A 55127-nucleotide genomic window follows, 5' to 3' on the forward strand; every position below is an offset into this window, starting at 1 on the left:
TGCGCCAGGCCCTCAACGATGCCGGTATCGACTATCGCCTGGTGCAGCAGGCTTATGCCGGCTACGTCTATGGCGACTCCACCAGTGGCCAGTCAGCCTTGTACGAGGTGGGCCTTACTGGCATCCCGGTGATCAACGTCAACAACAACTGCGGTAGCGGTTCCACTGCCTTGTACCTGGCTCGCCAGGCGGTGGAAAGCGGCGCGGTGGATTGTGCGCTGGCCTTTGGCTTCGAACAGATGCAGCCTGGAGCCCTGAAGGACCACTGGACTGATCGCCCACGCAGCTACGGCAAAGGCAATGATGTCGCCGATGTGGTCTTCCCCGAAGGCGCAGGCATGCCACCGGCGCTGCGCCTGTTTGGCGGCGCTGGCAAGGAGCACATGGAAAAGTACGGAACCAGGATGGAAACCTTCGCGGCGATTCGCGCCAAGGCCAGCCGTCACGCCGCCAACAACCCGCTGGCGGTGTTCAGGAAAGTGGTGAGTACCGAGGAGGTAATGGCCGACCAGGTCATCTTCCCGGGTGTGATGACGCGTCTGATGGCTTGCCCGCCGACCTGTGGTGGTGCGGCGGCGATCATCGTGTCCGAGCGATTCGCGAAAAAACATGGCCTGCGCACGGATGTCACCATTCTTGCCCAGGCCTTGGTCACCGACCAGCCGCAAGCCTTCGAGCCGCCTTCGATGATCGGTATCGTCGGCGTCGGCATGACACGCCAGGCGGCTTCAGAGGTGTACGAGAAGGCGGGTGTTGGCCCCGAGGACATCCGCGTCTGTGAGCTGCACGATTGCTTCGCCCAGAACGAACTGCTGACGTATGAAGGACTTGGCTTTTGCCCCGAGGGCGGTGCCGAGAAATTTGTCCTGGACGGCGACAACACCTATGGCGGCCAGGTGGTGATCAACCCCTCTGGTGGCCTGCTGTCCAAGGGGCACCCACTGGGTGCCACCGGCCTTGCCCAGTGCTATGAGCTGACCCATCAATTGCGCGGCACGGCCGAGCAACGCCAGGTGCAAGACCTGCAGCATGCCTTGCAGCACAACCTGGGTCTGGGCGGAGCGGGTATCGTCACCCTGTTCGGTCGCGGTTGATCCCGGGGCGGTGCGCTCCACGACGGCGTACCGCCTTGCCAGGAGGCAACATGAACAAGAACAAATGGCCCCGGTTCTGTGCCGCCGTCATCCTTGCCGCGCTATTGCTCTGGTATCAGCAGCTCCCCGTACCGCTGTCGCGCGCGACCTCAGCCATGCTGCACGCTATCCCCACGTCGATGCCCATCAACAATCACACTATCGCGCGCTGACAGCAGGCGCGGGCCATCCTTTCCTGAGGACATGCAATGCTTTCCCTTTCACTGCATAAAGCACGACCAGCCATGGTTTTCAGCCTGTTGGCCCTGGCGATTGCCAATGGCGCCTGGGCGGGTGAGGAACCCAGTCACGCGGCCCTGGCCAAGCCCGCCAGCGCCTTTACCAGTGCCAAGCAGGAGGCGGTGCGCAAACAACTGCCCTTTACCGACCAGGAAGACTTCGAAGCGGTAGCGCGCGGACTGATTGCGCCGTTTACCGGAGAGATCAAAGGTGCGCAAGGCAATGTCGTCTGGAGCATCAAGGCCTATGACTTCCTGCAGGTTGAAAACAGCCCGGATACGGTCAACCCCAGCCTATGGCGCCAGGCCCGGCTCAACACTCACGCGGGGTTGTTCCAGGTCACTGAGCGGGTCTACCAGTTGCGTGGATTCGACCTGGCCAACATGACCATTATCGAAGGCGATAGCGGCCTGGTGATCATCGATCCGCTGACCACCCAGGAGACAGCCCAGGCAGCGCTGGCATTCTATTTCGAACATCGCCCACGCAAACCGGTGGTAGCGGTGATCTACTCCCATAGCCATCTCGATCACTTCGGCGGCGTGCGTGGTGTGGTTGATGAAGCGGACGTCAAGGCAGGCAAGGTGCAGATCATCGCGCCAGCCGGGTTCATGGAGGAGGCGGTCAGCGAGAACGTCCTTGCAGGTAACGCCATGATGCGACGGGCCCTGTACCAGGCCGGCATGCCGGTGACCCGTGACGAGCGAGGCCAGATTGACACCGGTATCGGCAAATCCGGAACAGCGGGCGGCACCAGCGGTTTGATTGCCCCGACCGTAATGGTGGGCAAGGCCTTTGAATCCCATCGAATCGACGGCATCGATATCGAGTTCCAACTGACGCCGGGCAGCGAAGCACCGGCCGAGATGAATCTTTACCTGCCGCAGTTCAAGGCATTGTGCATGGCCGAGAACGCCACCCACACCCTTCACAACATTCTCACACCGCGTGGTGCGCTGGTACGCGATGCCAAGGCCTGGGGCAAGTACCTGGACCAAAGCCTGGTGCGCTATGGCGACAAGGCTCAGGTCATGTTCGCCCAGCACAACTGGCCGACCTGGGGGGGCGAACGTATTCGTACCCTGCTTGCCGACCAGCGTGATCTTTACACCTTCCTCAATGACCGTACCTTGCACCTGATGAACCAGGGCATGACGCCGCTGGAAATCGCAGCGGCCATGCAAAAGCTACCCGGTAGCCTGGAAAGCAAGTGGTATACCCGTGGCTACTACGGTTCGCTGAGTTTCAACGCGCGTGCGGTGTACCAACGCTACCTGGGTTTCTACGACGGCAACCCGGCGAATCTCGATCCACTGCCACCCGTGGAGGCGGGCCAACACTATGTTGCGGCAATGGGCGGGGCGGACAAGGTCCTGGCACTGATGCAGTCATCGATGGACAAGGGGGACTACCGGTGGGCGGTGCAGTTGGGTAACCACCTGGTGTTCGCCGAGCCGGACAATACGGCCGCACGCGCACTTCAGGCTGACGCGATGGAGCAACTGGGCTATCAGGCCGAGAGTTCGTTATGGCGCAACATGTACCTGACCGGCGTTGCCGAATTGCGTGGCACTACGCTCAAGGCGCAGGCTTCGCGTGACGCCTCGGACCTGGTCCGGGCACTGGAACCCGGGATGTTCTTCGACTTGCTGGCCGTGCGCCTGGACAGCGATAAAGCCCAGGGGCACGACATGACACTCGACTGGGTGTTCACCGACCTCGACAAACCGTTTGCCTTGACCCTGCGCAATGGTGTGTTGACCACGCGCGAAGGCAGCCGCCATGCCAAGCCCGATGTCGCGGTCATGATGAGCAAGGCCACGCTGGATCGCATCAACCTGCGCCAGTTGGACTTCGCTGCCGCACTCAAGCAAGGTGACATCCGCATCGAGGGCGAGGGCGCCAGACTGCGTGAATTCATGGGGATGCTCAGTAGCTTCCAGCCGACCTTCAATATCGTTACGCCCTGACCGGCCGCTGTACAGCCCATCGCGGGAAGGCAGCAGCCTTGCACCGCGACGGGCTGTACTCATTCTTGCGGCAGACGCCGATCCCGAAGCACCCTGGCCGGTATCCCGATCAGCAGCAGTAATGCCCCGCACACCAGCACCACCGCCATGATGTCGAATGCCAGGTACAGGCTGCCGGTCGCTGACCGGATCGCGCCGACCGCAGCCTGGCTGACAACGCCGGCCAGGTGACCCATGCTGCTGATCAGGCCGATGCCGATCGCGGCGCCGGTGGGTGAAAGCAGCGCCGGGGGAATGGTCCAGAACAGCGACACAGCCGATAGTGCAGCGGCGGCCCCCAGGCTCATGAGCAGGATCGAGGGCGTCATCATGCCCTGAACCAGGCCCAGCAGGGCGAAGCAGCCGGCACTGACCATCAGGGTTGCAGCCAGGTGCCATCGGCGTTCGAGGTGGCGGTCGGAACTGCGGCCCAGCAGGTACATGGCACACACGCCGACCAGATAGGGCAGGGCGCTGAGCATCCCGATGTTCTTCATGTCCGCTTCCCCGAAGTCACGGATCAGCGTCGGCAGCCAGTAAGACACAGTGTTCGAACCACTGTAGATGCAGAAGTACACCACCCCGGCGATGTACAGCCTCGGCTCGCGCAGTGCATCGCTGGCCCGGCCATGGACCTTGGCCGGTTCGGCGGCCAGCGCCTGGGCAATCGCCTTTTTTTCGCCTTCATTCAACCACCGTGCGTTCTCAGGCCGATCCACCAGCCAGAACCAGCCAATCACCCCGAGGACGATGGCCGGAAGCCCTGTCAGCACAAACAGCGCCTGCCAGTCGCGAAGGCCGATCCAGCCGTCCAGATGTGACATGATCGCTCCGGCCAGCGGGCCGCAGATGACGCCAGCCATGATGCCGGCCATCAGGAACGATGCGGTGATGCGTCCGCGCAGGGCTCCGGGAAACCAGTAGGTGAGGTAAAGGATCACTCCCGGGAAGAAGCCTGCCTCGGCAAGACCGAGCATGAAGCGCGCGGCGATCAGTTGTTCAGGGCTGGTGACGAATGCCGTGGCCATGGTGACCAGGCCCCACAACACCATGATCCGCGTCAGCGTGGCACGGGCGCCGACCCGCTGCATATACACGTTGCTGGGCACCTCGAAGCAGATGTAGCCCAGGTAGAAGACGCCGACACCGATGCCATAGGCCGCGTCGGTCAGGGCAATGTCCTGGGCCATGCGCAGTTTGGCGAAGGAGACGTTCATGCGGTCGATGGCGTTGATCATGAAGGCGATCAGCAGAAAGGGCATCAAGCGCCAGATGACTTTGGTGTAAACCGTCTTGATGTCCAGGGTCGTTGTAGCGCCGAGGGGAGCGGCAGTATCCAGGGTGTCCATGAAATGTTCCTGCGCGAAGGTTGATTGTTTTTGTTCGGGGCGCGGGAGCCGAGGCGCATTGATGCGCCTCGGCGTGGGCTCAGCCGAGGTTCACGTCCTGCAGCGAGGCCATGTCGATGACGAAGCGATACTTCACATCGTTGGCCTTGAGGCGCTCGAAGGCCGTGTTGATGTCCTGGATCCCGATCATTTCGCACTGCGGCAGCACGTTGTGCTCGGCACAAAAATCCAGCAGGGCCTGGGTGTCCTCGATGCCGCCGATCAGAGAGCCGGCGATGGAGCGGCTGTTGACCATCAACAAGGCGCCGTGGATCGGCTCCAGTGGTTCGATGGCGCCCACCAGCACCAGTTTGCCGTTGCGGCCCAGCAGCATCAGGTACGGGTTGAGGTTGTGCCGGGTCGGGATGGTGTCGAGGATGAAATCGAAGGCATTGGCCGCGCCCTGCATGGCTTTCGGATCGGTAGACAGCAGCACGTGATGGGCACCCAGCGCGCGGGCATCGTCAGCCTTGCCGGGCGAGGTGGTAATCACCGTCACCTCGGCGCCCAATGCTGCGGCCAGCTTGACGCCCATGTGGCCAAGGCCGCCGAGGCCGACCACGGCCACCTTCATCCCGGCGCCCACGCCGTGACGGCGCAGCGGCGTCCACACGGTGATGCCGGCGCACAGCAGCGGGCCGGTAAAGCGCGGATCAAGCGCTGGCGGCACGCGCAGGACGAACGCTTCGCGCACGACGATAGACTCGGCATAGCCACCCAGGGTGACCTGGCCGGTCTGCCGGTCCATGCCGTTGTAAGTCGGCGTCATGCTGCTGCAGGCCTGCTCCTGATGTTCCAGGCACGGCGTGCATTGCTGGCAGCTGTCGACCATGCAGCCGACCGCGACGCTGTCGCCAACCGCGTAGCGAGTTACGGCGCTACCGACCGCGGTGACGCGACCGACGATTTCATGGCCAGGGACGCAGGAGTAGCGTGTGCTGCCCCAGTCGTTGTTTACATAGTGCAGGTCCGAATGGCAGACGCCGCAATAGTCGATGGCGATTGCGACGTCATCATCGCGCAGCGCCCGGCGCTCGAAGCGCCAGGGAGTGAGGGGCGCGTTGGCTTGGTGGGCGGCAAAACCCAGGCAGGTGGTCATGGCAGATTCAATCCTGATAGCGGCAAAAAATGGATGCCCCGCCAGCACAGCCAGCAGGGGCCGATGAGGTTCAGATCGAAGGACGCAGCCACGGGGCTGGCGACGTTTCAGGCGCAGCAATCTGGTTGGAGACCCATTTGCCCATGCGACGCATCGGCTCGATGGCATCCTGGGGGGCGGCGAACTTCATGGCCGCCGCATAGCCGAGCGAGACGATGCGCTGGGCACCATGCAGCGGCAGCCGGTCCTTGAGTTCATCCTTGATGCTTTCGGGGTAGATGCCAACGGTCTGGGTATAGGCGTCCACCGCATCCATCATCTCGTCCAGTGAGTCGACCGGCACCAGGTTGGCGGTGCGATCGTCCAGGCGCGTGGCGAACGACACGGTGTCGGGAATTTGCGAACAGATGATCGCCCCTTCGCCGTCCTGGCCGCCGATGACTTTGTACCATTCGTCATCCAGGCGCAGTGCGTCGACCTCGGCCTTGAGCCCAGGGTCGTAGCGCTTGGGTGAGGTGCTGAGGGTGTTGGGCAGGCCCAGCATGGCATCGTAGACATAGCGGCCGAAGGTGTTGAGCCTGGCCAGCCCTGCTTCATCGGTGCCACTTTGCACATAGACCACGCGGGCACAGACGCAGCCCTTCTGGTTCAGTGCGCCGATATCTGAAGCAAGCCGTATGGCGGCCTCGCGCAGGGTGGCTTCGCTGTCGAAGGTGGCCTTGCCGATGATGCTGGCGCTGCGCTTGGGGTCCAGGGAGATCAGTTCAAGGCCCGGCTGGATGTACTGGGTGACATGCTTCATGGAGGCATATCCCCCCCAGGCGACGATCTTCTCCAGATTTTGTGGCTGGTACAGGCGCTCTTCCAGCGCTTTGTCGCCACCTTTCCAGTACGCCACGCTAAGGTGCCGGGTGATGGGGTGGTCCGGCGCCATGTCAACCATGGTGCGGGCAATCGCCAATGCCGTGAAGGGATCATTGGAGGGCGCCTTGATGATGGCGTCACTGCGCAGCACCATGTTGCGAATGATGGTCCACAACGAAAGGCTGACAGCATTGCCGGCAACGATATGCAAGGTCCGTGCGCCGAAGCAGCGTACCTCCAGTTCGGTGCCGTCGAGCAATTGTTGTTTCACCCAGCCTTCCAGGTATTTGATGCCGACTGTGCTTTCCACCATTTCGGTGATGAAGGCTCTGGACAGCATCTGCGGCAGACCGAGGTAGGAGCCTTTGACGATGCTCGGTGTGGACGACGAGGTCTGGTACGACAACTCGCAGGCTTGCTGCAGGTAGGCGTTGCTGGCGAAATCCAGGCGTTGGCCGAGTTCGACGGCATAATCGAGGATGTCGTCGAAGCTCAGGCTGTACAGGTCGGCCAGCCTTGCCGGATTGCCCAGAGGCAGGCGGTCGATGTATTTGTGGGCGTCGGGGGTGAGGAAGGTCAGGTCACCGCCGCGCCCGCCGACTTCGATCAGGTTATCGGTGATCACTTCGCCGCGCAGGATCATGGGTGCAATGGGATGGTTCATGTTCAGCCCTCGAAGGTGTTCAGATAGTCCATGGCTTCGCGGTGCGAGCCCTCGGTCGCGGCGCAGGTGATCTTGTCGTCGCCGCCGTTCATTTCGCTGTAGCGCTGGATCGGGCCAGCCACGTAGGCGCTGGGCCTTGCGCAGGGGCAGGGTGTAGTCCAGTCGATGGTGATTTCGTCGCCGGTGATGAATCCGCCCCAGCGGGATTCAGCCCCCAGGTCGAAGAACGCCGCACGCCCCGTGACTCGCCCCTGGCGTGGGAGTGGCTTGCTGGTCTGCGGGTCCAGCAGGTAGGCGATGACGGTCGGCGCCAGGTGGAAATGGCCGTGTTCGCAGCGCATATGCGACCCCCCCAACACTTCAGACATCGCGTAGGTTTCGTGCAAGGTCCTGGCACCGGTGAAGCGCAGCACCTCGTCACGCCAACCCTCAGGTTGGACTACACCCTTGGCGCCACCGGTGGTGGAGATGTAGGAGTCGGGGTGGAAGACCCCTTGCAGGCCTTGTTCCAGACCTGCCTTGGCCATGTTGTGCAGCAGGTTCCAGGTGCCACCGATGTAGACCCGCTTGCCTTTGAGCTCCGTTGCCATTTGCTCGAAAAAGTTGGCCAGGTACTGTGGCATATCGGCTTGAAGTTGATCGAATTCGGCTTTCTTGGCCTTCAGCGCCGGGCTGATCTGCAGGCGGTCCAGGTTGCCCTTGGCATGGGCTGCACGCACGCGGGCGCCCAGGTGCAGCACATCGCTGGACAGCGTGGCCGGATAGGACGGGTGGAAGTACGCCTGGTCCGGCAACAGCACCTTGATCAGGAATTCATTGGCGCGCACGTGGCTCAGGTAGCCCTTGCGATAGTACGGATAGATGGCATGCAGCTCGGGCGACGGTGCTTCCTGGCCGTCCAGGTTCCAGGCGAACAGGCGACGGATCTCAAAGGCTTTCTCGAATTCGCGCACGCCATGGGGCAGGAACGACAAGGTGCCGGAAGTACCGGAGGTATGGCTGATGCGCAATGCGGGCACCGCGGCGTCCATCGTCTCGAACCAGTCGTCCAGCCCGGTGCAGGCGCTGACATCGGCGGCGAGGATGGAGGCGGCAAGCTCCGGGGTCACCAGTTTGGCCAGCCACCGGTTGATCTGGGTGAAGTTCCTGTTCTCCAGCAACGACGGTGGATACGACTTGTAGACAGTGTGTTCGAACAGCAACGGCACCACGTCGTCCAGTGCGGTTATCCGTTCAACGCCCTCGCCATCGGCAAGTTTCTTGAGCACCGGAATGCGGTCGCGCAGTTCGCCGAAGCGTTGTTGAAGTGCTGCCAGTTGCAGTGCTTCGATCTGTGCACGGGGCAGGTCGCCCCAGGCCTTGTGGGAGTGCCCGGCCAGTGCTGCGGGGTCGTTCAATAGCTGTTGGAGTTGTTGTTCTGACGACAGGTGTGCAGTGGACATTGTCGGACTCGCTCGGAGGATGACAAACCGCTGGGCTTCATCGAGTGAGCCGCGCGGCGCGGTGGGGCCTGCAGGCAGGCTGTCGTCGCAGTATAGGGAGGGTGCCGACAATCTACGCTCCGGATAGCGGATGCTGATTTGTGCGTGTAACTAGTTGAATTTATTGAATTATTTTTTATTCATGGGGGCGGGTGTCCGCGTTTGCGCCAAGCGGGGGAAGGGGTGCCTTACCCACTAGTAACGAGGGGGTGGCGACAGCCGTGCTTGCCTATATCGTGTTGCCAACGGCATCACTTGGCATCGGGAGGCACCATGCCCAAGGTCAACAAACAACTCGGTGGTGATGGCGACGATGTCGTCCTGCACATTGATTACCCGGCACGGCCCCGTAAGGAGCCTCGTCAGGCGCGGTCCATTGCCATGGTCAATGCGCTACGACAGACCGGTCGCAGAATCCTGGAGGAGGAAGGACGCGATGCCCTGACCTTGTTCAATCTCTCGGAAAGCTCGGGTGTCTCGACCAGCTCCATCTACGAATATTTTCCGAGCATGGAGGCGCTGATCGCAGTGATCTTTGAAGACCTGCGCCAGGAGGCCCGGGTGGAACTGCTTTCAGGATTGGCGGCACTTGCGCCCAGCGCACGGCTCTACGATGGCCTGCTGTTCAGCATTCGCCTGGGCCTGAAGACGCATTGCAAACGGCTGCAATTGGCACCTGACTTCTGTGTGCGTGCGGCCTGTTTCGATGAGTTGGTGCGCCTTGACCTGGTCAAGGCGCAGCAAGTCTGGACCGCCTGTGTCGCGCCTGCCTTGCTGGAGCGATTTCCCGATGAGGTGTGCGTCCAGGACACGCAGAAGGCGATGTTCCTGGCCTACCAGACGCTGATTTTACTACCCAGGGCCATGTTGCTTGAAAACCCTGATTACCTGCACGAAGAAGGCACCGCCGAGCTGATCACCCGGATGGTGCACGCATTGCTTACCCAACCCTCACACTGACCTGGAACTGCCGATGAAGCCCTTCAGTTTTGCGACCACCGCTCAGATGCTCTGCGAACCCGGCGCGGCCCTGCGACTGGCCGGATTTTGCCGCGAGCGCGATGCCCGTCGGGTGTTGCTGGTCACCGATCCGGGTATCACGCGCCTGGGCATGCTTGATGCCATCCTGGGCGGCTTCGCTGCTGACGGACTGGTCGTGGAAGTGTTCGACCAGGTCCAGCCCGATCCCGCCGAGAAGGTGGTGCTCGAGGCGGTGGCCCAGGCACGCAGGCTCGGTGCTGAACTGGTGGTGGGGTTTGGCGGTGGAAGCTCCATGGACGTGGCCAAGCTGGTGGCCTTGCTGGCGCACCCCGAGTGTCGCCAGACGCTTGCAGACATCTACGGAACAGGAAATGCCCGCGGTCAGCGCCTGCCACTGCTGCAGGTACCCACCACCGCCGGTACCGGCTCGGAAGTCACACCTATCGCCATTGTGACGACTGGCGAGACGACCAAGCTTGGCGTGGTATCGCCCTTGTTGCTGCCGGACATGGCCATACTGGATGCTGATCTCACGCTTGGTCTGCCCGCCGCGGTAACGGCGGCGACGGGCCTCGATGCCATGGTTCACGCCATCGAGGCCTATACCAGCAAGCTGAAGAAGAATCCGCTGTCGGACCTGCTGGCCCGGGAGGCGTTATCGTTACTGTCGGCCAATCTGGACGCGGTAGTGCGCAACGGCCAGGATCGCAACGCCCGCCAGGCCATGTTGCTCGGCGCCTGCCTGGCCGGGCAGGCCTTCGCCAACGCGCCAGTGGCGGCCGTGCATGCGCTGGCCTATCCCCTTGGCGGGTGCTTCCATATCCCTCATGGGCTGTCCAATGCGCTGGTATTGCCACATGTGATGCGCTTCAACGCGCCCGTTGCTGCTCCGCTGTATGCCGAACTGGCACCGTTGGTGCTCGGACACAAGCTCAAACCAGGAAACGTGGAGCAACTTGCCGATCAGTTGATCGCCGAGCTCGCGGCTTTCAGCCAGCGCTGCGGGCTACCCACCCGATTGCGTGATGTTGGCGTGCCTGAATCGATGCTGGAGCGCCTGGCCGACGATGCGATGCAGCAGCAGCGCCTGCTGGTCAACAATCCCCGCGAGGTCAGCCACACCCACGCCCTGGCCATCTACCAGGCGGCCTATTGATTACCCGCCGCACACCGAAGGACACTCATGAGCCCACCACGCAAGCTACGTGACGATTACCGTCACTTCCAGCCAGTCACCACGCGTTGGCACGACAACGATATCTATGGTCACGTCAACAACGTGGTCTATTACAGCTATTTCGACAGCGCGGTAAACACGTACCTGATAGAGCGGGGCGGCCTGGATATTCACGCAGGTGGTGTGGTGGCGTTCGTGGTCAGCTCATCGTGCGACTACTTCACCTCGATCGCCTTCCCCTGCCGCATCGAGGTGGGGCTGCGGGTGGGTAAGCTGGGCAACAGTTCCGTGCACTACGAACTGGCCATCTTCACCGCGCAAAGCGATGAAGCTTGTGCGGTCGGGCGTTTTGTCCATGTCTTCGTTGATCGCCAGAACAATCGGCCGGTGCCGATTCCCGAGCCACTGCGTACAGCGCTTTGCAGTCTGCTCTAGCGAAAGTCCAAGGGCAAACTGCTTGCATACATCGAACGATTCCTCTGTTCATCGCCGGCACAATTGGGGCAATCGCGCCGTGCTCCTTTCGTCCATAACATTCACTTACAAAATATGGTGTAATAAGCGCTGTTTATGATAAGGACCGGTCACAAGCTCCCGCTTGCGACCGTTGCAGAGGACGTTTCAACGTGCGCTTCAACCTGCCGGTCACCTCGATCGAACAAACGTTCGGCGAAGATCAACGGCTCATTTCCGCTACCGACACCGCCAGTAACATTACCTATTGCAACGCTGAATTCGCCGCCATGAGTGGCTTCAGCCAGGACGAGCTGATCGGCAGTGCGCACAACCTGGTGCGCCATCCGGACATGCCGCCCGTGGTGTTCCAGCAGATGTGGCAATACCTCAAGGCCGGCCAGTGCTGGATGGGGATCGTCAAGAACCGCTGCAAGAACGGCAACTTCTATTGGGTCAGCGCCTACGTCACACCGATTCTGGAACAGGGGCGGGTCGTCGGCTACGAGTCGGTGCGGGTCAAGCCGAGCCGTGAGCAGGTACGGCGCGCCGAACAGCTCTACGCGCGGCTGCGTGCCGGCAAGCCGGCAGTCAGTGCCGGTCGCCGCCTGGCCCTGTACAGCGAACTGCTGAGCCTGCCGCTGCTGGCCGGCGGCTTGGCCATCAGTGCCCAGCAGTGGCTACCCGGCTGGCCGGCGCAGGGGGTTACCCTGGGGCTGTTCGGTCTGGTTGCCCTGTGGGGGCACCAACGCCTGCGCCAGCAACTGCAGCAGATCGCCCGATGCGCACCCCAGGCCTTCGCTGACCCGATCAACGCCCTGACCTACAGCGATGCCCAAGGGCCGGCGGCGCAGTTGCAGATGATCCTGATCAGTGAGCAGGCGCGACTGCAAACGGCGTTGACCCGGTTGAGCGATCTGGCCACGCAGATGACCGAGGCGGCCACCGACTCCAGTCGCCTGTCGCGCCACACCGAATCGGCCCTGCTCGAACAGCGCGCGGAAACCGACCTGACGGCTGCCGCGATGACCGAAATGGCCGCCTCGATCGCCGAGGTCGCCCAGCATGTGCAACTGACTGCGGCAGAGGCGCAGACTGCCAACCAGCTGGCCGGGCAGGGCAGCCAGGTGGCCGGTACCACCCGCGAGGCGATCCAGCTGCTGGCCAGCACCGTCAACCAGATCAACCAGGCGGTCACCCACCTGGCCGGGCAGACGCAGGACATCATGCTGGCGGCGCAGGTGATCCGTTCGATCGCCGAACAGACCAACCTGCTGGCGCTCAATGCCGCCATCGAGGCCGCCCGGGCCGGCGAGCAGGGCCGTGGCTTTGCCGTGGTCGCCGACGAGGTCCGCGCCCTGGCCGGCAAGACCCGCCAGTCAACCCTGCAGATCCAGGGCATCATCGAGCACCTGCGGGCCGGTGCCGAGGAAGCGGTGAGCATCGCCAGCCTGGGCATCGAAGAAGCTGACCAGGGTGTGGCCCGGGTGCTCGATGCACAGCAGGCCCTGCAGGGTATCCGCGAGGCGGTGGCGCGTATCAGCGATATGAGCCAGCAGATGGCCGCCGCCTCCCACGAACAGTCAGCGGTCGCCGAATCGGTGTCCGAGCAGATCAACAATGTTGCCGTCACGGTGCAGCACACCGCGCACAACGCCAATGCCGCCGCCACCCGCGGCGCTGAGTTGCAACACATCTCTGCGGGCTTGCGTGCCCTGGTCGAGCGTTTCAACCGCTAGACCCCAGAGTCGAAGGATTTCATGGACGATAACTACCGTACGGCTGTCGATGCCGCGGCCATCTTTTCGGAAACCGATCTGACCGGCCGAATCACCTATGTCAATGAGCAGTTCTGCACCATCTCCGGTTACCGCCGGGAAGAGCTGCTCGGCGCCAACCACCGCATCCTCAACTCCGGCCTGCATGAGCCGGATTTTTTCGACGGCATGTGGCGCGCGCTGGTCGCCGGCAAGGCCTGGAAAGGCGAAATCTGCAACCGGGCCAAGGACGGCACGCTGTACTGGGTCGACAGCACCATGGTGCCCTTGCTCGATCCGCTCAGTGGCAAGGTGCGCAAGTACGTGTCGATACGCTTCGATGTCACGGAAAAGCGCCAGTTGCTGCACACCCTGCAATGGCGGGTCGGCCATGACGTGCTGACCGGGCTGCCCAACCGCGCCTACCTCTCCGACCTGCTGCACCAGGCCCTGGCCTACGCCCGCCGGGGGCGGGTGCCGCTGGCGGTGTGTATGCTCGATCTCGATGGCTTCAAGGCGGTCAATGATGGCTACGGGCATGCCAGCGGCGACCTGCTGCTGGTCGAGGTGGCCAAGCGCCTGAAAGGCATACTGCGTGGCGGCGATGCGGTGGCGCGATTGTCCGGCGACGAGTTCGTGCTGATCCTGCATGAGGTACAGGAGCCTTCGCAACTGCATGCGGCGCTGGAGCGGGTGCTGGCGGCCATCGCCGCGCCCTATGTCATCTGCGAGCAGGAAGTCAGCGTCAGTGCCAGTATCGGTGTGACCCTGTTCCCCTTCGACGACGAAGACGCCGACACCCTGGTGCGGCATGCCGATCAAGCCTTGTATGTGGCCAAGCAGAGCGGACGCAATCGCTACCATCTGTTCGACGTGTCGCTGGACCAGGAGGTCAAGGCCACCCACCAGACCGTCGCCCGTTTGCGCCAGGCGTTGATCCGCGGTGAACTGCAGTTGCACTACCAGCCCAAGGTCAACATGCGCAGCGGCGCAGTGATCGGTTTCGAAGCGCTGCTGCGCTGGCAGCATCCGCTCAAGGGACTGGTGCCGCCGGCTGAGTTCCTGCCGCTGGTGGAACAGACTGACCTGATCGTCGAGATCGGCGAGTGGGTGATCGCCCAGGCGCTGGCACAGATGCAGGTCTGGCAGGAGCAGGGACACTGCTGGCCGGTGAGCGTCAACATCGCCGCGCGGCATTTCCAGCGTGCCGACTTCGTCGAGCGGCTCAAGCGCCTGCTGGCCCTGCACCCGGCCATCGCACCGCAAATGCTCGACCTGGAAATCGTCGAATCGGTGGCCATCGAGAACATCCAGCGGGTCAGCCAGTGCCTGGAAGCCTGCCAGCAATTGGGTGTGCAGTTTTCCCTGGATGATTTCGGCACCGGCTATTCGTCACTCAGCTACCTCAAGCGCCTGCCCACCCAGACCATCAAGATCGACAAGTCGTTCGTGCGCGACATTCTCCACGACCAGGACGACCTGACCCTGACCCGCGCGGTGATCGGTCTGGCGCGCGCCTTCGGCCGCCAGGTCATCGCCGAAGGGCTGGAAACCGTCGAGCATGGCCAATTGCTGATGGGCCTGGGCTGCGATGTTGCCCAGGGTTACTGCATCGCCCGGCCGATGGCGGCCGAGGCGGTCAGTGACTGGGTTGGCAGCTATGTGCAACCACCGCAGTGGGCCGCCTTCCAGCGTCTGTAACGGCGTTATTTACGCATTCTTTATGCCTGGCCCGGGGTCCCGGTCTCGTCCCTTTACAGCCGCTCTACCGACAATGACCGTCAACGGCAACCTGCCGTAAGGACGGAGAGTTTTCATGAGCATTCTGGACGGGGTGTCACTGCTGCTGGCAGTGGCGTTGATGATCTACCTGATGGTCGCGCTGCTGCGCGCCGACCGGGGCTAGGAGCGACCATGCACAGTTACGATTACGCGTTGCTGCTGGCGTTCTTCGCCCTGGTGCTGCTGCCGGCGCCATGGCTTGGGCGTTTCTATTACAAGGTGATGGAAGGCCAGCGCACCTGGCTGTCGCCGCTGCTGGGGCCGGTGGAGCGGGGTTGCTACCGGCTGGCCGGGGTGAATACCGACAGCGAGCAGAACTGGAAGCAGTACACCCTGGCCTTGCTGGCCTTCAACCTGGCCGGCTTCATTCTGGTGTTCGGCGTATTGCTGTTGCAGGGCTATCTGCCGCTCAACCCGCAGCACCTGCCGGGGCAGGAGTGGTCGCTGGCGTTCAACACGGCGGTGAGTTTCGTCACCAACACCAACTGGCAGGCCTACAGCGGCGAAGCCTCGGTCAGCTACCTGAGCCAGATGCTTGGCCTGACCGTGCAGAACTTCGTCAGCGCCGCCACGGGCCTGGCCGTGCTGGTCGCCCTGTGCCGCGGCATCGCCCGGCGCTCGGCGCACACCCTGGGCAACTTCTGGGTCGACATGACCCGCGCCACCCTTTACGGCCTGTTGCCGCTGTGCCTGTTGCTGGCCTTGCTGCTGGTCTGGCAGGGCGTGCCGCAGACCTTCGGCGACTACGTCCAGGCCCTGACCTTGCAAGGCAACGAGCAGACCATTCCCCTGGGCCCGGCGGCCAGCCAGATCGCCATCAAGCAACTGGGCACCAACGGCGGCGGCTTCTTTGGCGTCAACTCTGCGCACCCGTTCGAGAACCCGACGGCCTGGAGCAACCTGTTCGAGGTGGCATCGATCATCCTGATCCCGGTGGCCCTGGTGTTCACCTTCGGCCACTACGTCAAGGACCTGCGCCAGAGCCGGGCGATCATCGCCTGCATGCTGGCGCTGTTCCTGATCGGCGGTGGCACGGCGCTGTGGGCGGAGCACCAGCCCAACCCGAGCCTGAACAACCCGCTGGTCGAACAGACCGCCCCGCTCGAAGGCAAGGAAAGCCGCTTCGACACCACCGCCAGCGTGCTCTGGACCGTGACCACCACCGCCGCCTCCAACGGCTCGGTGAACAACATGCACGACAGCCTCAACCCGCTCAGCAGCATGGTCGCGCTGGTCAACATGATGGTCGGCGAGGTGATCTTCGGCGGCGTCGGTGCCGGGCTCTACGGCATGCTGCTCAACGTGCTGATCGCGGTGTTCCTGGCCGGCCTGATGATCGGCCGTACCCCCGAGTACCTGGGCAAGAAACTCCAGGCCCGCGAGGTGCAACTGCTGGTGGCGACCCTGCTGGTGATGCCGGTCGGCGTGCTGGTGCTCGGCGCGCTGGCGACCAGCCTGCCAGGACCTGCAGCGGCGATCAGCAACCCTGGTGCCCACGGCTTCAGCCAGCTGCTGTATGCCTACACCTCGGCCAGCGCCAACAACGGTTCGGCCTTCGCCGGGCTGGGCGCCAACACCACCTTCCACAACCTGATGCTGGGCCTGGGCATGTTGATCGGTCGCTTCGGCTACATCCTGCCGGTGCTGGCCCTGGCCGGCAGCCTGGCGCTGAAGAAGAGCGCACCCGTGGGGCAGAACAGTTTCCCGACCCACGGTCCGTTGTTCGTCACCTTGCTGCTGGTCACCATTTTGCTGGTGGGCGGCCTGACCTTCCTGCCGGCCCTGGCCCTGGGCCCGATCACCGAACAGCTGAGCCTGGGCTTCTAAGGAGCAACTCATGAACATGCCGATTCCCGAAGTCAAAGCGGCGCCTGCCACGGCGGCACGGACCACCTTCGCCGCGTTGTGGCGCCCGGCCCTGGTGCAGGCGTTCGTCAAACTCGATCCGCGTCAGCTCAAGCGCTCGCCCGTGATGCTGGTGGTGGAACTGACCGCGATCTTCACCACTTTGCTGTGCCTGCTGCCCGACAGTGGCGTGCCCACGGCGGTGGCGGTGCAGATTGCCCTGTGGTTGTGGTTCACCGTGCTGTTCGCCAACTTCGCCGAAGCCCTGGCTGAAGGCCGTGGCAAGGCCCGCGCCGACAGTCTCAAGGCCGGCAGCCAGGGCCTGAGCGCCCGCCGTCGCACAGCCTCCGGCGGTTTCGAAGTGGTGCCTGCCACCCGCCTGCGCAAGGATGATGTGGTCAAGGTGCTGGCCGGGGAGATGATCCCCGGTGACGGTGAGGTGCTCGAAGGTATTGCCGCGGTCAACGAGGCGGCGATCACCGGTGAGTCGGCGCCGGTGATCCGTGAGTCCGGGGGGGATCGTTCGGCGGTCACCGGCAATACCCGGCTGGTCTCCGACTGGTTGCTGATCCGCATCACCAGCAACCCCGGCGAGTCGACCCTGGACCGCATGATCGCCCTGGTCGAAGGCGCCAAGCGCCAGAAGACCCCCAACGAAATCGCCCTGGACATCCTGCTGATTGGCCTGACCATGATCTTCCTGGTGGTCGTGGCAACCCTGCAGCCGTTCGCCCATTTTGCTGGTGGCAGCATCCCGCTGGTGTTCCTGGTGGCGCTGCTGGTGACCCTGATTCCCACCACCATCGGCGGCCTGCTGTCGGCCATCGGTATCGCCGGCATGGACCGTCTGGTGCGCCTTAACGTGATCGCCCGCTCCGGGCGGGCGGTCGAGGCCGCCGGTGACGTGCATGTGCTGATGCTCGACAAGACCGGCACCATCACCTTCGGCAATCGTCGTTGCAGCGCCCTGCAGGCCGCCCCCGGGGTGACCGCCAGAGAGCTGGGCGAGGGCGCCTTGCTGGCCTCGCTGGCCGATGACACCGCCGAAGGCAAATCGATCGTCGAGTACCTGCGCCAGTTGCATGATTTCAACGAACCGCAGGCCGGGCAACTCACCCCGGTGGCGTTCAGCGCCGAGACCCGGCTCTCCGGTGTCGATTACCAGCAGCGTCGTTACCGCAAGGGCGCGGTGGATTCGGTATTGGCCTTCGTCGGTATGCAACGCCTGGAGATGCCGGCGTCCCTGTCCCGCGAAGTCGACAAGATCGCCCAGAGCGGTGGTACGCCGTTGCTGGTCTGCGTCGACCAGCGCCTGCTGGGGGTGATCCACCTCAAGGACGTGGTCAAGCCGGGGATTCGCGAGCGCTTTGCCCAATTGCGCAAGCTGGGCATTCGCACCGTGATGGTGACCGGCGACAACCCGCTGACCGCCGCCGCCATCGCCGCCGAAGCCGGGGTCGATGACGTGCTGGCCGAAGCCACACCGGAGAAGAAGCTGGCGCGCATTCGCCAGGAGCAGAACGACGGGCGTCTGGTGGCCATGTGCGGCGACGGCGCCAACGACGCCCCGGCCCTGGCCCAGGCCGATGTCGGCATGGCCATGAACGACGGCACCCAGGCGGCCCGCGAGGCGGCCAACATGGTTGACCTGGACAGCGACCCGACCAAGCTGCTGGATGTGGTCCAGGTCGGCAAGGAACTGCTGGTGACCCGTGGTGCGCTGACCACCTTCTCGATAGCCAACGACGTGGCCAAGTACTTCGCCATCCTGCCGGCGCTGTTCGCGGCGATCTACCCGCAGCTGGGGGCGCTCAACCTGATGCAGCTGGCCAGCCCGCAGAGCGCGATTCTCTCAGCCATCGTCTTCAACGCCCTGATCATCGTCGTGCTGATTCCCCTGGCCCTGCGCGGGGTGCGGGTGCAGGCGGCGAGTGCGGCGCACCTGCTGCGGCGCAACCTGCTGATCTACGGGGTGGGCGGGCTGATCGTTCCCTTCGCCGGGATCAAACTGATCGACATGCTGCTGACCGCTTTGCACCTGGTCTGATACCAAGGGAGATGACCATGACCACTTATGTACGTCCGGCCTTGAGCCTGATTCTGTTGATGACCCTGATCACCGGCGCGGTTTACCCGCTGGTGGTCACCGGGGTGGCCCAGGTGGCCTTTCCCGAACAAGCCAATGGCAGCCTGCTGCGCGACGACCAGGGCCAGGTGCGCGGCTCGCTGCTGATCGCCCAGGGCTTGAAGGGCGATGCCTGGTTCCAGTCGCGACCGTCAGCGGCCGACTATGCCACCGTCGCCAGCGGTGCCAGCAACCTGGCACCGAGCAACCCGGCGCTGGCCGAGCGCATCTTTGATGCTGCCGCGCAGCAGTATGTCGAAGGCCAGGGCGCGGTGCCGCTGGCCTTGTTGACCACTTCGGGCAGCGGCCTGGACCCGCACCTGTCGCCTGCGGCGGTGGCTTATCAGCTGCCACGGGTGGCCGCAGCTCGGCAGGTCAGCACGCAGGCCTTGCAAGCCCTGGTCGAGCAGTCCACCCTGCAGCCATTGATCGGCCCGCCGGTAGTCAATGTACTGGCCTTGAACGCCGCCCTTGAACGGCTGGCCCCGTATCCAGGTAAGGACAAGCAGTGAGCGAGAGCAATTCCGAACGCGCCGATGCGTTATTGGCCGGGCTGCCGCGCGAAGGGCGCGGTCGCCTCAAAGTGTTCCTCGGGGCGGCGCCGGGGGTGGGCAAGACCTACGCCATGCTCCAGGCCGCCCATGCCCAGTTGCGCCAGGGTGTACAGGTGCTTGCGGCGGTGGTCGAGACCCATGGCCGGGCCGAGACCGAAGCCTTGCTCGCCGGTTTGCCGCAATTGCCGTTGCTGCGCTCGGAGTACCGTGGCGTGCAACTGGAGGAAATGGACCTCGACGGCCTGCTCAAGGCCGCGCCGCAACTGGCGCTGATCGACGAGCTGGCCCACAGCAACGCCCCCGGCAGTCGTCACGCCAAACGCTGGCAGGATGTGCAGGAGTTGCTGGCCGCCGGTATCGATGTGTACACCACGGTCAACGTCCAGCACCTGGAAAGCCTCAACGACCAGGTGCGCGGCATCACCGGCGTGCAGGTGCGCGAAACCCTGCCGGATTGGGTGCTGCAGGAAGCCTTCGAACTGGTGCTGATCGACTTGCCGCCGCGCGAGTTGCTCGAGCGCCTGCGCGAGGGCAAGGTCTATGTGCCGGAGCAGGCCCGGGCGGCCATCGATGCCTTCTTCAGCCAGACCAACCTGACCGCCTTGCGCGAGCTGGCCATGCAGACGGCGGCGGCTCAGGTCGACGCCGACCTGGCCCACGGTTACCGCCAGCTTGGCCAGGATGCACCGACCCTGCGTGGGCGCTTGCTGGTCGGCGTCGACGGTGATGCCCAGGCCGAGCGCCTGGTGCGTCATGCCAGTCGGGTGGCCCAGCGCCGTCATCTGCCCTGGAGCCTGGTGCATGTCGATAACGGTCGTCTGCGCGACGAAACCGCCCGCCAGCGCCTGCAGGCAGCCCAGCAACTGGCGGAACGACTGGGTGGCGAGGTGGTGCTGCTGCGTGCCGGTGAAGTGGCGCGAACCCTGATCCAGCATGCCCTGGAGCGACGCGCCAGCCTGGTGCTGGTCGGCCAGTCCCGCGACCGCCTGCGCCGGCGTCTGTTCGGCGCCGGGGTGGCTACCCGCTTGCTGCGCGAGGCCCATGGCCTGGAAATCAACGTCCTCGACCGCGACGACAAGCCCGAGCCGCCGGGGGCCGTGGTGAAGAAAGTCTGGGTCTGGCGCCACTACCTGCTGGCCCTGATTGCGACCCTGCTGGCCTCGGGGCTTGCCTGGGCGGTCGCCAGTGTCCTGGCCTTGCCCAACATCTCGCTGGTGTTCCTGGCCGCGGTGTTGCTGGTAGCGGTGCGCAGCAGCCTGGGGCCGGCGCTGGCCTGCGCGGTGATGTCGTTCCTGGCCTATGACTTTCTGTTCATCCCGCCGACCTTCTCCTTCAGCATCCAGCGCGAAGAGGACGTGCTGACCTCGCTGTTCTTCCTGTTGATGGCGGCGCTCACCGGCAACCTGGCCGCCCGCCAGCGCCGTCAATTGCAGGCGTTGCGTGAAACCCAGGAGCAGACCAATCAGTTGCTGGATCTGTCGCGCAAGCTCACGGCCGCCACCGACCGCCAGGCGGTGTTCAATGCCGCCGGGCAACACCTGGACGGTTGGAGCGATGTGCAGGTGTGCTTGCTGGAGCGGGATGTGGAAGGGCGCCTGAAGGTGGTCAGCGGTGGCAACCCGCAATTCACCGACAACGAGCGCGCCGCCGCCGACTGGGCCTGGCAGCACGATCAGGCGGCGGGCCTGGGCAGCGACACCTTGCCCAACGGCCGTTGGTGGTGGTGGCCGCTGTCGCTGGACGACTCGCGCCTGGCGCTGCTTGGCGTGCGTCCACGCCAGGGCCAGAGCCTGTCGCCGCCACAGCGGCGCCTGCTCAAGGCCTTGAGCCAACCGCTGGCCCAGGCGTTGGCCCGGGCGCGCCTGGCCGAACAACTGGAAGCGGCACGCCTGCATGGCGAAACCGAGCAATTGCGCAGCGCTTTGCTCGCCTCGGTGTCCCATGACCTTCGCACGCCCTTGACCGCCATGCGCGGCAGCATCGACAGCCTGCTGGCCCTCGGTGAAGCGATCCCCCGCGCCGATCGCCAGGAACTGCTCGAAGGCACCCGCAACGAAGCCGAACGCCTGGACCGCTACATCCAGAACCTGCTGGACATGACCCGCCTGGGCCATGGCGGGTTGAAACTGGCCCGCGACTGGGTGGCGCCCACCGACATCGTCGGCAGTGCCCTCAATCGCCTGCGTGTGGTGCTGGCGCCCTTGCAGGTCAGCACCGAGGTGACGGACGGCTTGCCGTTGTTGTTCGTGCATGCGGCGCTGATCGAGCAGGCGCTGGTCAATGTGCTGGAGAACGCCGCACGTTTTTCACCGGCCAACGGCCGCCTGGCCCTGCAGGTGCGGGTGGTGGACGAGCAACTGCATTTCGCCGTCAGCGACGAAGGCCCGGGCATTCCCCTGGCCGATCGCGAGAAGATCTTCGACATGTTCTACACCGCCGCCCGGGGTGACCGGGGCGGGCAGGGCACGGGCCTGGGCCTGGCGATCTGCCAGGGCATGATCGGCGCCCATGGCGGGCATATCCAGGTGGATGATGGTATCGATGGCCGTGGCACCTGCATCACATTATGCTTGCCGCTTCCGACCCAGCCCGAGCCTGAAAGCGAAGCCCCATGAGCCAGACCGCCACCCTGCTGGTCATCGACGATGAACCGCAGATCCGCAAATTCCTGCGTATCAGCCTGAGCTCCCAGGGCTACAAGGTGATCGAGGCCGCCACCGGCACCGAGGGCCTGGCCCAGGCAGCCCTGGCCAGGCCCGACCTGGTGGTGCTCGACCTCGGCCTGCCGGACATGGACGGCCAGCAGGTACTGCGCGAGCTGCGCGAATGGAGCCCGGTGCCGGTGCTGGTGTTGTCGGTGCGTGCCAACGAGATCCAGAAGGTCGAGGCCCTGGACAGCGGTGCCAACGACTACGTGACCAAGCCGTTCGGCATCCAGGAGTTCCTTGCCCGGGTACGCGCCTTGCTGCGCCAGGTGCCCCAGGCCAGCAGCGCCCAGGCGGCAGCGAGCTTTGGGCCGCTGACGGTTGACCTGGCGTTTCGCAAGGTGACCCTCGATGGCGTGGAAATCGCCCTGACCCGCAAGGAGTACGCGCTGCTGGCGCAGCTGGCGAGCCATCCGGGGCGGGTGATCACCCAGCAGCAACTGCTCAAGGACATCTGGGGACCGACCCATGTCGACGACAGCCATTACCTGCGCATCGTCGTCGCCCATGTGCGGCAAAAGCTCGGCGATGACCCGACGGCGCCGCGCTTCATCATCACCGAGCCGGGGGTGGGGTACCGCTTGGTGGGGCCGGAGTAAAGCCTGCTGGCCCTATCGCAGGCGTTGCCGGCTCCCACAAAGTCCGGTGCAAACTGGCACCCTATGGGAGCCGGCAGAGCCGGCGATGAGGCCCTGGGGTTCAACGCCGCTCCGCCTCATAGTTCTCCAGCGTGTCCCGGGCAATCTCCCGCCCCAGCGCGATCAGTTCCGGCGCCTTGTAGAACTCGAAGAACCGGCACACCCGCTTGGGCACGTTGATCAGTACATCCGGCGGGTAGCCGGCGATCTTGTACTGGGCCAGGGAGGTCTGCATCACCTCGAAGCTCTGGTTGATCAGGTCCAGCAATGACGCCGGCCCGACGTTGTCGATGATGAACGAGCCGGTCGCCGACTTCGGCGCGCCATCGCTTTCGGGCGCCGCCGCCGGTTGCTGGGCCTCGGGACTGGCCGCGTCGCTGAGCCAGGGATTGGGAATCTGCGCAGCGCCAGGCGAAAGCTCCTGCTCGATGCGCATCAGCTCTTCGGCCGGTTTGCGCCGGAACGGCAGGTGCGAGCCGAGCGAGCTGATCAGGTTGTCGAAGCGCAGCTTGAAGGCGGCCGGGCGTTCGATCACCGGCAACTGGTACTGGCGCTGGTTGGTCGAGTTGAGGTTGACGGCGATGATCAGGTCGCAGTGGCTGGACACCACCGGGATGATCGGCAAGGGGTTGAGGATACCGCCGTCGACCAGCATGCGATTGCCTTGCACCACCGGGGTGAACAGGCTGGGAATGGCCGCCGAGGCGCGCATGGCCTGGTGCAGGCAACCTTCCTGGAACCAGATTTCCTGTTGGTTGGTGAGGTCGGCGGCCACGGCGGTGTAGGGGATGCGCAGTTCTTCGATATTCACCTCGCCGACGATCTTGCGGATCTGGCCGAAGACTTTCTCACCACGAATGGCCCCCAGGCGAAAGCTCACATCCACCAGGCGCAACACGTCCAGGTAGTCCAGGCTCTCGATCCAGTTGCGGTATTCCTCAAGCTTGCCGGCTGCATAGATGCCACCAATCACCGCGCCCATCGAGCAACCGGCCACGCAGGCGATGTCGTAGCCACGCCGCTCCAGTTCCTCGATCACCCCGATGTGCGCATAACCACGCGCCCCGCCCGAGCCCAGCACCAATGCCACACGTTTGCTCATGATGGCTCCCGGTTGTTGTTCCTCGTAGGTCTAACAATGCGCCCATTCGCGTCTGTGCTTCAATCGTCATACGCGCTGCGCTACGCTTTGCAGGGCACTTTTCTTTATTGTCGTCGTCGAACGCGCCACCCTGAACTTTTCTTTTGGAGTATCACTGATGAAAGCCTGGATCTGCCTGCCCCTGATTGCCCTGGTTCTGACGGGGTGTGCTGGCAAGACAGCCTATCGCGACAGTTGCGCCAATCAGCTGGACGCGGCCTGGAAGGAGCTCGACCTGGCCAAGGCTGAAGGTTTTGCCGGTACTGTCAGTTACTCCAAGGCACTGTCGCTGTTGACCGGTGCCAAGACCCAGCAGCAGTTCGAAGCCTTCGAAGGCTGCAGCAACAAAGCCCAGAAGGCCCGTTTCTATATTCGTGAATCCCGCGCCGGTCGTTAACCCAGGAGACCATCATGTCGGCCATGCTCGATCATGCGATTGCCCGGATCCTGGCCCTGCAGGTGCGCCTGCTCGGTTGCCAGGCGCGGCTGGCGGCGGACACCGACAGCGAGGCGCTGCATGACCTGCGCACCACCACCCGGCGCTTGCGCAGCCTGTTGCGGCCCTTGCACGAACTGCCCGGGGTCGATCAGCTCGAAGGCGCGGCCAAGGCGCTGGGTGAGCTGACCACGCCGCTGCGCGATCGTGAAGTGCTGGCAGCGCAATTGCTTGAGCGTGGGCAGGCCGAGGCGGCCCGGCGGCGCCTGGCCGACCGCCGCCAGACCTTCGCCAGTGTCGCCGACAGCGCCGAGCTGCGGCGCCTGCTGGCGATTGTCGATGCTTTTCCGATCTTCCTGCGCGCTGCCGAGCGTGAGGGCTTGATCCGTCGCTTGCGCAGGCGCATCGACAAGCGCCTGGAAAAACAGTGGGACAAACTGCGCGAGGCACTGGTCGATCCCGCCCATGATCGCCATCGCCTGCGCCTGTTGATCAAGCGCGTACGTTATGGCGACGAGGCCTACCCACAGCTGGAGCATGCCGGGCGCCGTTTGCAAGCTGCGCTCAAGCGCGCCCAGGGCGACCTGGGCAACTGGCACGACCTGTTGCAGTGGTTGCTGCAAGCCGAGCAGCAGCCGGACCTTGCGCCTTGCGCCGAGCACTGGAAAGCGCAACTGATCGAGGCCGAACAGCGCGCCGATGCCACCCTTGAGCGGCTGGAAAAGGCGCTAGGGCGACGATAAGCCGCTGATATGGCCGAAATGCGGGCTGTCGCTGTAGTCTGTGCTGGTTAAGATCGGACTTTTCCCACGGATGAGGTCGGCATGAATTTCTCGCAATTGCTCAAGGAGGTCCGCCTGCATCCCCAGGCAGTCACCATTCCTGCCAGTTGGGCCCAGGGGCGGGCCTGTTTCGGCGGCCTGATGGCGGCGCTGTTGTACGAAACCATGCGGGCCAAGACCGCGCCCGGCCGTCCGGTGCGTTCCCTGGCCATCACCTTCGTCGGCCCGGCCGAACCCGAGGTGCCGATCAGCTTCGAGGTGGAACTGCTGCGCGAAGGCAAGGCGGTCAGTTCCTTGCTCGGTCGCGCCGTGCAGAACGGTCAGGTGGTGACCCTGATGCAGGGCAGCTTCGGCGCCGGACGCAGTTCGGTGGTCGAGGTGCCGGCGCTGGAGGCGGTGGCGATGAAAAGCCTGGAAGAGTCCAGCGTCGAGCTGCCCTATATCAAGGGCGTGACGCCCGAGTTCATGCGCCATGTGTCGCTGCGCTGGGGCATTGGCGGTCTTCCTTTCAGCAACAACCCGTCACGGGAGATGGGCGGCTGGGTCCGTCTGCGCGATGAAGGTGGCGACGAAACCATGAGCGAATCGCACCTGCTGGCGCTGGTCGACGCCTGGCCTCCGAGCTTGCTGCCGCACCTCAAGCGACCGGCAACGGGCAGCACCCTGACCTGGACCATCGAGTTCATCCACCCGGTGCCGAGCCTGACGTCCCACGACTGGTGCCGGTACTGCGTGCAGACCGAGTATGCCCGCGATGGCTACGGGCACGCGGCGGCCGCCTTGTGGACGGCCTCCGGTCAGTTGCTGGCCTTGAGCCGGCAGACGGTGACGGTCTTCGCCTAGTGGTGATGGCGGTGACGCTCACGCCAGGCGCGCCACCAGGCGCCGCTCAGGACAAAGCGCGGAAAGGTGATGAACTGTTCCACCAGCAGCCGGCCGATGGCGTCCTTGCGGTCGCTGAAGGGTTCCGGTTGCTCGGCTTCCAGGCGATGGCCCTGGCGCTGCAGGCCCAGGCCTGCGATCAGGGCGATGACGCCGACTGCCAGTTGCCCCAGGTCCAGTGAGAACAGCCCGGACAGCACCAGCAGCACGCCGAGGATGAACAGCGGCACGGCGATCAGGTGCAGCACCAGGTTGGTCGGGTTGCGGTGGTTGTGGTGGTAGCCGCGCCATTGCCAGGCGGGCAGGTTGGGCATGCGCTTGCTCATGGGCAATTCCTCAGGGTCCTGTCTGAAGAATAGTTTGGCCCCCAGGCGGGGGCCAATCAGCGCCGGCTATCGGGCCTATAGCTTGAGTTGGCCGATGGCCTTGTTCAGCTCGCCCGCCAGGGTCGCCAGTTCACTGCTGGTGGTGGCCGAGTCGACGGTCTGCTGCACGGTTTGTTCGGTGACGTCGCGGATGCTCACCACGGCGCGGTTCATTTCTTCGGCCACCTGGCTCTGTTGCTCGGCGGCCACTGCAATTTGCGTATTGCTTTCGCGCATCTGCGCCACGGCGCTGGTGATTTCCGCCAGCGCGGCGCCGGCTTCCTGGGCCTGCTGGACGCAGTCGTCGGCCTTGAAAGAGCTCTCCTGCATGAAGTCCACGGCGTCACGGGTGCCGGCCTGCAGCGCCGAGACCATGGTGGTGATTTCGTCGGTGGAGGCCTGCACGCGTTTGGCCAGGTTACGCACTTCATCGGCGACCACGGCAAAGCCGCGCCCCAGGTCGCCGGCACGGGCCGCTTCGATAGCGGCGTTGAGGGCCAGCAGATTGGTCTGCTCGGCGATGCTGTGAATCACGCCGACCACACCGTTGATCTTTTGACTGTCTTCGGCCAGCTGGCGAATCATTTCGGCGGTCTGTTGCACGCCGCTGGACAGCCCGGAAATCGAGGTCTGCACCCGGCTGACCACGGCCTGGCCGCTGCCGGCCAGGGTGTCGGCGGTCTGCGACAGGTCGCGGGTGGCACCGGCATGCTGGGCGATGTGGTAGACCGTGGCCGACATTTCGTTGATGGCGGTGGCGGCCTGGTCGGTCTCGCTCTGCTGGCCGAGCATGCCGTGGCGCACATCGCTCATGCTGGCGGCCAGGCGTGCGGCGCCCGAATCCAGTTGCGCCGCGGTGCGTGCCACGGTGTTGACCACCCGGTGGTAGGTGGTCTGCATGGCGTTGAACGCGCTGGCCATCTGGCCGACTTCATCGCCGCAGGACAGCGGCACCCGCGCCGACAGATCGCCGGTCTTCTCCACGTGCAGCATTACATCTTTGAGGGTGTTGAGTTGGCTGAGCAAAAAACGGATCAACAATTGCGAGGCGCAGAGCATCGCCAGCATCAGGATCAATACGCACACCGCGTAATTGGTGAAACGGTCGGTGAACACCTGGAACAGGCTGGGGGAGGGGGCGAGAACGGCGATCCGCTGCCCGTCGCGGTCGATGACCTGGGCGCCGCCGACCGGGTTCGTGCCCGTCAGCGCCAAGCCCTGTACCTCGACCCAGCCATGGGCACTGGCCAGGGCGTCGAGTTTTTCGCCGGCGAAGGTCGGCACCTGGCCGGGGGCGTACTGCAGCCACAGCGGGTTGTCCGGCAAGGCCTGGCCGGCGGGCCAGTCTGCCAGCAGCCGGGCCTGGGCCTGGGCCTTTTCCTGGGCCGCCTGGGCCCTGGCCTGTTGCTCCAGGTGCACCGCATAGAGCACCAGCAGCAGGGTGGTTACAAAGGCCACCGCATTGACGGCCCAGAACTTGTACTTCAGGGAGATATTGCTAAGCCAGGCACCCATAGTAGGTCTTCTCTGATTGAGCTCAAACATTGTTGGCAAGGTGCCATCATTGTGTCGAGCCCGTCAGGGGGACGTGTTGATATGCGTCAAATAATCGCGGGCAGGTCGAAGAAGGCCCGGGCGCAGGCGGTGGTGTGGGCGGCCAGGTGCTCGGGGCTTTCGCCGCGGTGCAGGGCCACCTCGCGCAGCACTTCGGTGAGGAAGGCCGGCTCGTTGCGACCGTTTTTCGGCTTGGGCCGCAGGCTGCGAGGCAGCAGGTAGGGGGCATCGCTTTCCAGCATCAGGCGGCCCTGGGCGATGCTGCCTACCAAGGGATGCAGGTGGGTGCCGCGACGCTCGTCGCAGATCCAGCCGGTGATGCCGATGTGCAGGTCCAGGTCCAGGTAGCCGAACAGTGCCGCACGCTCGCCGGTAAAGCAGTGCACCACGGCGGCAGGCAAGTGGTGGCGGTAATCCTTGAGGATCGCCAGCAGGCGCTCGCTGGCATCGCGCTCATGCAGGAACACCGGCATCTGCAATTCCACCGCCAGGGCCAGTTGGGCTTCCAGGGCCTTTTCCTGCTGTGGGCGCGGCGAGAAGTCGCGGTTGAAATCCAGCCCGCATTCGCCTACCGCGCGCACCCGCGGCTGCGCCAGCAGATCACGCAGCTGACGGCTGCTGTCGGCATTCCAGCTGCTGGCGTCATGGGGGTGCACGCCGGCGGTGCTGAACAGCCGCTGGCCGCTTTCATCCAGCGCCAGGCACAGCTTAAGGGCCTGCTCGCTGCCTTCCAGGCTGGTGCCAGTGACCATCATCTGACGCACGCCGGCAGCCTCGGCGCGCTCGAGAACGGCCTGGTGCTTGTCGGCAAAACTTGGGTTGGTCAGATTGACGCCGATGTCGATGAGTTGCATGGTGCTACCTCAGGCCGGGGACCGGCCAGCATAGCAAAGCTCGAGGATTTTCGATAAATCCAAGAACTTCAATGAGTTGTCGTGGTCATTTGCAGTCATTTGTCATGTAGCGACTGCATTCTATGGCGCCAACCACAACCCGCGAGCCTTCTAACGGATGACGCGAGCGCTTTTCCTGTTGATCGTGCTGAGCTTCGGACTGCTTCAGGCAGGGCCGGCCAGTGCGCGCCTGCCCGGGCCGCAACAGACCGTGGCCAAGACCCAGGCCCGCGACCTGGCGCAGATCCGCAGCAGCCGGGTGCTCAAGGTGCTGGTCAACCAGAGCCGCAACAGTTCCGGCGAGGTCAAGGGTGAGTCGGTGGGCGTCGAGTACCATCGCCTGCGTGCCTTCGAGCACTACCTCAATGCCCGGGCCCTCGATGGCCAGGAAATAAGCCTGAAGATCATTCCCCGGGCCAAGGAGCAGTTACTGGCGGCCTTGCAACGCGGCGAAGCGGACCTGGTCGCGCCCGGCGAACTGCTCGATCCAACCTCCAGCCGCGGCCTGGTGGCCAGCGACCCGGTGGTGGACAAGGTGCCCATGGTGCTGGTGGGGCGCAAGGGCGAGCGCAGTTTCCAGCGGATCGAACAACTGTCAGGCCGTACCCTGGCCCTGACCAGCGCCAGTGCCGCCGGCGATACCCTGCACGAAATCAATCAGCAGCTGGCACTGCGCAAACTGGCGCCGATCAAGGTCGAGTGGGTCGACCCGACCCTGGCGGTGGAAGATGTGCTGGAAATGGTCCAGGCGGGGATCTATCACCTGACCGTGGTCGAACAGCCGATAGCCGAGCGCTGGGCCCGGGTCATGCCCAAGCTGCGGGTCGACCGCAAGGTCCAGGTGGCGGCGCCCGACGCCATGCGCTGGTATGTGCGGCGTGATGCGGTGATGCTGCACGCCAGCGTCGATCGCTTCCTGCAAGGCTACAAGCCGCCGCAGAACCAGGACGCGGCGTTCGAGCGCATCTACCGGCGTCTGTACCGGGTGCACAATCCCTTGGCGCGTAACGATCGCAAGCGTCTTGAGGCGCTGCGTCCGGTGTTGCAGCGCTACGCCAGCGAACAGGACATCGACTGGCTGAACCTGGCGGCGGTGGCCTTCAAGGAGTCCGGCCTCAATCCCTCGGCACGCGGTGCCGGGGGGGCTCATGGCCTGATGCAGATCACCCCCGGCGCCGCGCAGCGGGTGGGGGTGAGCAATATCAGCAGTGTCGATGGCAATGTACAGGCCAGTGCGCGGTACATGGCGCTGATCCGGCGCAAGTTCTTTTCCAGCAAGCAGCTCAACGAGCGTGAGCGCATGGCTTTCACCCTGGCGGCCTACAACCTGGGGCCCGAGCGGGTCCAGGCGATGCGTGCCGAAGCCCGTCGCCGTGGCCTGAACGGCAATCAGTGGTTCTTCCAGACCGAGCGTATTGCCATGGAGCAGGTGGGCATGGGGCCGGTCAGCTACGTCAACAGTGTCAACAAGTACTTCCTGGCCTTCGATCGTGAGCGTGAGTCGCTGGAGACTCAGGGGCGCAAGGTGGCAGGGCGAAAATAATCGAATTTGTCGATTTGTATGTCGCATTTTTTGCGATTTTACTATTTGCTGATTTGATTAATATGGCGCCCAACACCTTCTCACACACGCTTAAGGAAGCAACATGAACACTACCCTCAACGCCGTTTTCGCCAGCCGTGCCAGCTGGGGCCTGAGTGTCATCCGTATCATCGTCGGGATCATTTTCATGGCCCACGGCGCGCAAAAGCTCTTTGGTCTGTTTGGCGGTGGCGGCCTGGCCGGTACGGCGCAGTTCATGGAGAGCCTGGGGCTGGCGCCGGGGTTGCTGATGGCGTTGCTGTCGGGCGGTGCGGAGTTCTTCAGTGGCCTGGCGCTGGTGGTGGGTCTGCTGGTGCGGCCGGCGGCGCTGGCATTGACCGTGACCTTGATCGTGGCGATCTTTTCGGCGCATATCGGTAACGGGTTGTTCATGGCCAACAATGGTTATGAATTTGCCCTGGCATTGCTGGCCGGTACCGTGGCGCTGATGATCGAAGGGGCGGGGCGGTTGTCGCTCGATGGCCTGGTGGGTCGCGCCAAGGTGTAGCTGTTGCCGTAAGGCTGCGATTGAGCGCGAAGCGGTCGTATTGTTTGACCTGCCGAGGCACCAGGTGATCGAAGCCTGGTGCCTTGGTCGTTTTCGGGTTTGGGGTTTTGTGTGCTGATCCATTCGCGATGGTGACCTCACTTCACTTTTCGAGCTTCGCTCTGCTCTTGCTTTTGCTTCTAAGCGCGCGATATTCCAGGCGCCACCGATCGTCCCTTCAGGAGGCCGAGTGGAACCCTTGCGTAGTGGGGCGACGGCCATGGATGGCCGGCGAGCGCCGCAGGGCCAGGGACGGCCCTTCGGCGCGCCCCCGCGGGAGCAAGGGTGTAGCGAGGGTACCCGTAGCGCAGCGAAGGGCCGGATGCAGGGACACGGGTTTTGCCCACTTTTGCCTTCAAAAGTGGGTCGCCGTAAAGGCGAAACCAGCCGGCGGGGCCGCCGTAGAGAATGGATATGCTCACCGTTTTCAGTGCCAGCGCTTTGGTCTGGCGTGTTGCGAGCTGATCCATTCGCGATGGTGGCGCTGCTGGCCCCTTCCGCCCTTACGGCGGGCCACTTTGTCATGGCAAAGTGGCGCAAACCGTGCGTCCCTGCATCCGGCCCTGCGCTTCGCTACGGGTCCCTTCCCTCCGGCATTGCTCCCGCCGGGGCGCACCGAAGGGCCATCCATGGCCCTGCGGTGCTTGCAGGCCATCCATGGCCTGCACCCGGCTACGCAATACCTCCACTCAGCCTCCTGAAGGGACGAACCGTGTCGTCTGGGCTGGCGATGTACAAACAGCAAAGGCAAAGGCAAAGGCAAAGGCAAAGGAAAAAGCGAAAGCGAAATCGAAATGTAGCCGCTGCCGCCAGGCTGCGATCGACCGCGAAGCGGTCGTAGAACCAGTTGAAACATCGTGTTCATCGAGGTGCCTGGGTTGCGGCGGCTGCGCAGCCGATCGCAGCCTGGCGGCAGCGGCTACAAGAGTGCAGGCCGGGCCAGCTTGCCTGGCGGCTACCCGTCTGGAACGCGGCTTTTTTTGTATCCGGGGATGTTGACAGTCAGCCAGCCGCTTCTCTAGGATGCTGGCTAGCGCCGATTTAAACAGCTACTTGCGGGGCGCAGGGGAGCCCCAGGGTTTCACCAAATACCGCTAAAACGCTGGTTCGGTGACGCCTCCCACCGCAGCCCAGCGGGATTTGCGAGGCGGAGAAATTCTCCATGAGTTGTCCACGTACCAGTGTCTGCCTGACCCCCCTGCCTGCCAGCCAGGCCACCCGCGTGCCGCGTATCCTCCTGGGCGGCAGCCACCAACCCACACTCCTGCGTTTTCTCGATGGCTGGCCACGTCGCAAGGGCCGCGCTACCGCCTTCCTGATCCAGTTCGCCGCCACCCGCGACTCCCTCGGCCAGTTCGCCAGCGACCGCTTCGACCTCGCCGTGATCCAGTCACCCAGCGCCGAAGACGCCGCCGAGGTGATCGGCCACTTGACCCGGGTTGCCCGGCAAGGCCTGATCACCCGCGGTTGATCCTGCGCTCAATGCTCCTTGGCCTTCCTGATGCGCAACAGCACCACCACCAGGATCAGGATGGCCAGCGGCGCCAGTGCCAGCAGTCCATCACGCTCTGAAAGCGGCGCGCCCAAGGTGTGCAGTCCGGCGTAGATCAGCTTGAACAGACTCAGCAGGTAGTAGGTGATGGCGATGATCGACAGGCCTTCCACCGCCCGCTGGATCTTGATCTGCGACTCGGCGCGGGCGTTAAGGCTGCGCAGGATCTCGGCATTCTGCTCCTCCATCTCCACCTGTACCCGTGCCTGCAGCAGGTCGCCCAGGTTGGCGACGCTTTCGGCCAGGTGTTCAAGACGCTGCTCGGTGGCGGCGCAGTAGCGCACGGTGGGCTTGAAGCGACGTTCGATGAACACGCCCAGGCGCTGGCAATCGGCGACATGGCTTTCACGCAGTTCGCCCAGGCGCTCGAACACCAGTTGCGCATAGGCTTGGGTGGCGCTGAAACGGTGGCGACACTTCACCGAGCTGCCGACCACTTGTCGTGACAGTTGCGCGATGTCTTCGAGCAGCGCCTTGGCATTGCCGCCATCGCTGGCCACGTTGCGCTCCGACAGGCTGACCAGGGTGCGGTCATAGGCATCGAGCTGGCGGCTCAAGGTCTTGGCGGTGTCCAGCGCCAGCGAGGCCATCATCCGGTAGGTCTCGATCTCCAGCAGGCGGCGGATCATGCGGCCCTGGCGATAGGCATTGAGGCGATGGTTGATGAACAGGAAGCGGCTGCTGCCGTCCTCGGTCAGGCGAAAATCGCTCCAGACCACGGCGTCGCCGCCGCCGACGGAGGAGCCGCACGGGTCCTTGAAGCCATAACGCTCGAGGTCGAGCCCGGCTTTGTCGCGAACGATCACCTGCACCGCATTGATCACCTGTTGCTGGTACGGTTCCACCGCCTGGGCCAGTACCTGGGGCAGTGAGGTCCAGGTCAGTTCGCTGTGGTCGGCGGGCAGTACCAGGGTCAGGGTGAAGAACTCGGCATGGCGTTCCCATTTGAACGGGTAGCCGTCGAGCCGGGTAATGCCCTGGGCCGCATCAGGGTCGAAGACGTCCGGGCAGCAACGCTGCAGCAAGGCTTCGCAGTCGGTGCCGGTGCCGAGAAATGCCAGGTGGAAAACATGGGCCGGCTCGTCGAAGTACAGTGACGGGCGGGCGTGCAATTCGTTGTGCAGCGCTTTGCGTAGGGCATGCATGGGGGCGGGCCGTATTCTTGTGGTTGTTCGCGGTTCCAGGTGCCGTAGGGCACGTTCATGGGACTGGCCCGGGCTTGCGGGAGTCACGTGGCCCCGGGTTAATTCAGAAACTGCTTTCGCACAGGGTAGTCGCCTCCAGCGGCGGTGGTGCCTGGTCGAACTTTCATTATTTGTGTCGCCTGGCTGGTACAACTTGCCCGGTCTGAGGCACAGTTGCTGCTGGATCCGCCGACTGCCGGTTATCAAGCGAGAACACTGTTGAGTACCAAGATCATCACACGCGAAGGCTGCGACGCCTTGAAAGAGGAGCTGGACCACCTGTGGCGGGTCAAGCGCCCCGATATCACCCAGAAGGTGACCTGGGCAGCCTCCCTGGGTGATCGCAGCGAGAACGCCGATTACCAGTACAACAAGAAGTTGCTGCGGGAGATCGACCGGCGGGTTCGCTACCTGCGCAAGCGTCTTGAAGACATGCGTGTGGTCGACTATTCACCGGAGCAGGAAGGCCGGGTGTTTTTCGGCGCCTGGGTCGAGATCGAGAACGAAGAGGGGGAGACAAAGCGCTTTCGCATCGTCGGTTACGATGAAATCTACGGGCGCATGGACTACATCTCCATCGACTCGCCCATGGCCCGCGCACTGCTGAAGAAAGAGGTGGGGGACGAGGTCATCGTACAGACCCCGTCCGGCGAAATGTGCTGGTGGGTCAATGCCATCGACTATGTGAAATGACTGGGGGCTGAGCCCCGAAAGTGGGGGGAGTGGGGCAGGCGCTATCCCTGGCTTCGATGCCTGCCCCCGGAGCGTTTCGGGCTACAGCTCAGCGTAGTCCGCCCTTGTCATCTCCCGGTTGCGCGTGTACGCCACGGTCGTCTCCCGGTTCGCCGGCGGCATGAAGGCCGCGATCATCGCCCGGTTCGCCCGCTGCGTGAACGCCGTGATCGTCGCCAGGTTCGGCGTGAGTGCCCGAGCGGCCGGAAGACGAATTGCCGGCGCTGTGCCCGGAATGCCCGTCACCATGGTCACCACCGCTATGGCCGCTACCGCCGCTACCACTGCCGCCGTGTCCGCCTCCGCTGCCATGACCACCGCCTCCGCCACCGCCGCCGTGTCCACCACCGCCGCCATGTCCGCCGCCACCGCCGCCTCCACCTCCGTGTCCGCCACCGCCACCATCTTTGGCATAAGCGCTGGAAGAGCCAAGCAAGGTATCGGGTATCAACACCGTGGATGTCGTCAGAATGGCACCGATGGACAATGCCATTAAAGACTTCGTAATGCTCATGCGAACCTCCGTCGTGGCGCTTGGGTTTGGTCTTGCGAGGAGGACCAAAGCAAAGCGTGAGCCAACAATCATGGACGCCGTGGTGGCGATGACCGTGGTGACGGGTTCATTTCTGACGAAAGGCACGGGCTGATAGACGCGGTCGTTGGCGCAATCAGCCCTCGCGCAGCACCTGCAAAGGGCTGGCATTGAGCGCCCGGCGGGTGCCGTAGACACCTGCGCCACCCACCAGCAGGGCGCCGATGAGCGGTAGCACCAGCAGCCAGGGGTGCGGGCTCCAGTGCAGGTCGAAGGCATAGCGGTACAGCACCAGGGTGATCAGTTCGCAACCGATGGCGGCGAGCAGGCCGCTGGCGGCCCCCAGCAGGCCGAACTCGATGCGACGGGCCTTGGTCAGCAGGCCGCGCCCGGCGCCCAGTGCACGCAGCAGGGCGCCCTGGCGAATACGCTCGTCGAGGGTGGCCTGCAAGCCGGCGAACAATACCGCCAGGCCCGCCGCCAGCACGAACAGCAGCACGTATTCCACCGCCAGGGTGACCTGGGCAAGGATGCTGCGCAGCTGTTCCAGCAAGGCATCGACCTGCAGGATGGTGACCGCCGGGAACGCCCGCGACAGTGCCACCACTTGCTGGTCGTGGCCGGGGGCGAGGAAGAAGCTGGTCAGGTAGGTGGTGGGCAGGTCCGTGAGGGTGCCGGGCTGGAAGATCATGTAGAAATTGGGCTGGAAGCTGTCCCAGTTGACTGTGCGCAGGCTGCTCACCAGGGCCTGGCGTTGCTGGCCGCCGATGCTGAAGGTGAGCCGGTCGCCGAGCTTGAGCTTGAGGCTCTGGGCAAGTTCGGCCTCGACCGAAACGCCGGGCAGGTCGTTGCGCTCGCCGGGTGCGGTTTGCCACCACTGCCCCTCGCTCAAGGCATTGCCCGCCGGCAGGTCGGCGGCCCAGGTCAGGCTCAGGTCACGCTGCACGGCGCGATCGCCGGTGGATTCCTTGCTGACGATCTGCTGCACCGCCTGGCCGTTGATTTCGGTCAGGCGGCCGGGGATCACCGGGTACAGCGGTGCGGCCTCGGCGGAGAACTCGTTGAGGCGCTGGGCAAAGGTGTTCTTGTCGTCTGGCAGGATGTTCAGGGCGAAATAGTTGGGGGCGTCCTTGGGCAGCTGGTTCTGCCAGGTGTCCAGCAGCTCGGCACGCAGCAGGGCGATCAGCGCCATGGCCAGCAGGATCAGGCCGAAGGCCAGGGACTGTCCGGCCGCTGCCAGGGGGTGGCGCAGCAACTGGCCCAGGCCCAGGCGCCAGGCCAGTGGCGCGCCGGCGAGCAGGCGCCGCAGGCTGCGCAGGCCGAGCAACAACAGCCCACCGAGCAGTACGGCGGCGACCAGGCCACCGCCCAGCAGGGCGAAGGTCAGCAGCAGGTCCAGGCTCAGGCGCCACATGATCAGCCCCAGGGCCAGCAGCGCGGTGCCGTATACCAGCCAGCTGCTGGCGGGCACCGGCAGCAGGTCGCGGCGCAACACCCGCAACGGCGGTACCCGGCCCAGGGCGGCCAGCGGCGGCAGGGCAAAGCCGGCCAGGGCTACCAGGCCAGTGGCGATACCGGCCAGGGCCGGTGCCAGTCCACCGGGAGGAATCTGCGCCGGCATCAGGCCTTGCAACAGCTTGAACAGACCCAGTTGTGCCAGCCAGCCGAGCAGGGCGCCGCCCAGGGCCGCGAGACTGCCGAGGATCGCCAGTTGCAGGCAGAACAGGCCCAGTGCCTGGCGCCGCGACAGGCCCAGGCAGCGCAACAGCGCGCTGGCATCGAAACGGCGGCTGGCAAAGCGGCTGGCCGACAGGGCCACGGCGACGCCCGCCAACAGCACGGCCACCAGACTGGCCATGTTCAGGTAACGCTCGGCCTTGCCCAGGGCGCCGCCGATCTGCTGGTTGCCGTCGCGCGCGTCCTGCAGGCGTTGGTTCGGTGCCAGGCTTTTGCCGACACTGGCCTGGTAGCGCGCCAGGGCCTCGGGTTCGCCGCGCCAGAGATCGCGGTAGCTGACCCGGCTGCCGGGCTGAACCACACCGGTGGCCTCGAGGTCGGCAAGGTTGATCAGCACCCGAGGGGTGAGGCTGTAGAAGTTGCCGGCGCGGTCCGGCTCGTAGGTCAGTACCCGGCTCATGCGCAGGGTCTTCATGCCGACGTCGATGCTGTCGCCGATCTTCAGTTCCAGGGCCGCCAGCAGGCGCGGTTCGACCCAGGCTTCACCCGGCGCCGGGCCGCCGCCGCTGGACTCGCTGGCATAGGGTTCGGCGGCGCTGCGCAGTTCACCGCGCAGGGGATAGGCCGCATCGGCAGCCTTGATGCTTGATAGCTGGATGCCATTGTCGGTGGCAATCACGCTGGAGAATTCGACCACCTGGGCATGCACAAGGCCGGCAGCCTTGCCGCTGGCGATCTGTTCGGGCGTGGCCTGGGAGCTGCCGCGCAACACCAGGTCGGCGCCCAGGAACTCGGTGGCGCGCAACAGCATGGCGCTATTGAGGCGGGCGCCGAAGTAGCCGATGGCGGTACTGGCCGCCACCGCCACCAGCAGGGCGAAGAACAGCACGCGCAGCTCGCCGGCACGGGCGTCGCGCAACAACTGGCGCAGGGCCAGGACCAGCAGGCGGATAAACGGCAGGCGGGCCATCAGGCCTCCAGCGGCGCGACCAGGTGGCCGGCGTCCAGGCGGATCAGACGACGGCAGCGCTGGGCCAGGCGTTCGTCATGGGTGACCAGCACCAGGGTGGTGCCGCGCTCCTTGTTCAACTCAAACAGCAGGTCGCTGATGCGCTCGCCGGTATGGCTGTCGAGGTTGCCGGTGGGTTCGTCGGCGAACAGCACCGCAGGCTCGGCGGCGAAGGCCCGGGCGATGGCCACCCGTTGCTGCTCGCCACCGGACAGCTGGCGCGGCGAGTGGCTCAGGCGCTGGCCCAGGCCGACCCGCTCCAGCAGGCTGCGGGCGTGTTCACGGGCGTCACGGCGACCGTCCAGCTCCAGCGGCAGCATGACGTTCTCCAGGGCGTTGAGGCTGTCCAGCAGCTGGAACGACTGGAACACGAAGCCCACGTGCTCGGCGCGTACCCGGGCGCGCTGGTCTTCATCCAGCGGCCCGAGGTCGTGACCGGCCAGGGTCACGGAGCCTGCGCTGGGCAGGTCGAGGCCGGCCAGCAGGCCGAGCAGGGTCGACTTGCCCGACCCCGAGGCACCGACAATGGCCAGGCTGTCGCCTTGTTTCAATTCCAGCGAAAGCGCGTGCAGGATGGTCAGGTCGCCTTCCGCGCTGGGAACCACTTTGCTAAGGTTGCGCGCAGTGAGAATGCTGGGGCCCATGGAGAATCCGATGCGAGTATGGTTGTTGAGTGCCGGCCTGGCCTTGATGTGCATGACCCAGGGGGCCGTCGCAGGTACCGTGCTGGTCGTCGGCGATAGTATCAGTGCCGCTTTCGGCCTGGATACCCGCCAGGGCTGGGTCGCCTTGCTGGAACAACGCCTCAGGAGCGAGGGTTTCGACGCCAGGGTGGTCAACGCCTCGATCAGCGGCGACACCAGTGCCGGGGGCCAGGCGCGGCTGCCGGCGCTGCTTGCAGAGCACAAGCCGGAGCTGGTGGTGCTGGAACTGGGGGGCAATGACGGCCTGCGTGGGCAGTCGCCAAAGCAATTGCAACAAAATCTTGCCTCGATGATCGACCGCTCCCGCGAGGCCGGGGCCAAGGTGCTGTTGCTGGGCATGCGCTTGCCACCCAACTACGGCAAGCGATACACCGATGCCTTCGCTCAGGTCTATGTCGACCTGAAGACCGAGAAACAGGTGGCGCTGGTGCCGTTTTTCCTCGAGGGGGTGGGCGGTGTACCCGAGCTGATGCAGCCTGATGGCATCCATCCGGGGCAGGGTGCCCAGCAAAGGTTGCTGGAAAATGCCTGGCCGCAACTAAAACCGCTGCTTTGACGCTTTTATAGTGACCGGCTTTCGGCTAATGTTGCGCCCCCGATTTGGAGCCCCCGATGCCGCGTCCCGCCTGGTCCCTGTATGCCTATCAATTGATCGAGCCTGACGAACAGCTTGACCTGTTCGCCTGCCAGGAGATCCGCGTCCATCTGGTGGCCCGTCAGCTCGAGCTGGGTGGCTCGGCCGACCGCACCCTGTGCGGCACCTTGCTGCCGGCGCAGCCGCGCTGGTCGGTGGTCGAACGCGGTATTTATCGCGACCGCCGCCTGTGCGCGCTGTGCCGGGCCATTCTCGACGCCCAGCGTCGTGGCACACGGCCAGTGTGGCCGGAGCTGGAGCTGTCGAGATAGCCTTTCATCCCCTGTAACGCCTTCAACGGCCCGGATCCCTCCCGATTGTGCTGGCGTAGGTGTACAATCGTCTTCTTGACCTCACTGAATTAGCGAAGGATTTCCCGGATGTTGCCGCGCTTTCCCGCCGTCACCCGTTGCCTGTCCCTGGCCGCCCTGCTGGCGGCAGGGCCTGCTGCTGCGCTGGAGTTTCCCCTGCCACCGCCTGGTGAAGACGTCATTGGCCAGGTCCAGGTGATCAAGGCCAAGTACGAAGACACCTTCGCCGATATCGGCACCGCCAACGACCTGGGCTACCTGGAAATGATCGCCGCCAACCCCGGCGTCGACCCCTGGCTGCCTGGCGCCGGCACCGAGATCATCCTGCCGACCCGCTTCATCCTGCCGCCGGGTCCGCGCGAAGGCATCGTCATCAACCTGGCCGAGTACCGCATGTACTACTACCCGAAAGGGCAGAACGTGGTGCACACCTACCCGCTGGGCATCGGCCGTGAAGGCTGGGGCTCGCCGATCGCCAACACCAAGGTCACGGCCAAGACGCCGAACCCGACCTGGACGCCACCGGCCTCGATCCGCAAGGAGCACGCCGAAGATGGTGACATCCTGCCAGCCGTGGTGCCGGCAGGTCCGGACAACCCGCTGGGACCGTTCAAGTTCACCCTGGGCGTACCGGGTTACCTGATCCACGGCTCGAACAAGAAGTTCGGCATCGGCATGCGCACCAGCCACGGCTGCTTCCGCATGTTCAACAACAACGTGCTGGAGCTGGCCAAGATGGCCCCGGTCGGTGTGGCGGTGCGCATCATCAACGAGCCGTACAAGTTCGGCCTCAGCGCCGGCAAGGTCTACCTGGAGGCGCACACGCCGCTCAACGACAAGGGCGATCCTTCGGTGGTCGACAAGCACACTGCGGTGATCAACGCCATGCTCAAGCGCGAAGACCTGGCCAACAACATGCGCATGAACTGGGACATGGTGCGTGATGTGATCGCTGCCGAAGATGGCATGCCGGTGGAAATCGCCGTACCTGTCACGGCCCAGCAGCCGATGGTCTCGAGCGTACCGCTAGACCTGCAGTAACCTGCACTGCTGCACCCGAGGCCTGCCATTGCGCAGGCCTCGTCGTTTCTGGTGGTTACTTTCGCCTGGGCAATAAAAAAGCCGACCCACAAGTGGGTCGGCTCCAAATAAAAATCCCGAGGGATAATTACTTACGGCTGGCTTTGTCCAGCATACGCAGAGCGCGCTCGTTAGCTTCGTCGGCGGTCTGTTGAGCTTTTTGAGCTGCAGCCAGAGCGTCGTCGGCTTTGCGGTAGGCTTCGTCAGCGCGAGCTTGTGCACGAGCAGCTGCGTCTTCGGTAGCGGTCAGGCGAGCTTCGGTTTCTTTCGATACGCTGCTGCAACCGGTAGCCAGAACTGCGGCCAGAGCCAGAGCAGAAAATTTCAGAACGTTGTTCATCGTGTTCCCCTTCAAGGACTTTCTATTAAATAGCCATCTCTCAAGAAAGAGAAACTGGCCGGCGTACATAGTACCCATTACTTGTAGTAAGTAAACTGACAGAGCGCAAGAACTGCAAAAAAATGCGCTTGCGCCGGACTCGCCACCCTGGTTTCAGGGAAACCCTGAGGGCGTTTCCTGTACGGGCCTCAATTAGTGTAGCAAACTTGTTTTTTGTTGAACTAATAGTGACTTGAAGTGTCCTCCGGCGTCATAGCACTAGAACATCCGGTGACAGATCTGGCCCGCGCCCGGCGCCTGGTTCGCCCGCTGCAAGTGCGCGAATTTTTTACGACCAGCCGCCTTGAGTATCCGGGCCGGGGGCGCCTACTATTTGTACGTGCTCAATGGCCAGAGAACGCCCCTGCAATTCTTGCTGTCCAAACGGGCACGGGGTGGCGTAGAGGTTCCTTCGCCGGACAAACATCGGTAAGGTAGGGGTCAGATCATAAGACCCGCGAGGAGTAGTGATGAGCGAGGCGTTGTCCATCCACCATGACCAGGCTGGTCATCAATTCGAGACCAATGTGGACGGTCATCGTGCTTACCTGACCTACATGGACCTGGGTAAACAGACCCTGGATATCTACCGCACCTTTGTTCCCAATGCGTTGCGGGGCCGGGGTATTGCCGCGGCGTTGACCGAGAAGGCGCTGCAGTACGCAGAAGACATGGGCTACACCGTGATTCCGTCATGCTCGTACGTGGAACGTTACATGGAGCGCCAGCAGCGGCACTCCACCAAGGCCTGAGAATCGCGAAGGGCAGCCAGCGGGCTGCCATTCACCGCACACACAAAAACGCCGGGCAATGCCCGGCGTTCTTGTATTCGCCTGTCAGGCGCGGTTGCGTTTGGGCAACACGTCCTTGAGCTTGGCGTGCATGCTGCGCAGGGTCTTCTCGGTGGCTTCCCAGTCGATGCAGGCGTCGGTGATCGATACACCGTACTGCAGGTCGTCGAGGTTCTTCGGAATGGCCTGGCAGCCCCAGTTCAGGTGGCTTTCGACCATCAGGCCGATGATCGACTGGTTGCCTTCGAGGATCTGGTTGGCGACGTTCTCCATCACCAGCGGTTGCAGGGCCGGATCCTTGTTGGAGTTGGCGTGGCTGCAGTCGACCATGATGTTCGGCTTGATCTTCGCCTTGACCAGCGCCTGCTCGCACAGGGCGACGCTGACCGAGTCATAGTTGGGCTTGCCGTTGCCGCCACGCAGTACCACGTGACCATAGGCGTTGCCCTTGGTGGTGACGATGGACACGCCACCTTCCTGGTTGATACCCAGGAAACGGTGCGGGCTGGAGACCGACTGCAGGGCGTTGATCGCCACGGTCAGGCCACCATCGGTACCGTTCTTGAAGCCCACGGCCGACGACAGGCCCGAGGCCATCTCGCGGTGGGTCTGGGATTCGGTGGTGCGGGCGCCGATGGCCGACCAGCTGATCAGGTCCTGCAGGTACTGCGGGGAAATCGGGTCGAGGGCTTCGGTGGCGGTGGGCAGGCCCATTTCCGCCAGGTCCAGCAGTAGCTGGCGACCGATGTGCAGGCCATCCTGGATCTTGAACGAGTCGTCCAGGTACGGGTCGTTGATCAGGCCTTTCCAGCCCACCGTGGTGCGCGGCTTCTCGAAGTACACGCGCATGACCAGGTACAGGGTGTCGGACACTTCGGCGGCCAGGGCCTTGAGGCGCTGGGCATACTCGTGGGCAGCCTTGATGTCATGGATCGAGCAGGGGCCGATCACCACGAACAGGCGGTGGTCCTTGCCGTCGAGGATATTGCGCACCACTTCGCGGCCCGCAGTCACGGTCTTGAGCGCGGTGGCGCTCAGGGGAATTTCCTTCTTGAGCTGATCAGGGGTGATCAAGGTCTCGTTGGAGGCAACGTTTAAGTCATCGATCGGTAAATCAGCCATCGTGTTACTCGTCAGGTCACGGGTGCCGGCCGCCAGCGATCCCCGTGCGGCGGAGCAGCAAGATTGTACGCAGCGGGAAGCCGAACCTTAGCGCGTTACACCGTGGCTCGACAATGGGCAGAGCCCGCAGGGACGGGGTTTTTGTCGTTAAACGAGGATCTGGCGGGTATGGGTGGCCTCAAGGCTGGCTTCGGAGAACTCACCGGCGTGCAGGCTGACCCATTGCTGGGCGAGGGCCTCAAGGTCGGCCGGGGTGCTGGCGCCGAGCGCCTGCTGCTGATACAGGTGCTGGATCTGGCACACCTGTTCGCTCATGCGTGCGCCGAACAACGCCTGCTCGTCAATGAACGCGATGCCGACCCGGTAGCCGTCCTGCTGCTTCTGGCACCAGGCGACATAACCGGGGTAACGTGCGCTGTCGCCCAGTGAGGGGATGATCATTTCCACGGCCATGCCGCGGCGGTAGGCGCGAGGGTGGTTGCAGGCGATACCGCCCAGGCTGATAGTGTGCAGTCGCTGGCGAAACAGACTCGGCGACGGGCGCAGGGCCAGTTCGACCGGTACATCGTCCGGGTGAGGCAGAAAGCCACGCATGTTCGACTCCGTGTCGTTTTTTTGACCTTGTTCGCCTCAGTATAGTGAAGCTGGGTAAAGCGTTTGATTTGCGTGAAAAATAATTGAATAAAAAGTGAACAATAAGAGGAGGGCGGGATGAACACGAGCAAGCCGCGTATCGGCATCATCGGCACCGGCGCCATCGGCGGCTATTACGGCCTGATGCTGGCCAGGGCCGGATTCGATGTGCACTTTCTCCTGCGCAGTGAGTTCGACACCGTCAACGCCCGGGGCCTGCGGATCGAGAGTGCGCTCCATGGCACCCTGCAGATGCCGGTGCAGGCCTATGCCAACGCCGCCGACATGCCGCCTTGTGACTGGCTGCTGGTGGGCGCCAAGTCCACCAGCAATGCCGAACTGGCGCCATTGATCGCCACGGCTGGCGCGGCGGATGCCAAGGTGGTGCTGCTGCAAAATGGCCTGGGCGCGGAAGAAAAGCTGCGCCCCTTGCTGCCTGACGGCCTGCACCTGCTGGGCGGCCTGTGCTTTATCTGCGTCAACCGCGAGGCGCCGGGGGTGATCCGCCACCAGGCCCTGGGGGCGGTGAACCTGGGTTATCACAGTGGTCCTGCAGCGCACGCGGCGGCACGCCAGGCGATTGCCGACGCCGGGGCCGACCTGTTCCGGGCAGCCGGCATCGACTCCCAGGCCATGGCCAACCTGGACCATGCGCGCTGGCAAAAACTGGTGTGGAACGTGCCCTACAACGGCTTGTCGGTGCTGCTCAAGGCCAGCACCACGCCGCTGATGGCCGACCCGGACAGCCGTGAATTGATCCAGGCACTGATGGCCGAGGTGGTGCAAGGGGCGCAGGCCTGTGGCCATGAGCTGCCCCAGGGCTATGCTGAGCATCTGTTCGCGGTCACCGAAAAAATGCCCGACTACTGGCCGAGCATGTACCACGACTTTGCCCAGCGCCGGCCGCTGGAGCTGGACGTGATCTATGCCGAGCCCCTGGCCCGGGCCCGCGAGGCCGGCTGCAGCTTGCCGCGCATCGAGGCGCTGTACCAGGCGCTGGCGTTCATCGACCGGAGTAACCTGAAAGGGGTTTGAGGTTGCGAGCGCTGCGCGCTCGGTCGCAGGCTTCGCCAGCTCCCACAGAGGGGTTTGGGGTCAGTACACATTGTGGGAGCTGGCAAAGCCAGCGATCAGGCCTGCATTTACCGCACAAGAGGAAGCGTGCATGAGCAAGAACCTGGGCGACAAGCTGGTCGTCGCCATCTCTTCCAGGGCGCTGTTCGACCTCAGCGAGAGCCATCGGATTTACCTGGCGCAAGGGGTCGAGGCCTATCGCCAGTACCAGATCGAGCACGAGGACGAAGTGCTCGAGCCTGGGGATGCCTTTGCACTGGTGCAGAAACTGCTGGGCCTCAATGCCCACCTGGGCCAGCCCCGAGTCGAGGTGGTGCTGGTTTCGCGCAACAGTGCCGACACTGGCCTGCGGGTGTTCAACTCCATCGAGCAGCACGGGCTGGGCATCTACCGTGCCGCCTTTGTCGGTGGCCGCAGTCCGTATCCGTACCTGGCGGCCTTCGGTTGCCACCTGTTCCTGTCCACCGATGCCGATGACGTTCGCAGTGCCTTGGATGCCGGCTTCGCCGCAGCGACCATTCTATCCGGCGGGGCCCGGCGCGAGGCCAGTGATGAACTGCGCATCGCCTTCGACGGTGATGCGGTGCTGTTTTCCGACGCATCCGAACGGGTCTACCAGTCGGGCGGACTCGAAGCCTTCCAGGCCAGTGAACGCCTGTCGGCTCGCGAGCCGTTGCACGGTGGTCCGTTCAAGCCGTTCCTGGCCGCGCTCAACCAGTTGCAGAAGGAGTTTCCCGACGGTGCCTGTCCGATTCGCACGGCGCTGGTCACGGCACGCTCGGCGCCAGCCCACGAACGGGTGATCCGCACCTTGCGCGAGTGGGACGTGCGCCTGGACGAGTCATTGTTCCTCGGTGGCCTGGACAAGTCGGCATTCCTCGAGGCCTTTGCCGCCGACGTGTTCTTCGATGACCAGGTCGGTCACTGTGAGCGGGCGCGCAGTGTGGTCGCAACGGGCCATGTACCCCATGGCATCAGCAACGAACCGACCCCGGGCTAGGCCGCGGGTGCCGTGCGCCGGACGGAAACGGCGCATCACCTGCACGCTGCTAAGCTGAAGCTTGCGCTGCCCAGGCGGCAGTCAAGGAGGTCGAATGATCCGCTCCATGCTCTACGCCACCGACCTCGGTGTGTATGCGCCTTTTGTCATGCAGCACGCGCTGGCCCTGGCGCGTACCTTCGGTGCGGAGCTTTATGTGATTCATGCCGTCGAACCCATGGGGCAGTTCGCCGAGTCGCTGCTGCAAAGCTATCTGGATGAGCAGACCCTGGATCAGTTACACAGCCAGGGTGTCAACACGGTGATGGCCAATATCGAACAGCGCGTTCTGGAAAACTTTCGTGACGAGTTGGGCGAGGAGGCGGACCTTGCCCTGATCAAGGCGGTGCGCGTGCGCCAGGGCGACCCGGCCCAGGTGATTCTTGAGCAGGCCCAGCGCCTGAGCGTCGACCTGCTGATCTTTGGCAGCCACAGCCAGGGGGCGGGCGTGGATATTCCCATCGGTCGTACGGCGGTGCGCCTGCTGCAACTGTCGCCGGTGCCGGTGTACATGGTGCCGCTGGCCCAACATCTTGGGCGTAGGAGAGCCTGAAAGGGCGATGTGGGGGATTTCCCGTTACACTGCCAAAATAGTTCTAGATTTATTCTTCAAACCACTAATATAGTTATAAATCGTCGCTGCTGCCGGTGACGCCCCCGCTGATTTGAGGGATACCTATGAAGCTTCAACAATTGCGCTACATCTGGGAAGTGGCGCACCACGACCTCAACGTCTCCGCGACAGCGCAGAGCCTGTATACGTCCCAGCCGGGCATCAGTAAACAGATCCGCCTGCTTGAAGACGAACTCGGCGTGGAAGTTTTCGCCCGCAGCGGCAAGCACCTGACCCGTGTCACCCCGGCGGGTGAGCGGATCATCACCACCGCTGGCGAGATCCTGCGCAAGGTCGAGAGCATCAAGCAGATCGCCCAGGAATTCTCCAACGAGAAGAAGGGCACCCTGTCGATCGCCACCACCCACACCCAGGCGCGTTACGCCCTGCCGCCGGTGATCAGCAGCTTCATCAAGCAGTACCCGGAAGTGGCCCTGCACATGCACCAGGGCTCGCCGATGCAGATCGCCGAAATGGCCGCTGACGGCACCGTGGATTTCGCCATCGCCACCGAAGCCCTGGAGCTGTTCGGTGACCTGGTGATGATGCCGTGCTACCGCTGGAACCGTTGCGTGGTGGTGCCGCAAGGCCATCCACTGACCAAGCTGCCGAAGCTGACCCTCGAAGCCCTGGCCGAATACCCGATCGTTACCTACGTGTTCGGTTTCACTGGCCGCTCCAAGCTCGACGAGGCGTTCAGTCATCGCGGGCTGACCCCGAAAGTGGTGTTCACCGCCGCCGACGCCGACGTGATCAAGACCTACGTGCGCCTGGGCCTGGGCGTGGGCATCGTGGCCAAGATGGCCGTCGACACCAAGCTCGACAACGACTTGGTGGTGCTCGATGCCAGCGAGCTGTTCGAGTCCAGCGTGACCAAGATCGGCTTCCGCCGTGGCACCTTCCTGCGGGGTTTCATGTGCGACTTCATCGAGAAGTTCGCCCCGCACCTGACCCGCGAAGTGATGGCCAAGGCCATCCAGTGCCACAACAAGCAAGAGCTTGAAGAGCTGTTCGAAGGCGTCGAGTTGCCTGTGCACTGATCCAGGCGACGGCGAAATGAAAAAACCGGCCCCAGGGCCGGTTTTTTCATTTCGCCGGAGCGTCCATCGCGCAGCTGGCAGCGGGCGAGCCCTGGGCACGCAGGCGCTGATGCCCCCACAGCGCCACCAGCAGCACCAGGGCTGCGGCGCACAGCGCGACGTCGAATCCGGCCCGGGCGCCGCCGTCATCCACCACGTGGCCGGATGCCGCTGCGCCCAGTGCGATACCGATGTTCAGCCCGGCAAGTAACCAGGTCATGCCTTCGGTCAGGCGCTGCTCGGGCACCAGGCGCTCGATCAGCGACATCGCCACGATCAGGGTGGGGGCGAAGAACAGGCCTGCCACCAGCACGGCAGCAGCCAGCGCGGGAATGCTGTCGGCCAGCAGCAGGGGCAGGGTGGTTGCGGCTGTCATCAGGCCGCCCAGCAACAACAGTCGATGCAGCGGGGTTTGCAGCTTGAGCGTGCCGAACAGCAGGCCGGCCAGGCAGGATCCCAGGGCATAGGCAGACAACACCAGGCTGGCTGCCGCAGGCTGGCCCATGTGCTCGGCAAAGGCCACGCTGACGATATCCACTGTACCGACGATGATGCCCATGGCCACCATCAGCAGGGTCAGCAAGCGCACGTTTGCCGAACGAATCACCGATCCCTGGCGGTCCATGTCGGCTTCTTGCGCCAGCACCGGCGGCTCGCTGCCGCGTTGTATCACCAGGGCGAACACACCCACCACCAGCAACAGCGCCGCTGCCAGCGGGCCAGCCTGGGGAAGCACCGCCACACACAGCCCGACCGACAGCGGAGGGCCGGCGATGAAGGTGACTTCATCGAGCACCGTCTCCAGCGAGTAGGCCGTTTGCAGGCAGGGCTGGCCCCGGTAGATCGCTGTCCAGCGTGCCCGCACCATGGCCGACAGGCTGGGCATGAAGCCGGCGAGCAGGGCGCCGATGAACAGGGTCCAGTCGGGTGCTTGCCACCAGGCACTGGCGGGCAGGAGCAGCAGGCCGATAACGCTGACCGCAGTGGCGGCGGGCAGTACGCGACGTTGCCCGTGCCGATCCACCAGGCGGGAGACCTGCGGCGACAGCAGCGCATAGGCCAGCACGAAGGTGGCCGACACGGCGCCTGCCAGCGCGTAGCTGCCACGTAGCTGCGAGAGCATGGTGATGATGCCGATGCCTGTCATGGGCAGCGCAATCCGCGCCAGCAGGCCCGCCAGGGCAAAACCCGTAGTGCCGGGTGCATTGAAAAGTTCACGATAAGGGTTGGCCATTTCGTTCTCCATGGGCGTGCGCTTGCCTTGGTCTGGCGGCGCGGCGACAATACATACAGTGCGTATGAATAAGCAGCCTATATTCATACGTGATGAATGTAAATAAACATGCAGTCCGTATGTAAGGGGGATGAATGGTTCGTCGCACCCGCGCCGAGATGGAAGAAACCCGTGCCACGCTGCTGGCGACTGCTCGAAAAGTCTTCAGCGAACGTGGCTATGCCGATACCTCGATGGATGACCTTACTGCGCAGGCGAGCCTGACCCGTGGCGCGCTCTACCACCATTTCGGCGACAAGAAAGGCTTGTTGGCGGCGGTGGTGGAGCAGATCGACGCCGAGATGGATGCGCGCCTGCAAGCCATTTCCGATGCGGCGCAAGACCCCTGGGAAGGCTTTTGCCAGCGCTGTCGCGTCTACCTGGAAATGGCCCTGGAGCCGGACATCCAGCGCATCGTGCTGCGCGATGCCAGGGCGGTGCTGGGTGGCGCTTCGCCGGACGCGCAGCGCCAGTGTGTCGAGTCGATGGGGCGTCTGATCGATGCGCTCATGCAGCAAGGCATTGTCGCCAGGGCCAATCCGCAGGCGTTGGCATCGCTGATCTACGGTAGCCTGGCCGAAGCGGTGTTCTGGATCGCGGAAGGCAATGACGGGAATGCGCGGCTGGCGCAAGGCGTTGCGGCGCTGGAGCTGTTGTTGCGCGGGATGTTGCTTAAGACGTAGTCATCCGCTGCCAGGCGTGCAAGCATGCCTGGCAGCGGTGCTCTGCGATGGCGGGTTTCAACCCTTGGTGATCAGGTTGCCAGCGTGCAGCCCGCATTCCTTCTGGGTCGACTCCTCCCACCACCAGCGCCCCTCGCGCTCGTGCTGGTTGGGCAGCACAGGGCGGGTGCAGGGTTCGCAGCCGATGCTGATGAAGCCGCGTTCGTGCAGGCTGTTGTAGGGCAGCTCGAGCATGCGGATATAGCCCCAGACTTCCTCGCTGGTCATCTGTGCCAGCGGGTTGAATTTGTACAGGGGATGCTCGGGGGTGGAGAAGGCGCCGTCGATCTCCAGGGCCGCCACCTGGCTGCGGGTGCCCGGGCTCTGGTCGCGGCGCTGGCCGGTGGCCCAGGCACTGACGGTGCTCAGCTTGCGGCGCAGCGGTTCGATCTTGCGGATGCCGCAGCATTCGCCGTGGCCGTCCTTGTAGAAGCTGAACAGGCCTTTTTCCTTGACGAAAGGGTCGAGCTTGCTGCGATCGGGGGAGAGGATCTCGATCGGCAGGTTGTAGTGCTCGCGCACCTGGTCGATGAAGCGGTAGGTCTCCGGGTGCAGGCGACCGGTGTCGAGGCTGAACACCTTGACGTTCTTGTTCAGCTTCCAGGCCATGTCCACCAGCACCACGTCTTCGGCGCCGCTGAAGGAAATCCACAGGTCATCGCCAAAGTGCTCGAAGGCGAGCTTGAGGATGTCTTGCGGGGACTTGTTGGCATAGGTCGCGGCCAGGGCGGCGACGTCGAAGGGTTGGCTCATCAGGCGGCTTCCGGTCATTGAATGGCGCTTGGCGCTCGTAATACCCCGATCTTAACAAAAATTGCCGGGGCCGACGCCGCGCATGTAGAGTGCGGCTTCCCATTTTTGGCGTTGTTCGAGGAGTGTGCTGTGGAAATTGCCTGTCTCGACCTGGAAGGCGTGCTGGTCCCGGAGATCTGGATCGCCTTCGCGGAAAAAACCGGAATCGAATCCTTGCGGGCCACCACCCGTGACATCCCCGATTACGACGTGCTGATGAAGCAGCGCCTGCGCATTCTCGATGAGCATGGGCTGAAGCTTTCCGACATCCAGGCGGTGATTGCCACGCTCAAGCCGCTGGACGGCGCCATTGAATTCGTCGACTGGTTGCGTGAGCGTTTCCAGGTCGTGATCCTGTCCGACACCTTCTACGAATTCTCCCAGCCGCTGATGCGCCAGCTGGGCTTCCCGACCTTGCTGTGCCACCGCCTGATCACCGACGAGAGCGACCGGGTGACCGGCTACCAGCTGCGCCAGAAAGACCCCAAGCGCCAGTCGGTGCTGGCGTTCAAGAGCCTGTACTACCGGGTGATCGCGGCCGGTGATTCGTACAACGACACCACCATGCTCGGCGAGGCGGATGCCGGGATCCTGTTCCATGCGCCGGACAACGTGATCCGCGAATTCCCGCAGTTCCCGGCGGTGCATGATTTCGAGGCGTTGAAGAAGGAATTCATCAAGGCGTCGAACAGGTCGCTGAGCCTGTAAGGGCGCCTATCGCCGGCTTCGCCGGCTCCCACAGGAACTGCATGCATGATCCATTGTGGGAGCCGGCGTAGCCGGCGATGCTCTTAGAGCCCTTGCAAGGTCTCGAGCAACACCTTGACCTTGGTGATCGACTCCTCGTACTCCGCCTGCCAGTCCGAGTCGGCCACCACCGCGCCACCTCCCCAGCAGCACACCTGGCCATCCTTGACCAGCAGGCTGCGGATGGCGATGGAGCTGTCCATCTCGCCGCGCACGTCCACATACAGCAGTGAGCCGCAGTACAGCGCCCGACGAGTGGGTTCCAGTTCGTCGATGATCTGCATGGCGCGGATCTTCGGGGCGCCGGTGATCGAGCCGCCGGGGAAGCTGCCGGCGATCAGGTCCAGGGCGTCCTTGCCGGCGGCCAGGCGACCGGTGACGCTGCTGACCAGGTGATGCACATTGGGGTAGCTCTCCAGGCTGAACAGCTCCGGCACCTTGACCGAGCCGATCTCGCAACTGCGCCCCAGGTCGTTGCGCAGCAGGTCGACGATCATCAGGTTTTCCGCACGGTCCTTGGCGCTGTTCAGCAGCTCGGCGCCATTGCGCGCGTCGGTCGCAGGATCGGCGCTGCGTGGGCGGGTGCCTTTGATCGGCCGGGTTTCCACCTGGCCCTGGCTGACCTGGATGAAACGCTCCGGTGAGAAGCTCAGCAAGGCACTGCCGTCGGCCAGCAGTTGAAAGCCCGAGAACGGCGTCGGGCAGGCCTGGCGCAGGGCCTGGTAGGCGTGCCAGGGATCACCCTGGCAGGGGGCGCGAAAGCGCTGGGTGAGGTTGATCTGGTAGCAGTCACCGGCATGGATGTACTGCTGCACGCGCTCGAAGGCCTGGTGGTAGTCCTCGGCGCTGATATCGCCACGCATCGGCGCTTGCAGGGAGAACGTCGCATCGCAGGCCGGGGCCGGGGCCTCGAACAGGGCGATCAGGCGCTGGCGCTCGGTCTCGATCAGGCGTGGGTGAAACAGCAGGTGCGTGCGCTGCAGCTGGTGGTCGCTGATCAGCGCCCAGGCATAGAGTCCGAGGCTGGCGTCGGCCAGGCCCAGGTCATCGACCGCACGGTGTGGCAGCTGCTCCAGGCGACGGCCGAAGTCATAGCTCAGGTAACCGATCAGGCCGCCGGCAAACGGCAGCTCGACGTCGTCCGGCAGGCTTGCCCGGCCCAGTTGCCCAAGGCTTTCACGCAGGCGCTGCAGGTAGGCTTCACCGTCTTCGCCCGCCTCGGGGGCCAGGGTCTGCAGCGGCCAGGCGCTGAGCAGGTCGAAGCGGCCGCGCTCGGCGGTCGGGCGGGCGCTGTCGAGCAGCACGGCGCCGGGTGCCTGGCGGATACGCGCGAAATAGACGGCGGGATTGGCCTGGTAGGGCAGGGGGTGGAGCGTACAGGTCGGCATGCAAGTGAACAGCTATGGATGCGGGGAGGCGATTGTAATCCGCTGTAGGAAATGCTCCTAGCCTTGACTACGACCTTGGATGCCCGGCCCGCGCCAGCCGGAGCTGGCTGACGCGGACAGGCTGTTTGCCTTCAGTTGGACGGCACGTGGCCGAACAGCTCCTGGGCGTAGCGTACGCGCTGCTCGACGCTTTCCTTGACGCCGTCCTTGGCCAGTTGCTCAAGGTGCGCCTCGATGGCATGGGTGCGCTTGGTCAGGCCACAGTCGTTGGCGATCTGGATGTTCAGGCCGGGGCGGGCGTTGAGTTCGAGGATCAACGGCCCCTTGTCCTGGTCCAGGACCATGTCGACACCGATGTAGCCCAGCCCGCACAGCTCGTAGCAGCCGGCGGCCAGCTTCATGAAGCCGTCCCAGTTGGGCAGTTGCACGCCGTCCACCGCGTTGGTGGTGTCCGGGTGCTTGCTGATGATGTTGTTCAGCCAGGTGCCGCGCAGGGTCACGCCGGTGGCCAGGTCAACACCCACGCCGATGGCGCCCTGGTGCAGGTTGGCCTTGCCGCCCGACTGGCGGGTCGGCAGGCGCAGCATGGCCATCACCGGGTAGCCCATCAGCACGATGATGCGGATGTCCGGCACGCCCTCGTAGCTGATGCTCTTGAAGATCTGGTCGGGGGTGACCCGGTATTCGATCAGCGCACGGTCGCGGTGACCGCCCAGGGAGTACAGGCCGGTGAGGATACTGGAGATCTGGTGCTCGATTTCCTCGTGGCTGATGATCTTGCCCGAGACCGTGCGATAACGGTCCTCGAAGCGATCGGCCACCACCAGGATGCCGTCACCGCCGGCGCCCTGGGCGGGCTTGACGACGAAGTCGTTGCGCCCGCCGATGATCTCGCCCAGCTTGTCGATCTCTTTCTCGGTGGAGATGATCCCGTACATTTCCGGCACGTGGATGCCGGCCTTGATGGCACGCTCCTTGGTGATGATCTTGTCATCGACGATCGGGTACAGGTGGCGCTTGTTGTACTTGAGGACGTAGTCCGCATTGCGCCGGTTGATACCCATGATGCCCCGGGCCTCCAGGGCTTTCCAGGTTTTCCAGAGTCCGATCATCAGGCGTCAGCCTTCACGAAAGCCTTGAAACGCACCAGCTCCGTCAGGCGGTAGCCGCGGTAGCGACCCATCGCCAGCATGAAGCCCACCAGGATCAGCAGTACCGCCGGGAAGGTGAAGACGAAGTACACCAGCTCCGGCACGCTCATCAGCAGGTGCGCCAGGGAGGCGGCGAACAGGGTGCCGATGGCGACTTTCATGGCATGGCCACCGCCACGCTCTTCCCAGGTGATCGACAGGCGCTCGATGGTCATGGTCAGGATCACCATCGGGAACAGCGCCACCGACAGGCCGCGCTCAAGGCCCAGTTTGTGACTGAACAGGCTGATGGCGGCGATCAGTACCACCACGAAGGTCAGCACCACCGACAGGCGCGGCAGCATCTGCAGCTTCAGGTGTTCGAGGTAGGAGCGTAGCGACAGGCCCAGCGCCGTGATCACGGTGAACAGGATGATGCCGAAGCCCAGCTGGGTCTCGCGGAAGGCCAGGGCGATCAGCACCGGGGTGAAGGTCCCCAGGGTCTGGATGCCGATCAGGTTGCGCAGCACCAGGATCACCAGCACGCCGATCGGGATCATCACCATGATCATGAAGGTCTGCTGGGTCTGCAGCGGCAGGCCGTAGAGCGAGTATTCGAGGAAGTCGGCGTCGGTGTTTTCGTCGGTCAGCTTGGCCAGGCGGATGGCGTTCATCTCGCTGTTGTTCAGGCTGAAGCTGACGTTGGCTTTCTTGCCGCCGTCGACGGTGATCAGGTTGTCGTCACCGGTCCACCACAGCAGACGGTCGGCCGGCAGGCCCTGTTCACCGGTGTCCGGGTTGAAGTACAGCCAGTCGGTGCCGTTGAAGCTGCGCAGCCACAGCTCGGGGGTTTGCGGTTGGTCGGCGACCAGGCGGATGGTGTGTACCTTCTCGATCGGCACGTGGGCGATGGACAGCAGCAGGTCGATGATCTTGGCCTTGTTCATCGACGACGGATCGCCGGCCAGCAGCAGCTTGACGTTGTCGTCGTTGAGGTTGTTGACCCGCTTGATGGTCTCGCTGACGAAGGTCTCGACGTCGGCCGAGTGCTGGCGGATAGGCGCCATCAGGGCTTCGGCGGCGATCTTCTCCGGGCCTTCTACCGCCAGGCTGTCGCGGAAGGTCGGGCCCTTGATCTTGGCTTTCTCGGTGCTGTAGCGCTTGGTCAGGACCAGGCGGTAGTACAGGGTCTGGTTGCCATTGGCGCGGCGGGCCGACCAGGTCACCTTGCGGTTGCCGTCGACGCGATTGACGCTGACCCCGTAGTTGTTGGAGATGAAGCTCTCGTTGAGGCTGACATAGTCACGGTTCAACGGCGGCACGAACATCTGCACCTTGACCGGGTCCTTGGGGTTGGCGACGAACTCGACCTTGGCGTCGATGTTCCACAGGTCATCGGTCTCGTCCTCGGTCACCGGGATGCCGAGGAAGAAGATCTGATAGGCCGTGACCAGGATGCCTAGAAGCACCAGTACGGTGATCAGGACTTTCAGATGAAGGGTAAGAGAGCGCATCGGGATTACTCTGCGGTGGGAGCGTCAGGGGCGCAGGCAGGTTTGCCGGCCGCGTATTTAAGGCTTGGGTCGACCAGTGCGTCGAAGTGCTTGAGGGCCTCGGAGCCGATCAGCAGCGGGTACTGGAACGCGCTGCGGTCGGTCAGGTTCACTTCGATGACGCGTTTGGCCGTGCCCATGCAGATGTTCATTTCAATTACCGGACGAGCGGTGTAGGCCTTGCCTTCGTCAGGATTGTAATCGCCGGCGCGTCGCTTGATCTTGCTGACACGGGCCAGGGGGCGTTCTATCGGATGCGCGTGGGCGGCGTCAATCGCCAGGTAGAAGCGCACCCAGGAC

At 64.0% G+C, this 55127-nt stretch carries 53 protein-coding genes and 1 pseudogene (2 of these 54 only partly in view); 33 read left to right on the top strand and 21 right to left on the bottom strand.

The annotated features are described in order from the left end of the window. The 3 genes from ACIQUS_RS14365 to ACIQUS_RS14375 all read left to right on the top strand — a co-directional run. Window positions 1-1094: the 3' portion of a lipid-transfer protein gene (locus tag ACIQUS_RS14365; protein ID WP_403047989.1), read on the top strand. The gene continues 94 nt to the left of window position 1, outside the view; the window shows 1094 of its 1188 coding nt (coding positions 95-1188); the start codon falls outside the window, past its left edge; its stop codon occupies window positions 1092-1094. 50 nt (window positions 1095-1144) lie between these two features. Continuing rightward, complete coding sequence (locus ACIQUS_RS14370; protein ID WP_403047990.1) at window positions 1145-1306, top strand: hypothetical protein; 162 nt, start codon at window positions 1145-1147, stop codon at window positions 1304-1306. Between the two features lie 72 nt (window positions 1307-1378). Next, window positions 1379-3343 (top strand): alkyl/aryl-sulfatase, encoded by a 1965-nt coding sequence (locus ACIQUS_RS14375; protein ID WP_403047991.1) that lies wholly within the window; start codon window positions 1379-1381, stop codon window positions 3341-3343. 59 nt (window positions 3344-3402) lie between these two features. On the opposite strand, the gene ACIQUS_RS14380 is transcribed toward ACIQUS_RS14375, so the two are convergent. From ACIQUS_RS14380 to ACIQUS_RS14395, 4 genes are all read right to left on the bottom strand, one after another. Then, window positions 3403-4731 (bottom strand): MFS transporter, encoded by a 1329-nt coding sequence (locus ACIQUS_RS14380; RefSeq protein ID WP_403047992.1) that lies wholly within the window; start codon window positions 4729-4731, stop codon window positions 3403-3405. 79 nt (window positions 4732-4810) lie between these two features. Beyond that, window positions 4811-5869, bottom strand: coding sequence for an NAD(P)-dependent alcohol dehydrogenase (locus ACIQUS_RS14385; RefSeq protein ID WP_403047993.1), 1059 nt, complete (start codon window positions 5867-5869; stop codon window positions 4811-4813). A gap of 70 nt (window positions 5870-5939) precedes the next feature. After that, entirely contained in the window at window positions 5940-7397 is a 1458-nt protein-coding gene (locus ACIQUS_RS14390; protein ID WP_403047994.1) for an acyl-CoA reductase, read from the bottom strand. A gap of 2 nt (window positions 7398-7399) precedes the next feature. Then, complete coding sequence (locus ACIQUS_RS14395) at window positions 7400-8839, bottom strand: hypothetical protein (RefSeq protein WP_403047995.1); 1440 nt, start codon at window positions 8837-8839, stop codon at window positions 7400-7402. A gap of 312 nt (window positions 8840-9151) precedes the next feature. Here ACIQUS_RS14395 and ACIQUS_RS14400 point away from each other — a divergent pair, with 312 nt between their 5' ends. The 12 genes and pseudogenes from ACIQUS_RS14400 (at window position 9152) to ACIQUS_RS14455 (ending at window position 22856) form a co-directional block, all read left to right on the top strand. Further along, on the top strand, window positions 9152-9838 hold the full coding sequence (locus ACIQUS_RS14400) for a TetR family transcriptional regulator (protein ID WP_403047996.1): 687 nt from the start codon (window positions 9152-9154) through the stop codon (window positions 9836-9838). Window positions 9839-9851: 13 nt separating this feature from the next. After that, entirely contained in the window at window positions 9852-11015 is a 1164-nt protein-coding gene (locus ACIQUS_RS14405; protein ID WP_403047997.1) for an iron-containing alcohol dehydrogenase, read from the top strand. A gap of 27 nt (window positions 11016-11042) precedes the next feature. Beyond that, the gene (locus tag ACIQUS_RS14410) at window positions 11043-11471 is read left to right on the top strand and encodes an acyl-CoA thioesterase (protein WP_403047998.1); all 429 of its coding nucleotides are present in this window, start codon (window positions 11043-11045) and stop codon (window positions 11469-11471) included. A 191-nt stretch (window positions 11472-11662) separates the two neighbouring features. After that, window positions 11663-11992, top strand: a pseudogene (locus ACIQUS_RS14415) (PAS domain-containing protein); the annotation flags it as partial. A 9-nt stretch (window positions 11993-12001) separates the two neighbouring features. Then, window positions 12002-13228, top strand: coding sequence for a methyl-accepting chemotaxis protein (locus tag ACIQUS_RS14420; RefSeq protein ID WP_403048050.1), 1227 nt, complete (start codon window positions 12002-12004; stop codon window positions 13226-13228). A 21-nt stretch (window positions 13229-13249) separates the two neighbouring features. Continuing rightward, window positions 13250-14947, top strand: a complete 1698-nt coding sequence (locus tag ACIQUS_RS14425) for a putative bifunctional diguanylate cyclase/phosphodiesterase (RefSeq protein WP_403047999.1) — start codon at window positions 13250-13252, stop codon at window positions 14945-14947. A 115-nt stretch (window positions 14948-15062) separates the two neighbouring features. Then, window positions 15063-15152: a K(+)-transporting ATPase subunit F gene (gene kdpF / locus ACIQUS_RS14430; RefSeq protein WP_105642480.1), complete on the top strand. Its 90-nt coding sequence runs from the start codon at window positions 15063-15065 to the stop codon at window positions 15150-15152. An 8-nt stretch (window positions 15153-15160) separates the two neighbouring features. After that, window positions 15161-16855, top strand: a complete 1695-nt coding sequence (gene kdpA, locus ACIQUS_RS14435) for a potassium-transporting ATPase subunit KdpA (protein ID WP_403048000.1) — start codon at window positions 15161-15163, stop codon at window positions 16853-16855. Window positions 16856-16865: 10 nt separating this feature from the next. Then, window positions 16866-18920 carry a potassium-transporting ATPase subunit KdpB gene (kdpB, locus tag ACIQUS_RS14440; RefSeq protein ID WP_403048001.1) on the top strand — a complete coding sequence of 685 codons (2055 nt, stop codon included), beginning with the start codon at window positions 16866-16868 and terminating at the stop codon, window positions 18918-18920. Between the two features lie 17 nt (window positions 18921-18937). Continuing rightward, window positions 18938-19510: a potassium-transporting ATPase subunit KdpC gene (gene kdpC, locus ACIQUS_RS14445; protein ID WP_403048002.1), complete on the top strand. Its 573-nt coding sequence runs from the start codon at window positions 18938-18940 to the stop codon at window positions 19508-19510. Further along, on the top strand, window positions 19507-22167 hold the full coding sequence (locus ACIQUS_RS14450; protein ID WP_403048003.1) for a DUF4118 domain-containing protein: 2661 nt from the start codon (window positions 19507-19509) through the stop codon (window positions 22165-22167). The genes kdpC and ACIQUS_RS14450 overlap by 4 nt, the downstream gene beginning before the upstream one ends. After that, window positions 22164-22856, top strand: a complete 693-nt coding sequence (locus tag ACIQUS_RS14455; RefSeq protein ID WP_403048004.1) for a response regulator — start codon at window positions 22164-22166, stop codon at window positions 22854-22856. The genes ACIQUS_RS14450 and ACIQUS_RS14455 overlap by 4 nt, the downstream gene beginning before the upstream one ends. Before the next feature lie 100 nt (window positions 22857-22956). Here the strand turns inward: ACIQUS_RS14455 and ACIQUS_RS14460 are convergent, their stop codons facing one another. Further along, entirely contained in the window at window positions 22957-23997 is a 1041-nt protein-coding gene (locus ACIQUS_RS14460) for a patatin-like phospholipase family protein (protein WP_403048005.1), read from the bottom strand. Between the two features lie 157 nt (window positions 23998-24154). On the opposite strand from ACIQUS_RS14460, the gene ACIQUS_RS14465 reads away from it, so the two are divergent. From ACIQUS_RS14465 to ACIQUS_RS14475, 3 genes are all read left to right on the top strand, one after another. Next, a complete protein-coding gene (locus tag ACIQUS_RS14465) occupies window positions 24155-24433 on the top strand; it encodes a hypothetical protein (protein WP_285863172.1) in 279 nt (92 codons plus the stop codon). A 14-nt stretch (window positions 24434-24447) separates the two neighbouring features. Then, a complete protein-coding gene (locus ACIQUS_RS14470; protein WP_403048006.1) occupies window positions 24448-25215 on the top strand; it encodes a CHAD domain-containing protein in 768 nt (255 codons plus the stop codon). 81 nt (window positions 25216-25296) lie between these two features. After that, the gene (locus ACIQUS_RS14475) at window positions 25297-26097 is read left to right on the top strand and encodes an acyl-CoA thioesterase (protein WP_403048007.1); all 801 of its coding nucleotides are present in this window, start codon (window positions 25297-25299) and stop codon (window positions 26095-26097) included. Here ACIQUS_RS14475 and ACIQUS_RS14480 read toward each other — a convergent pair. The 3 genes from ACIQUS_RS14480 to ACIQUS_RS14490 all read right to left on the bottom strand — a co-directional run bounded on the left by ACIQUS_RS14480 (window position 26094) and on the right by ACIQUS_RS14490 (window position 28909). Next, a complete protein-coding gene (locus tag ACIQUS_RS14480) occupies window positions 26094-26462 on the bottom strand; it encodes an Mpo1-like protein (RefSeq protein WP_403048008.1) in 369 nt (122 codons plus the stop codon). The two genes, ACIQUS_RS14475 and ACIQUS_RS14480, sit on opposite strands and share 4 nt — an antisense overlap. 75 nt (window positions 26463-26537) lie before the next feature. Continuing rightward, a complete protein-coding gene (locus ACIQUS_RS14485; RefSeq protein ID WP_403048009.1) occupies window positions 26538-28016 on the bottom strand; it encodes a methyl-accepting chemotaxis protein in 1479 nt (492 codons plus the stop codon). A gap of 86 nt (window positions 28017-28102) precedes the next feature. Beyond that, window positions 28103-28909 carry a TatD family hydrolase gene (locus tag ACIQUS_RS14490; RefSeq protein WP_403048010.1) on the bottom strand — a complete coding sequence of 269 codons (807 nt, stop codon included), beginning with the start codon at window positions 28907-28909 and terminating at the stop codon, window positions 28103-28105. A gap of 157 nt (window positions 28910-29066) precedes the next feature. Between ACIQUS_RS14490 and ACIQUS_RS14495 the strand changes: the two genes are divergently transcribed. From ACIQUS_RS14495 to ACIQUS_RS14505, 3 genes are all read left to right on the top strand, one after another. Further along, the gene (locus ACIQUS_RS14495) at window positions 29067-30491 is read left to right on the top strand and encodes a transglycosylase SLT domain-containing protein (RefSeq protein ID WP_403048011.1); all 1425 of its coding nucleotides are present in this window, start codon (window positions 29067-29069) and stop codon (window positions 30489-30491) included. A 103-nt stretch (window positions 30492-30594) separates the two neighbouring features. After that, window positions 30595-31038: a DoxX family protein gene (locus tag ACIQUS_RS14500; protein ID WP_403048012.1), complete on the top strand. Its 444-nt coding sequence runs from the start codon at window positions 30595-30597 to the stop codon at window positions 31036-31038. Window positions 31039-32239: 1201 nt separating this feature from the next. Beyond that, window positions 32240-32548 carry a hypothetical protein gene (locus ACIQUS_RS14505; RefSeq protein WP_403048013.1) on the top strand — a complete coding sequence of 103 codons (309 nt, stop codon included), beginning with the start codon at window positions 32240-32242 and terminating at the stop codon, window positions 32546-32548. An 8-nt stretch (window positions 32549-32556) separates the two neighbouring features. Here ACIQUS_RS14505 and ACIQUS_RS14510 read toward each other — a convergent pair whose 3' ends face one another. Beyond that, complete coding sequence (locus ACIQUS_RS14510) at window positions 32557-33774, bottom strand: DUF3422 domain-containing protein (protein WP_403048014.1); 1218 nt, start codon at window positions 33772-33774, stop codon at window positions 32557-32559. 258 nt (window positions 33775-34032) lie between these two features. On the opposite strand from ACIQUS_RS14510, the gene greB reads away from it, so the two are divergent. Beyond that, window positions 34033-34506, top strand: coding sequence for a transcription elongation factor GreB (gene greB, locus ACIQUS_RS14515; RefSeq protein ID WP_403048015.1), 474 nt, complete (start codon window positions 34033-34035; stop codon window positions 34504-34506). 88 nt (window positions 34507-34594) lie between these two features. Here the strand turns inward: greB and ACIQUS_RS14520 are convergent, their stop codons facing one another. Then, a complete protein-coding gene (locus ACIQUS_RS14520) occupies window positions 34595-35059 on the bottom strand; it encodes a hypothetical protein (protein WP_403048016.1) in 465 nt (154 codons plus the stop codon). Between ACIQUS_RS14520 and ACIQUS_RS14525 the strand changes: the two genes are divergently transcribed. Further along, the gene (locus ACIQUS_RS14525) at window positions 35025-35192 is read left to right on the top strand and encodes a hypothetical protein (protein ID WP_403048052.1); all 168 of its coding nucleotides are present in this window, start codon (window positions 35025-35027) and stop codon (window positions 35190-35192) included. The two genes, ACIQUS_RS14520 and ACIQUS_RS14525, sit on opposite strands and share 35 nt — an antisense overlap. Window positions 35193-35213: 21 nt before the next feature. Here the strand turns inward: ACIQUS_RS14525 and ACIQUS_RS14530 are convergent, their stop codons facing one another. Beyond that, the gene (locus tag ACIQUS_RS14530; protein WP_403048017.1) at window positions 35214-37724 is read right to left on the bottom strand and encodes an ABC transporter permease; all 2511 of its coding nucleotides are present in this window, start codon (window positions 37722-37724) and stop codon (window positions 35214-35216) included. Continuing rightward, window positions 37724-38407: an ABC transporter ATP-binding protein gene (locus tag ACIQUS_RS14535; protein WP_285863185.1), complete on the bottom strand. Its 684-nt coding sequence runs from the start codon at window positions 38405-38407 to the stop codon at window positions 37724-37726. The genes ACIQUS_RS14530 and ACIQUS_RS14535 overlap by 1 nt, the downstream gene beginning before the upstream one ends. Window positions 38408-38417: 10 nt before the next feature. On the opposite strand from ACIQUS_RS14535, the gene ACIQUS_RS14540 reads away from it, so the two are divergent. The 3 genes from ACIQUS_RS14540 (at window position 38418) to ACIQUS_RS14550 (ending at window position 40453) form a co-directional block, all read left to right on the top strand. After that, the gene (locus ACIQUS_RS14540; RefSeq protein ID WP_403048018.1) at window positions 38418-39023 is read left to right on the top strand and encodes an arylesterase; all 606 of its coding nucleotides are present in this window, start codon (window positions 38418-38420) and stop codon (window positions 39021-39023) included. A 56-nt stretch (window positions 39024-39079) separates the two neighbouring features. After that, complete coding sequence (locus ACIQUS_RS14545; RefSeq protein ID WP_403048019.1) at window positions 39080-39373, top strand: hypothetical protein; 294 nt, start codon at window positions 39080-39082, stop codon at window positions 39371-39373. 108 nt (window positions 39374-39481) lie between these two features. Beyond that, window positions 39482-40453 carry a L,D-transpeptidase family protein gene (locus ACIQUS_RS14550; protein WP_403048020.1) on the top strand — a complete coding sequence of 324 codons (972 nt, stop codon included), beginning with the start codon at window positions 39482-39484 and terminating at the stop codon, window positions 40451-40453. Window positions 40454-40580: 127 nt separating this feature from the next. Here ACIQUS_RS14550 and oprI read toward each other — a convergent pair whose 3' ends face one another. After that, entirely contained in the window at window positions 40581-40832 is a 252-nt protein-coding gene (gene oprI / locus ACIQUS_RS14555) for an outer membrane lipoprotei OprI (RefSeq protein WP_003259780.1), read from the bottom strand. A gap of 509 nt (window positions 40833-41341) precedes the next feature. Here oprI and ACIQUS_RS14560 point away from each other — a divergent pair. After that, window positions 41342-41623, top strand: coding sequence for a GNAT family N-acetyltransferase (locus ACIQUS_RS14560; protein ID WP_136475380.1), 282 nt, complete (start codon window positions 41342-41344; stop codon window positions 41621-41623). An 84-nt stretch (window positions 41624-41707) separates the two neighbouring features. Here ACIQUS_RS14560 and ACIQUS_RS14565 read toward each other — a convergent pair whose 3' ends face one another. Continuing rightward, window positions 41708-42784, bottom strand: a complete 1077-nt coding sequence (locus ACIQUS_RS14565; RefSeq protein WP_403048021.1) for a 3-deoxy-7-phosphoheptulonate synthase — start codon at window positions 42782-42784, stop codon at window positions 41708-41710. Window positions 42785-42931: 147 nt separating this feature from the next. Beyond that, the gene (locus ACIQUS_RS14570) at window positions 42932-43378 is read right to left on the bottom strand and encodes a PilZ domain-containing protein (protein WP_403048022.1); all 447 of its coding nucleotides are present in this window, start codon (window positions 43376-43378) and stop codon (window positions 42932-42934) included. A gap of 117 nt (window positions 43379-43495) precedes the next feature. On the opposite strand from ACIQUS_RS14570, the gene ACIQUS_RS14575 reads away from it, so the two are divergent. The 4 genes from ACIQUS_RS14575 to cysB all read left to right on the top strand — a co-directional run bounded on the left by ACIQUS_RS14575 (window position 43496) and on the right by cysB (window position 47183). Beyond that, entirely contained in the window at window positions 43496-44452 is a 957-nt protein-coding gene (locus ACIQUS_RS14575) for a putative 2-dehydropantoate 2-reductase (RefSeq protein ID WP_403048023.1), read from the top strand. Between the two features lie 130 nt (window positions 44453-44582). Beyond that, window positions 44583-45491, top strand: coding sequence for a 5'-nucleotidase (locus tag ACIQUS_RS14580; RefSeq protein ID WP_403048024.1), 909 nt, complete (start codon window positions 44583-44585; stop codon window positions 45489-45491). 94 nt (window positions 45492-45585) lie between these two features. Beyond that, a complete protein-coding gene (locus ACIQUS_RS14585; protein ID WP_403048025.1) occupies window positions 45586-46083 on the top strand; it encodes a universal stress protein in 498 nt (165 codons plus the stop codon). Window positions 46084-46208: 125 nt separating this feature from the next. Next, a complete protein-coding gene (cysB, locus tag ACIQUS_RS14590; RefSeq protein ID WP_045189882.1) occupies window positions 46209-47183 on the top strand; it encodes an HTH-type transcriptional regulator CysB in 975 nt (324 codons plus the stop codon). 46 nt (window positions 47184-47229) lie between these two features. Here the strand turns inward: cysB and ACIQUS_RS14595 are convergent, their stop codons facing one another. Further along, window positions 47230-48456 (bottom strand): MFS transporter, encoded by a 1227-nt coding sequence (locus ACIQUS_RS14595; RefSeq protein ID WP_403048026.1) that lies wholly within the window; start codon window positions 48454-48456, stop codon window positions 47230-47232. 134 nt (window positions 48457-48590) lie between these two features. Between ACIQUS_RS14595 and ACIQUS_RS14600 the strand changes: the two genes are divergently transcribed. After that, entirely contained in the window at window positions 48591-49178 is a 588-nt protein-coding gene (locus ACIQUS_RS14600; RefSeq protein ID WP_403048027.1) for a TetR/AcrR family transcriptional regulator, read from the top strand. Window positions 49179-49235: 57 nt separating this feature from the next. On the opposite strand, the gene ACIQUS_RS14605 is transcribed toward ACIQUS_RS14600, so the two are convergent. Next, window positions 49236-49970, bottom strand: a complete 735-nt coding sequence (locus tag ACIQUS_RS14605) for a phosphoadenylyl-sulfate reductase (protein ID WP_403048028.1) — start codon at window positions 49968-49970, stop codon at window positions 49236-49238. A 129-nt stretch (window positions 49971-50099) separates the two neighbouring features. Between ACIQUS_RS14605 and thrH the strand changes: the two genes are divergently transcribed. Then, a complete protein-coding gene (gene thrH / locus ACIQUS_RS14610) occupies window positions 50100-50717 on the top strand; it encodes a bifunctional phosphoserine phosphatase/homoserine phosphotransferase ThrH (RefSeq protein WP_403048029.1) in 618 nt (205 codons plus the stop codon). 83 nt (window positions 50718-50800) lie between these two features. Here the strand turns inward: thrH and pabB are convergent, their stop codons facing one another. The 4 genes from pabB to ACIQUS_RS14630 all read right to left on the bottom strand — a co-directional run. Then, window positions 50801-52144, bottom strand: a complete 1344-nt coding sequence (gene pabB / locus ACIQUS_RS14615) for an aminodeoxychorismate synthase component I (protein WP_403048030.1) — start codon at window positions 52142-52144, stop codon at window positions 50801-50803. Window positions 52145-52275: 131 nt separating this feature from the next. Beyond that, entirely contained in the window at window positions 52276-53253 is a 978-nt protein-coding gene (locus ACIQUS_RS14620) for an alpha-L-glutamate ligase-like protein (RefSeq protein WP_403048051.1), read from the bottom strand. Window positions 53254-53255: 2 nt separating this feature from the next. Continuing rightward, the gene (locus tag ACIQUS_RS14625; protein WP_403048031.1) at window positions 53256-54788 is read right to left on the bottom strand and encodes an inactive transglutaminase family protein; all 1533 of its coding nucleotides are present in this window, start codon (window positions 54786-54788) and stop codon (window positions 53256-53258) included. Window positions 54789-54793: 5 nt separating this feature from the next. Further along, window positions 54794-55127, bottom strand: partial view of an ATP-dependent zinc protease gene (locus ACIQUS_RS14630; RefSeq protein ID WP_403048032.1) — the 3' portion only. 203 nt of this gene lie beyond the right edge of the window; the window shows 334 of its 537 coding nt (coding positions 204-537); its start codon lies off the right edge, out of view — the gene reads right to left on this strand; it ends in the stop codon at window positions 54794-54796.

Source organism: Pseudomonas sp. NPDC090755 (assembly GCF_044769005.1).
In the GTDB taxonomy this organism is placed as follows: Bacteria; Pseudomonadota; Gammaproteobacteria; order Pseudomonadales; family Pseudomonadaceae; genus Aquipseudomonas.

Excerpts from the sequence above, each read along its gene's own strand:
- ACIQUS_RS14525 (WP_403048052.1), top strand. The coding sequence starts at position 35,025 with ATGGACAATGCCATTAAAGACTTCGTAATGCTCATGCGAACCTCCGTC.
- kdpC (WP_403048002.1), top strand. The coding sequence starts at position 18,938 with ATGACCACTTATGTACGTCCGGCCTTGAGCCTGATTCTGTTGATGACC.
- ACIQUS_RS14410 (WP_403047998.1), top strand. The coding sequence starts at position 11,043 with ATGAGCCCACCACGCAAGCTACGTGACGATTACCGTCACTTCCAGCCA.
- pabB (WP_403048030.1), bottom strand. The coding sequence starts at position 52,144 with ATGCCGACCTGTACGCTCCACCCCCTGCCCTACCAGGCCAATCCCGCC.
- ACIQUS_RS14400 (WP_403047996.1), top strand. The coding sequence starts at position 9,152 with ATGCCCAAGGTCAACAAACAACTCGGTGGTGATGGCGACGATGTCGTC.
- ACIQUS_RS14510 (WP_403048014.1), bottom strand. The coding sequence starts at position 33,774 with ATGCATGCCCTACGCAAAGCGCTGCACAACGAATTGCACGCCCGCCCG.
- ACIQUS_RS14455 (WP_403048004.1), top strand. The coding sequence starts at position 22,164 with ATGAGCCAGACCGCCACCCTGCTGGTCATCGACGATGAACCGCAGATC.
- ACIQUS_RS14480 (WP_403048008.1), bottom strand. The coding sequence starts at position 26,462 with ATGAGCAAGCGCATGCCCAACCTGCCCGCCTGGCAATGGCGCGGCTAC.
- ACIQUS_RS14580 (WP_403048024.1), top strand. The coding sequence starts at position 44,583 with ATGAGCAAGAACCTGGGCGACAAGCTGGTCGTCGCCATCTCTTCCAGG.
- ACIQUS_RS14540 (WP_403048018.1), top strand. The coding sequence starts at position 38,418 with ATGCGAGTATGGTTGTTGAGTGCCGGCCTGGCCTTGATGTGCATGACC.
- ACIQUS_RS14425 (WP_403047999.1), top strand. The coding sequence starts at position 13,250 with ATGGACGATAACTACCGTACGGCTGTCGATGCCGCGGCCATCTTTTCG.
- ACIQUS_RS14475 (WP_403048007.1), top strand. The coding sequence starts at position 25,297 with ATGAATTTCTCGCAATTGCTCAAGGAGGTCCGCCTGCATCCCCAGGCA.
- cysB (WP_045189882.1), top strand. The coding sequence starts at position 46,209 with ATGAAGCTTCAACAATTGCGCTACATCTGGGAAGTGGCGCACCACGAC.
- ACIQUS_RS14550 (WP_403048020.1), top strand. The coding sequence starts at position 39,482 with ATGTTGCCGCGCTTTCCCGCCGTCACCCGTTGCCTGTCCCTGGCCGCC.
- ACIQUS_RS14500 (WP_403048012.1), top strand. The coding sequence starts at position 30,595 with ATGAACACTACCCTCAACGCCGTTTTCGCCAGCCGTGCCAGCTGGGGC.
- ACIQUS_RS14585 (WP_403048025.1), top strand. The coding sequence starts at position 45,586 with ATGATCCGCTCCATGCTCTACGCCACCGACCTCGGTGTGTATGCGCCT.
- ACIQUS_RS14545 (WP_403048019.1), top strand. The coding sequence starts at position 39,080 with ATGCCGCGTCCCGCCTGGTCCCTGTATGCCTATCAATTGATCGAGCCT.
- oprI (WP_003259780.1), bottom strand. The coding sequence starts at position 40,832 with ATGAACAACGTTCTGAAATTTTCTGCTCTGGCTCTGGCCGCAGTTCTG.
- ACIQUS_RS14380 (WP_403047992.1), bottom strand. The coding sequence starts at position 4,731 with ATGGACACCCTGGATACTGCCGCTCCCCTCGGCGCTACAACGACCCTG.
- kdpB (WP_403048001.1), top strand. The coding sequence starts at position 16,866 with ATGAACATGCCGATTCCCGAAGTCAAAGCGGCGCCTGCCACGGCGGCA.
- ACIQUS_RS14460 (WP_403048005.1), bottom strand. The coding sequence starts at position 23,997 with ATGAGCAAACGTGTGGCATTGGTGCTGGGCTCGGGCGGGGCGCGTGGT.
- ACIQUS_RS14405 (WP_403047997.1), top strand. The coding sequence starts at position 9,852 with ATGAAGCCCTTCAGTTTTGCGACCACCGCTCAGATGCTCTGCGAACCC.
- ACIQUS_RS14385 (WP_403047993.1), bottom strand. The coding sequence starts at position 5,869 with ATGACCACCTGCCTGGGTTTTGCCGCCCACCAAGCCAACGCGCCCCTC.
- ACIQUS_RS14605 (WP_403048028.1), bottom strand. The coding sequence starts at position 49,970 with ATGAGCCAACCCTTCGACGTCGCCGCCCTGGCCGCGACCTATGCCAAC.
- ACIQUS_RS14560 (WP_136475380.1), top strand. The coding sequence starts at position 41,342 with ATGAGCGAGGCGTTGTCCATCCACCATGACCAGGCTGGTCATCAATTC.
- ACIQUS_RS14490 (WP_403048010.1), bottom strand. The coding sequence starts at position 28,909 with ATGCAACTCATCGACATCGGCGTCAATCTGACCAACCCAAGTTTTGCC.
- ACIQUS_RS14470 (WP_403048006.1), top strand. The coding sequence starts at position 24,448 with ATGTCGGCCATGCTCGATCATGCGATTGCCCGGATCCTGGCCCTGCAG.
- ACIQUS_RS14485 (WP_403048009.1), bottom strand. The coding sequence starts at position 28,016 with ATGGGTGCCTGGCTTAGCAATATCTCCCTGAAGTACAAGTTCTGGGCC.
- ACIQUS_RS14370 (WP_403047990.1), top strand. The coding sequence starts at position 1,145 with ATGAACAAGAACAAATGGCCCCGGTTCTGTGCCGCCGTCATCCTTGCC.
- ACIQUS_RS14600 (WP_403048027.1), top strand. The coding sequence starts at position 48,591 with ATGGTTCGTCGCACCCGCGCCGAGATGGAAGAAACCCGTGCCACGCTG.
- ACIQUS_RS14595 (WP_403048026.1), bottom strand. The coding sequence starts at position 48,456 with ATGGCCAACCCTTATCGTGAACTTTTCAATGCACCCGGCACTACGGGT.
- ACIQUS_RS14625 (WP_403048031.1), bottom strand. The coding sequence starts at position 54,788 with ATGCGCTCTCTTACCCTTCATCTGAAAGTCCTGATCACCGTACTGGTG.
- ACIQUS_RS14575 (WP_403048023.1), top strand. The coding sequence starts at position 43,496 with ATGAACACGAGCAAGCCGCGTATCGGCATCATCGGCACCGGCGCCATC.
- kdpF (WP_105642480.1), top strand. The coding sequence starts at position 15,063 with ATGAGCATTCTGGACGGGGTGTCACTGCTGCTGGCAGTGGCGTTGATG.
- ACIQUS_RS14505 (WP_403048013.1), top strand. The coding sequence starts at position 32,240 with ATGAGTTGTCCACGTACCAGTGTCTGCCTGACCCCCCTGCCTGCCAGC.
- ACIQUS_RS14565 (WP_403048021.1), bottom strand. The coding sequence starts at position 42,784 with ATGGCTGATTTACCGATCGATGACTTAAACGTTGCCTCCAACGAGACC.
- ACIQUS_RS14375 (WP_403047991.1), top strand. The coding sequence starts at position 1,379 with ATGGTTTTCAGCCTGTTGGCCCTGGCGATTGCCAATGGCGCCTGGGCG.
- ACIQUS_RS14390 (WP_403047994.1), bottom strand. The coding sequence starts at position 7,397 with ATGAACCATCCCATTGCACCCATGATCCTGCGCGGCGAAGTGATCACC.
- ACIQUS_RS14570 (WP_403048022.1), bottom strand. The coding sequence starts at position 43,378 with ATGCGTGGCTTTCTGCCTCACCCGGACGATGTACCGGTCGAACTGGCC.
- ACIQUS_RS14495 (WP_403048011.1), top strand. The coding sequence starts at position 29,067 with ATGACGCGAGCGCTTTTCCTGTTGATCGTGCTGAGCTTCGGACTGCTT.
- kdpA (WP_403048000.1), top strand. The coding sequence starts at position 15,161 with ATGCACAGTTACGATTACGCGTTGCTGCTGGCGTTCTTCGCCCTGGTG.
- ACIQUS_RS14530 (WP_403048017.1), bottom strand. The coding sequence starts at position 37,724 with ATGGCCCGCCTGCCGTTTATCCGCCTGCTGGTCCTGGCCCTGCGCCAG.
- ACIQUS_RS14395 (WP_403047995.1), bottom strand. The coding sequence starts at position 8,839 with ATGTCCACTGCACACCTGTCGTCAGAACAACAACTCCAACAGCTATTG.
- ACIQUS_RS14535 (WP_285863185.1), bottom strand. The coding sequence starts at position 38,407 with ATGGGCCCCAGCATTCTCACTGCGCGCAACCTTAGCAAAGTGGTTCCC.
- ACIQUS_RS14520 (WP_403048016.1), bottom strand. The coding sequence starts at position 35,059 with ATGAGCATTACGAAGTCTTTAATGGCATTGTCCATCGGTGCCATTCTG.
- ACIQUS_RS14465 (WP_285863172.1), top strand. The coding sequence starts at position 24,155 with ATGAAAGCCTGGATCTGCCTGCCCCTGATTGCCCTGGTTCTGACGGGG.